Annotated in this window: 36 protein-coding genes and 1 tRNA gene; 14 read left to right on the forward strand and 23 right to left on the reverse strand. The window is 56.7% G+C overall.

Annotated features, from left to right (window positions below; genetic code table 11):
• Nucleotides 1-421: 421 nt before the first annotated feature.
• Nucleotides 422-1,918, reverse strand: coding sequence for a class I SAM-dependent DNA methyltransferase (locus tag QPL95_RS17520; protein ID WP_303292215.1), 1,497 nt, complete (start codon nucleotides 1,916-1,918; stop codon nucleotides 422-424).
• A 50-nt stretch (nucleotides 1,919-1,968) separates the two neighbouring features.
• On the reverse strand, nucleotides 1,969-4,392 hold the full coding sequence (gene hsdR / locus QPL95_RS17525) for an EcoAI/FtnUII family type I restriction enzme subunit R (RefSeq protein WP_303292216.1): 2,424 nt from the start codon (nucleotides 4,390-4,392) through the stop codon (nucleotides 1,969-1,971).
• Nucleotides 4,393-4,919: 527 nt separating this feature from the next.
• Between hsdR and QPL95_RS17530 the strand changes: the two genes are divergently transcribed.
• Nucleotides 4,920-6,848, forward strand: coding sequence for a hypothetical protein (locus tag QPL95_RS17530; protein WP_303292217.1), 1,929 nt, complete (start codon nucleotides 4,920-4,922; stop codon nucleotides 6,846-6,848).
• Nucleotides 6,849-6,850: 2 nt separating this feature from the next.
• Nucleotides 6,851-7,396, forward strand: coding sequence for a hypothetical protein (locus QPL95_RS17535; RefSeq protein ID WP_303292218.1), 546 nt, complete (start codon nucleotides 6,851-6,853; stop codon nucleotides 7,394-7,396).
• Nucleotides 7,397-7,646: 250 nt separating this feature from the next.
• Here QPL95_RS17535 and QPL95_RS17540 read toward each other — a convergent pair.
• From QPL95_RS17540 to QPL95_RS17550, 3 genes are all read right to left on the reverse strand, one after another.
• Nucleotides 7,647-7,723 (reverse strand) — tRNA-Arg (locus tag QPL95_RS17540).
• 42 nt (nucleotides 7,724-7,765) lie between these two features.
• Nucleotides 7,766-10,606, reverse strand: coding sequence for an insulinase family protein (locus QPL95_RS17545; protein ID WP_303292219.1), 2,841 nt, complete (start codon nucleotides 10,604-10,606; stop codon nucleotides 7,766-7,768).
• A 40-nt stretch (nucleotides 10,607-10,646) separates the two neighbouring features.
• Nucleotides 10,647-10,946 (reverse strand): hypothetical protein, encoded by a 300-nt coding sequence (locus tag QPL95_RS17550; protein ID WP_303292220.1) that lies wholly within the window; start codon nucleotides 10,944-10,946, stop codon nucleotides 10,647-10,649.
• 386 nt (nucleotides 10,947-11,332) lie between these two features.
• Here QPL95_RS17550 and QPL95_RS17555 point away from each other — a divergent pair, with 386 nt between their 5' ends.
• Nucleotides 11,333-13,318 (forward strand): SDR family oxidoreductase, encoded by a 1,986-nt coding sequence (locus tag QPL95_RS17555; RefSeq protein ID WP_303292221.1) that lies wholly within the window; start codon nucleotides 11,333-11,335, stop codon nucleotides 13,316-13,318.
• 71 nt (nucleotides 13,319-13,389) lie between these two features.
• Here QPL95_RS17555 and rnt read toward each other — a convergent pair whose 3' ends face one another.
• Entirely contained in the window at nucleotides 13,390-14,046 is a 657-nt protein-coding gene (gene rnt / locus QPL95_RS17560) for a ribonuclease T (protein WP_303292222.1), read from the reverse strand.
• A gap of 31 nt (nucleotides 14,047-14,077) precedes the next feature.
• Nucleotides 14,078-15,109 carry a dihydroorotase gene (pyrC, locus tag QPL95_RS17565; RefSeq protein WP_303292223.1) on the reverse strand — a complete coding sequence of 344 codons (1,032 nt, stop codon included), beginning with the start codon at nucleotides 15,107-15,109 and terminating at the stop codon, nucleotides 14,078-14,080.
• A 190-nt stretch (nucleotides 15,110-15,299) separates the two neighbouring features.
• On the opposite strand from pyrC, the gene QPL95_RS17570 reads away from it, so the two are divergent.
• Nucleotides 15,300-16,190, forward strand: coding sequence for an OmpA family protein (locus tag QPL95_RS17570; protein ID WP_303292224.1), 891 nt, complete (start codon nucleotides 15,300-15,302; stop codon nucleotides 16,188-16,190).
• A 21-nt stretch (nucleotides 16,191-16,211) separates the two neighbouring features.
• Here QPL95_RS17570 and QPL95_RS17575 read toward each other — a convergent pair whose 3' ends face one another.
• A complete protein-coding gene (locus QPL95_RS17575; protein WP_303292225.1) occupies nucleotides 16,212-17,138 on the reverse strand; it encodes a histone deacetylase family protein in 927 nt (308 codons plus the stop codon).
• 206 nt (nucleotides 17,139-17,344) lie between these two features.
• On the opposite strand from QPL95_RS17575, the gene QPL95_RS17580 reads away from it, so the two are divergent.
• On the forward strand, nucleotides 17,345-20,089 hold the full coding sequence (locus tag QPL95_RS17580; RefSeq protein WP_303292226.1) for a GNAT family N-acetyltransferase: 2,745 nt from the start codon (nucleotides 17,345-17,347) through the stop codon (nucleotides 20,087-20,089).
• A gap of 33 nt (nucleotides 20,090-20,122) precedes the next feature.
• Here the strand turns inward: QPL95_RS17580 and rdgC are convergent, their stop codons facing one another.
• The 8 genes from rdgC to QPL95_RS17620 form a co-directional block, all read right to left on the reverse strand.
• Nucleotides 20,123-21,049: a recombination-associated protein RdgC gene (rdgC, locus tag QPL95_RS17585; RefSeq protein WP_303292227.1), complete on the reverse strand. Its 927-nt coding sequence runs from the start codon at nucleotides 21,047-21,049 to the stop codon at nucleotides 20,123-20,125.
• Between the two features lie 95 nt (nucleotides 21,050-21,144).
• Nucleotides 21,145-21,345, reverse strand: a complete 201-nt coding sequence (locus QPL95_RS17590; RefSeq protein WP_303292228.1) for a DUF2788 domain-containing protein — start codon at nucleotides 21,343-21,345, stop codon at nucleotides 21,145-21,147.
• 48 nt (nucleotides 21,346-21,393) lie between these two features.
• Nucleotides 21,394-22,167 (reverse strand): peroxide stress protein YaaA, encoded by a 774-nt coding sequence (yaaA, locus tag QPL95_RS17595; RefSeq protein WP_303292229.1) that lies wholly within the window; start codon nucleotides 22,165-22,167, stop codon nucleotides 21,394-21,396.
• A 12-nt stretch (nucleotides 22,168-22,179) separates the two neighbouring features.
• A complete protein-coding gene (locus tag QPL95_RS17600; RefSeq protein ID WP_303292231.1) occupies nucleotides 22,180-22,413 on the reverse strand; it encodes a glutaredoxin family protein in 234 nt (77 codons plus the stop codon).
• Nucleotides 22,413-23,165: a YciK family oxidoreductase gene (locus QPL95_RS17605; protein ID WP_303292232.1), complete on the reverse strand. Its 753-nt coding sequence runs from the start codon at nucleotides 23,163-23,165 to the stop codon at nucleotides 22,413-22,415. The genes QPL95_RS17600 and QPL95_RS17605 overlap by 1 nt, the downstream gene beginning before the upstream one ends.
• A gap of 65 nt (nucleotides 23,166-23,230) precedes the next feature.
• Nucleotides 23,231-23,896, reverse strand: a complete 666-nt coding sequence (gene gph, locus QPL95_RS17610; RefSeq protein ID WP_303292233.1) for a phosphoglycolate phosphatase — start codon at nucleotides 23,894-23,896, stop codon at nucleotides 23,231-23,233.
• Complete coding sequence (gene ubiG / locus QPL95_RS17615) at nucleotides 23,886-24,602, reverse strand: bifunctional 2-polyprenyl-6-hydroxyphenol methylase/3-demethylubiquinol 3-O-methyltransferase UbiG (protein WP_303292234.1); 717 nt, start codon at nucleotides 24,600-24,602, stop codon at nucleotides 23,886-23,888. The genes gph and ubiG overlap by 11 nt, the downstream gene beginning before the upstream one ends.
• 21 nt (nucleotides 24,603-24,623) lie before the next feature.
• Entirely contained in the window at nucleotides 24,624-25,952 is a 1,329-nt protein-coding gene (locus QPL95_RS17620) for a TRZ/ATZ family hydrolase (protein ID WP_303292235.1), read from the reverse strand.
• A 169-nt stretch (nucleotides 25,953-26,121) separates the two neighbouring features.
• Between QPL95_RS17620 and mtnA the strand changes: the two genes are divergently transcribed.
• Nucleotides 26,122-27,177: an S-methyl-5-thioribose-1-phosphate isomerase gene (gene mtnA / locus QPL95_RS17625; RefSeq protein ID WP_303292236.1), complete on the forward strand. Its 1,056-nt coding sequence runs from the start codon at nucleotides 26,122-26,124 to the stop codon at nucleotides 27,175-27,177.
• Here mtnA and QPL95_RS17630 read toward each other — a convergent pair.
• The 4 genes from QPL95_RS17630 to QPL95_RS17645 form a co-directional block, all read right to left on the reverse strand.
• On the reverse strand, nucleotides 27,166-27,927 hold the full coding sequence (locus QPL95_RS17630; protein WP_303292237.1) for a helix-turn-helix transcriptional regulator: 762 nt from the start codon (nucleotides 27,925-27,927) through the stop codon (nucleotides 27,166-27,168). The two genes, mtnA and QPL95_RS17630, sit on opposite strands and share 12 nt — an antisense overlap.
• Nucleotides 27,924-30,107 (reverse strand): carboxy terminal-processing peptidase, encoded by a 2,184-nt coding sequence (locus QPL95_RS17635; protein ID WP_303292238.1) that lies wholly within the window; start codon nucleotides 30,105-30,107, stop codon nucleotides 27,924-27,926. The genes QPL95_RS17630 and QPL95_RS17635 overlap by 4 nt, the downstream gene beginning before the upstream one ends.
• 238 nt (nucleotides 30,108-30,345) lie before the next feature.
• Nucleotides 30,346-32,496, reverse strand: coding sequence for a 3-hydroxyacyl-CoA dehydrogenase NAD-binding domain-containing protein (locus tag QPL95_RS17640; RefSeq protein WP_303292239.1), 2,151 nt, complete (start codon nucleotides 32,494-32,496; stop codon nucleotides 30,346-30,348).
• Between the two features lie 29 nt (nucleotides 32,497-32,525).
• On the reverse strand, nucleotides 32,526-33,734 hold the full coding sequence (locus tag QPL95_RS17645) for an acetyl-CoA C-acetyltransferase (protein ID WP_303292240.1): 1,209 nt from the start codon (nucleotides 33,732-33,734) through the stop codon (nucleotides 32,526-32,528).
• Between the two features lie 188 nt (nucleotides 33,735-33,922).
• On the opposite strand from QPL95_RS17645, the gene QPL95_RS17650 reads away from it, so the two are divergent.
• A complete protein-coding gene (locus QPL95_RS17650; RefSeq protein ID WP_303292241.1) occupies nucleotides 33,923-34,192 on the forward strand; it encodes a late competence development ComFB family protein in 270 nt (89 codons plus the stop codon).
• On the opposite strand, the gene QPL95_RS17655 is transcribed toward QPL95_RS17650, so the two are convergent.
• On the reverse strand, nucleotides 34,189-36,654 hold the full coding sequence (locus tag QPL95_RS17655) for a DUF349 domain-containing protein (RefSeq protein ID WP_303292242.1): 2,466 nt from the start codon (nucleotides 36,652-36,654) through the stop codon (nucleotides 34,189-34,191). The genes QPL95_RS17650 and QPL95_RS17655 overlap by 4 nt on opposite strands.
• A 145-nt stretch (nucleotides 36,655-36,799) precedes the next feature.
• Here QPL95_RS17655 and QPL95_RS17660 point away from each other — a divergent pair, with 145 nt between their 5' ends.
• A complete protein-coding gene (locus QPL95_RS17660) occupies nucleotides 36,800-37,294 on the forward strand; it encodes a regulatory protein RecX (RefSeq protein ID WP_303292243.1) in 495 nt (164 codons plus the stop codon).
• A gap of 3 nt (nucleotides 37,295-37,297) precedes the next feature.
• Here the strand turns inward: QPL95_RS17660 and mltF are convergent, their stop codons facing one another.
• Entirely contained in the window at nucleotides 37,298-38,779 is a 1,482-nt protein-coding gene (mltF, locus tag QPL95_RS17665) for a membrane-bound lytic murein transglycosylase MltF (RefSeq protein WP_303292251.1), read from the reverse strand.
• A 313-nt stretch (nucleotides 38,780-39,092) separates the two neighbouring features.
• Here mltF and purL point away from each other — a divergent pair, with 313 nt between their 5' ends.
• Nucleotides 39,093-42,998, forward strand: coding sequence for a phosphoribosylformylglycinamidine synthase (gene purL / locus QPL95_RS17670; protein WP_303292244.1), 3,906 nt, complete (start codon nucleotides 39,093-39,095; stop codon nucleotides 42,996-42,998).
• A gap of 435 nt (nucleotides 42,999-43,433) precedes the next feature.
• Nucleotides 43,434-43,745: a YqfO family protein gene (locus QPL95_RS17675; protein ID WP_303292245.1), complete on the forward strand. Its 312-nt coding sequence runs from the start codon at nucleotides 43,434-43,436 to the stop codon at nucleotides 43,743-43,745.
• On the opposite strand, the gene QPL95_RS17680 is transcribed toward QPL95_RS17675, so the two are convergent.
• Nucleotides 43,746-44,294, reverse strand: a complete 549-nt coding sequence (locus tag QPL95_RS17680; protein WP_303292246.1) for an NUDIX hydrolase — start codon at nucleotides 44,292-44,294, stop codon at nucleotides 43,746-43,748.
• Nucleotides 44,295-44,389: 95 nt separating this feature from the next.
• Here QPL95_RS17680 and QPL95_RS17685 point away from each other — a divergent pair, with 95 nt between their 5' ends.
• From QPL95_RS17685 to purT, 4 genes are read left to right on the forward strand one after another with little or no spacing between them, the layout of a single operon-like run.
• Nucleotides 44,390-44,971, forward strand: coding sequence for a CoA pyrophosphatase (locus QPL95_RS17685; RefSeq protein ID WP_303292247.1), 582 nt, complete (start codon nucleotides 44,390-44,392; stop codon nucleotides 44,969-44,971).
• 17 nt (nucleotides 44,972-44,988) lie between these two features.
• The gene (locus tag QPL95_RS17690) at nucleotides 44,989-45,516 is read left to right on the forward strand and encodes a gamma carbonic anhydrase family protein (RefSeq protein WP_303292248.1); all 528 of its coding nucleotides are present in this window, start codon (nucleotides 44,989-44,991) and stop codon (nucleotides 45,514-45,516) included.
• 2 nt (nucleotides 45,517-45,518) lie between these two features.
• A complete protein-coding gene (locus tag QPL95_RS17695; RefSeq protein ID WP_303292249.1) occupies nucleotides 45,519-45,701 on the forward strand; it encodes a DUF1289 domain-containing protein in 183 nt (60 codons plus the stop codon).
• Between the two features lie 22 nt (nucleotides 45,702-45,723).
• Complete coding sequence (purT, locus tag QPL95_RS17700; protein ID WP_303292250.1) at nucleotides 45,724-46,923, forward strand: formate-dependent phosphoribosylglycinamide formyltransferase; 1,200 nt, start codon at nucleotides 45,724-45,726, stop codon at nucleotides 46,921-46,923.
• The last annotated feature ends 280 nt before the right edge of the window (nucleotides 46,924-47,203 follow it).

A 47,203-nucleotide genomic window follows, 5' to 3' on the forward strand; every position in this document is an offset into this window, starting at 1 on the left:
GGAAATAGGCAAAAATCGAACAAAACAGAGGGTGATAACGCCAAAATCGCGCTTGAATGGCTTTTTTTCGAGTTGAAAAGCGATTCAGCGATAAATCAGGCGTTAATCAGACCCTCCCTAGGTAATTTGGCGGGCAGCCTATCAAGCTCCGTTGCTGGAAGGCATTTCTGACCTCTAATTTGGCCTTCGTTTGTCAGTCGCTTTCTCTCCTCCATTACTTCGTCCAGCAGCATACTAGCGGGTGCTTCGTTGGGGGCCTGCTCGACTAACATACCGCGAACAGCCAACTCCAGAATCAACTCTCGCAGCTTCTTAACCCCAGTCAGCTCAACTTTGCCATTACTCCCCCGGCCACTGCCGGACTTCTTCGTGACCGCCCCAGTCCACAAATCCAGATGCTCGGTAATCAGCTCCCGCGCACTCACACCGCACCCCCGTCCGCGTTCTCACTGCTGTTATGAGAAAGCGCGTCGGCAAGGATGTCCCTCAGCTGGTGGCGGATTTCCTGGATTTCGGCCTGTTGCTGTTCGTACTTGGCCAGCAGTTCGTCCGGGTCGTGGTTGACCTGTTCGCCCACATGGGGATTCTTGATGTCCAGGTTGAAGTTGCGGGCCTTGATGTCGTCGATGGACACTTTCCAGGCCTGCTCGGTTTCCACCCGGCCTGCGAAGTCGTCGGCCTCGGTGCCCCACCAGTCGATTTCGGTCTGGAACTCCGAGAACTTCATGGGCCTGGTTTTGCTGTAGTTCTTGTAGCCTTCCGGGTAGGGGTGTTCGTAGTACCACACGGTTTCCGTGGGCTTGCCCTTGGTGAAGAACAGCAGGTTGGTCTTGATGCCGGTGTAGGGGTTAAACACGCCGTTGGGCAGGCGCACGATGGTGTGCAGGTTGCACTCTTCCAGCAGCTTTTCCTTGAGGCGGGTTTTCATGCCTTCGCCGAACAGGAAACCGTCTGGCAGCACCACGGCGGCGCGGCCACCGTCCCGCAGCAGGTGGATGAACAGAGTCATGAACAGGTCGGCGGTTTCCCGGGTGCGGAAGGCGCTGGGGAAGTTGGTTTCAATGCCGTCTTCTTCCATGCCGCCGAAGGGCGGGTTGGCCACGATAACGTCTACCCGTTCTTTCGGGCCCCAGCTGATGAGCGGGCGGGCCAGGGTGTTGTCGTGCTTTATCTGGTCCGGCACTTCGATGCCGTGCAGAATCAGGTTTGTGGTGGCCAGCAGGTGCGGCAGGGGCTTTTTCTCAACGCCATGGATGCTCTTCTGCAGGGTTTGTTCGTCCTGCGGGGTGCTGACGTAGTGCTTGCGCTTGTGCTCGATGGTGCAGGTAAGGAAGCCGCCGGTGCCGCAGGCCGGGTCCATCACTTTCTCGTCCAGCTTCGGGTCTACCCGGTTGACCATGAACTCGGTCACTGCCCGCGGGGTGTAGAACTCACCGGCGTTGCCGGCGCTCTGCAGGTCTTTGAGGATTTGCTCGTACATATCGCCCAGCTCGTGGCGCTCGGCGGATTTGTTGAAGTTGATGCCGTCCTGCAGCTTGTTGATGACCTGGCGCATGAGCTGGCCGGACTTCATGTAGTTGTAGGCGTCCTCGAACACGTTGCGGATAACCACGCCCCGGTAGTCGTCACCGGCCGGCTCCAGGTTCTGCAGGCCAGGGAACAGGGTGTTGTCGATGAAGTCTTTGAGCTCGTCGCCGGTCACGCCTTCCGGGTCCGCGGCCCAGTTGCGCCAGCGCAGGTTTTCCGGAATCGGAGATTTGTAGTCGTCGTAGATCAGCTCCCATTCCTGTTCCCGGTCATCGAAGATTTTCAGGAACAGCATCCAGACCAACTGGCCGATGCGCTGGGCGTCGCCGTCCACGCCCACGTCTTTGCGCATGATGTCTTGGATGGATTTTATGGTGGTGCTGATAGACATAGGTGTTCAGTTCCTGCGTGTTCGGAATGGTGTAAAGCGATAAGTTCGGGTCAGGACGTTTGCCGGTAAAGCTCGTCTTCCAGGTCTTTCACGGCCTCGGTATAGCCGGGCTTGCCCCCGAAGGAGTCCACCAGTTCCATGAGTGAGCCTATCTGACTGAAGGGCGCGAGGGTGAGGATTTTAACATCTTCGATAGGCTCGATGCCGTCGTCGGTGTACTTGTCCAGCAGGGCGTCCAGAACCTCTTTGCTGGCGCCTTCGTATTTGCTGAAGTAATTCTGCTTACGCACCTGCTCGGCCCGCTCCTTGCGGCTCAGAGGAGGCTGGTCGTAGACGATGTGACAGATGACATCGAAGGGGTCGGGTTCAGCCCCCAGTTTCTTGCTGACGTCCTTGATGAGGTCGTCCCACATCACGCCTTGCTCGGCCAGTTCTTCGATGATGGCCTGTTTGCGCTCGGCTTCGTTCCAGCCTTTGAGGAAGTCGGTGAGGGTGGCGTACTGCTCTTTCACTTTCTTGCGGGTGAAGTCTTTCAGGCTTTCGGTGATGAGCTTGCCGTCTGGGCCGAGGTACTGGACGCGCTCGGCAATCACCTTGACCTCCACATCGCCCACCACGTACTTCACCCGCTTGGTTTTTTCTTCGTCGCCAGTGGGCCAGGCGGGTGTGCTGTCGTCGCTGTGCCAGGTTTCGCCGGGCTCAACTTCATAGCCCTCGGCTTCTTCGCATAGCGGCAACTCGGTGTTGTCTGGGGCCAGAGCTTCGTGCTCATCGTCTGGGACGATGGAATCGTCGCCTTTCGGTTCGTAGACCTTCACCGGGTCGCCATCGAACGCCGGGTCTGCGAACAGTTCCGTGGCTTTCTTGAAGTCCAGAATGGTGAACCAGTGCTTGTTGTAGTCGTCGTTGATGCGGGTGCCACGGCCGATAATTTGCTTGAACTCGGTCATGGATTGAATGCGCTGGTCCAGGACGATGAGTTTGCAGGTCTGGGCGTCTACGCCGGTGGTCATCAGTTTGCTTGTGGTGGCAATGACGGGGTAACGCTCTTCCGGGTTGATGAAGTTGTCCAGCTCGGCCTTACCTTCCTGCTCGTCGCCGGTGATGCGCATGACGTACTTGCGGTTCTCTTTCACTCGCTCCGGGTTCAGGTTTACCAGGGTCTGGCGCATGCGTTCTGCGTGGTCGATGTCTTCGCAGAACACGATGGCTTTCTGGTAGGGGTCGGTTTGTTCGAGGAATTCGGTCACTTTCCTGGCGACCACTTCGGTGCGCTTCTCCAGAACCAGCTGGCGGTCGAAGTCTTTCTGGTTGTAGATGCGGTCTTCGATGAGCTCGCCGTGCTTGTCGGTCTGGCCCTTGCTGGGGCGCCAGCCTTGCAGGTCGCGGTCCAGGTCGATGCGCACGACTTTATAGGGTGCCAGGAAGCCGTCTTCGATGCCTTGCTTCAGGGAGTAGGTGTATACCGGCTCGCCGAAGTAGTCGATGTTGGAGACTTCCTTGGCTTCCTTCGGTGTAGCCGTCAGGCCTATATGGGTGGCGGCTGAGAAGTATTCCAGAATCTGGCGCCAGGCGGAGTCCACGGAGGCGCTGCCCCGGTGGCACTCGTCGATAACCACGAGGTCGAAGAAATCCGGGGAGAACTGTTTGTAGATGTTCTGCTCGTCCTCGCTGCCGGTAACGGCCTGGTAGAGCGACAGGTAAATTTCGTAGGACGGGTCTACCGTTCGGTTGGTGACCTTGGTCATGGCTTGGCCAAAGGGCTTGAAGTCGTTGTTCTTGGTCTGGTCTACCAGAATGTTGCGGTCGGCCAGGAACAGGATGCGTTTCTTCTGCTTGGATTTCCACAGCCGCCAGATTATCTGAAAGGCGGTGAAGGTCTTGCCGGTGCCGGTGGCCATTACTAGCAGAATACGGTTCTGCCCACGGGCCACGGCCTCTACGGTGCGGTTGATGGCGACTGTCTGGTAATAGCGGGGTGTTCGGCCGCTGCCGTCATCGTAGTACGGCTGCTCGACCGTTTGCCGGGCGGTCTGGTGGATGCCTTTGTGCTGGCAGTAGAGCTGCCAGAGGGTTTCGGGGGAGGGAAATTCGTCCAGGCTCAGGGTAGTCTCGGTTTGGCCGAAGTGCCCGGTGCGGTCGTGGAACAGGAAACCGTCGCCGTTGCTGCTGAACACGAAGGGCGCGTCCAGGGCATCGCTGTAGGCCAGAGCCTGCTGCATTCCATCGCCCAGGCTGTGGTTGTTGTCCTTGGCTTCGATGATGGCAATGGGCATGTTCTTCTTATAACTGAGAACGTAATCGGCCCGGCGACGTTTGCCACGGGTGTGCAGTCTGCCACGCACGATGATGCGGCCAGCGGTGAACGAGACTTCCTCTCGCACCTGGCTGTGCATGTCCCAGCCCGCATTCTGCAGGGCTGGGTTGATGTACTTGGTGCAGATGTCCCGCTCTGTGAGCTTTTTCTTGTCCATGTGCTCGCCGCCGTTACTTCCGATTTGCAACCATCTGGTTTTGCGTGGTTTTGTGGCTTTAGGTTAGCCCATATCGGTAGGTTACAGAAGGTTTGTGTGCTTGATCACGCAGAGCTGTTGCTTTCTTGATACCGCAAGAGGTATGTTCCAAATCGCTCAGGAGAGCAAAGGGATAGATCAACGGACAAGGAAACGGAATTGTGTCCTACCAGTTATACGTTACCGGTGGCTACGGCTTTACCGAAAGGATTCTGCCGTCGTTACTGCACCCCTCCGAAGCGGTTTCCATCGCACAGGATTATTTTTCTCGTGGTTACCAGGGCGCTCATATAGAGCCCGCACCGGATGCTGGTTTTCGGGTTTTGGAAAAAGCATCCAGCAGTGAGCGCCAGGGAATACTCGATGCCTTACAAAGCGGGCAGCTGGTGCTTGCCCGCCAGGACAGTGCGCCTTTCGGGCTTTTCACGGAGCGTAACGCCAGCCCTGATCACCTTCGCTCCGATCTGCCGCAGCCCCTAGTGAGTCGTTTGCGTGAGCGATGGCCAACGGGCACTGGCGGCGGGTTGACCATACGATCAGATTCGCTGCACGCTCCCGCCACACAGGATTATCAACTGGCCCCGGAGCCGGTTGCAGCGCCCCTTCCAGGGAAAAGCCCGTACAAACTGACGATTGAGTATCGCTGGCCCGATGGTACCGGCGTTGCAGATTTGCCGTTTCAGGTGGGTACAGATCTTGATGGCGTAACAGGAACGTTGAATCATCAGGGCAGCGCCACAGTAGAGGGCTTGAATGGCCGATATGCGACAGTTCGGCTGGGTTCCAGTGCCGTGGACGATGCGGTTCGTCAGGAACGCAATACTATAACTGCCGGTTTGCAGCGGTTACTGGAGCAGGAGCGGAGGGAAACCGCCGCTAGGGAAATGGTCTACCAGGAACTGCTCGGGTATGAAAAGGGATTAGTGAGCACTGGAGCGCTTTTTCAGGGTGCCTATGATGCTGGAATGGGGTTGTTTGATTTTGTGGTGGGTGTCAGTGATCTGAGCAACACCACCAAAACCCTTCTGGATGGGCTTAATGCGGCTTGGGCCGCCCATAAAGAGAATGGAGCTAATAGTTGGTACGAAACATTCCGTACGCTGTATGACGAAAGCCGGAGAGAACGTTGGGTTCGTGCCATCGGGTTCTCTCCTTCAGACATTAGCAGTGAAGATTTAGCGAAGGCCTACGAGCTGGCGTCTATGGTGATGACTGATGAGAAGCTACGTACAGCGTTGAAAGACTTCACCACCGATTACGCGACTATCCAGCACCATACCGAGTATACGTACGTTGGTGGTGCAGTAGCATTCGAGTTAGTGTTGGCGGGCTTGCTGGCGGCAACAACGTTGGGGGCCGGGAATGCTGCCCAGGCTTCCAGCCGTATTCGCCATGCCCGGATACTGGCAGGGCTCGGCCCCGCCTTTGGCCGGTTTGTTGAAGCCCTTAAGCTTCAGGGCTTGCGCAGAGTTTGGCGGGATGTCGATCTGAGCAAGAATAATCACTTTAAAGACGAAGCCTCCCCGCGCCCGGAGGGGGTTGAGGCTGAGCCTGCCGTACAACGCACAACTGGCAGGCCGAAGAAGGCACTACCTCAGTCGCTAGGTGAAGCCAAAAAAATTCTGCAGGATGCTCGAGCCGCCATCATTGCCAACGGCAAGGCACCCCCACCTAAATACACCCAGGCTCAGCTACACCAAATTGCCGCAGAGGGTTTTGGCGATGAGAAGTACATCGTTCGTTTGGTGGAGGAACCTCATATCAACCTCAATGGCCCGAACAACGGAAGGTTGGGAAAGGAAGGCCCTGCCGGTGTGCAGATTTGGTCAACGAGTTTTGATCAGATTGCGCACCTGGATACGGACCCCAAGCTGATCTCTGAAGCGATGGGTGTGAACTTCAAGCCGGGCGCCAAGTACAAGCTGGCGATCGTTGATCAGGCAGATGCGGTGAAGTATGCGGATGCTGAAACGATTGTTCCCACATACGGAAATTTAACAAAGTTTGTTGAGGATAAGCTGCCCGGTAAGGTCGAAAATCCCGGATTGGTTAAGGATGTTATGACGCCAGAATATTCGGGGGAGTATGAGCCGTTAATCAGTAACATGCCTCCAGCTGCATGGAAAAACCCGCAAATACGTAACGCATATTTGAGAAAGGCGGGGCTTGGCCAGGACGAGATCAAGAAATTTAATACTCGAATTAGTATTCAGGACAATACAGGTGCAAATGAGCATTTTACTGGTAATGGCCTGACCAAAACGACCAACTCGACCACAGAACATCCGGTGTATGGCACTGTGGAAGCATTCAGCCTGCATAAGAACCCCAAAACCTTCCGGCAAATGATGGGTATAGAAGGTGGAACCCAGTGGGTGGAGTTGGTGGACCTAAAACCGATTAATTTTGGAGCTTGAGAATGGCGTACCCGAAACTGCCCGAATGGCCGATTATTGATCCTGAAGATCCTCCTGAGGGCTATCATCGGGTCACCAAGGTAATGAATCCGGAGGACGACACTGCGCCTTGGCATTGTTTCGCTGTGGAGCGTCACCTGATCTTTGCCCAGAAAGTGTGGGTTAAGCTTGGTGATGATGATCCAGGCGAATTTGTTACTGCGCAATATGAGTTTCCAATTGGCGCTGCCAGATGGTTTGTAGAGACGCTCAAGCGCTTTTTTCTCGACCCGGATCACCCTAACGCTGTTCCCCGAGGTGCTATCACTATCGAGGAAGAAGTTGACGGTGAAACGCTGGGGGTAACCCGGGGAGCCCAGTACGGCAGCATGCTAAAGGGGATCCCGGGATACTCACTGGATAATGTGAATCGCTTTGAACATACAACTTTGGGTCCCGATGACAATTGGTGCCAGATGTTCAAAATGGGCGATCCGTGGTTGTTTGAGCAGGGCTTGCTGGATGCCTTTAAAGACATCGCTGAGCGTCATGAGAGAGGAGAGTTTTAGAAAGGAAGTGGGGCCAAAACGAGGGAGGGATATGACTCAAGTATTTCCACAATTTAGCCAAAAAAACGACTCGCTTCGAAGTATATGATGCGGATAAAAGTGCAGCAATTGAGTGTCGGTCCTGGTGGTCAGATATTCCCGGTTTTGAGCCAGTGGAGCCTGAAATGGATGAGGATGAGGACTTTCGAGCATTTCACGGGAAATGGACTCACGAAACAGGCGTGAATTGTCTTTATGAATGAACTGGGAATGGTGCCCCCGGCAGGACTCGAACCTGCTACCTTCCCCTTAGGAGGGGGACGCTCTATCCAGATGAGCTACGGAGGCATTTCAGAAGAGGCGGTATAATAGCCGCCATAGACCTGTGGCTCAAGGGGCCACAGGCTTGCGTTGGCGCAGCTCTTCCAGAATTTCGTGCTGATTGGTGACTTTTTCACCGGTCAGCACTTGTAATGCCCGAGCTCGTTCCATCAGGGCTTCGTGGTAAGTTTGCGTGAGCTCGTCCAGTGTCACTTCCCGAATGGCCGCTGCCAGCTGCTCCCGGCTGTCGAACTGGTAGTTCTCCCGATCGATTTCCCGCCAGTACCGCCCAGACACTTCACCGAGCTGCCGGTCCCGTTCCATGAGTTTGCTGATAACGGCCTGCTTTTCCCGGTTGAGCTGGCTGGGAGGCAGTTTTGCCAGGGCGGTTTGAAAGCTGTCAGCGAACTCGACCACGGCTTGGTCGATTTCCTTGCCACTGGCTTCCGGAGACTGGACCACCAGGCCCAGGGCCGGGGTTTCCAGTATCTCAAAAGCGGAGGCGTAAACGATGTAGCCGAGCTGTCGTGAGGTTCGGATGTTTTCGTAAAAGGGGCTGCTGATAATTTGCGCCAGTAGCTGGTAGCGGGCCCGCTCTGCATAGGAGGTGTCTTTACCCTGCAGGTACAGGGTGTATCCGGTGTCCGGGTGCTCAACGTCAAGCGTTGCCCGGGTTTGCCCGTCTGGTAGTTGGCGAACCTGAGCGCGTTCAACTACTGCGCGCTCACGATTGCTAAGTACCATAGCCTGGACTTGCTTCGCCATGTTCAGGGCAGACGCCGCAGTCAGGTTGCCGTGGGCCAGCATCACCGGGTCGGTTACCCGCACCAGTTCGTTGCCGAAACTGATCAGTTCGTCCAGGGTTACCTCCTTGGCGGCCGCCAGCTTATCAGCGACTGGAAAGGTGCCGGCGAGCAGGGCAGTCTGAATAAATTCTGAGGTTTGCTGAACCGGCCGGTCTTTGGCTTTGTTTTCCAGGCCGTCAATCAGGCGCTGGCGGGCAATGTGGAATCGCTGTTCGGTGAAGTTGGGTTCCGAGAATTCCAACAGGATGCGGTTGACCAGTTTGTGCAGCTTGTCGTTATAGCCGCCCACGCGAATGGTGACACCTCGCAAGTGCGGGTAAACGGCGTAATCCAGCCCTGCCAGCCGGGCGGAATAGGCCCAGGCATTGAGGTTGGTGGTAATGGCGTCTACCAGCAGCTGGGTGAGGACAGCGCTGCGGGCCGAGGCGCGAGCCGCGGGTGTGCGCAGGCTGATGAAGACGTTGGCTTTGGGTGTGTTGAAACGCGTGTCTCGGGCGTACCAGATGTCCAGGCCGTTGGGTTCGCCCAGCAGAATGGGTTGGGGCATGGTGTGCCCCTCCACCAAGTCAAGATTATCCGGTACAAACGGGTTTGCTTCGGGCAAGGCCAGTTGTCTGGCCAGTTGCAGATCTGTATCTGTCTGAACGTCCAGTGGTTCACGCTGCCAGGGCGTTTTGTACCATTCGGTAAACAGCGGTGTCTCAAAGTTTTGTTGCGGCGCAGACACCCAGGCCACCAGGTTGTCTGGGGTTAACCGGTCCAGAATGGCTCGGTATTGCTCCGGTGCGTAGCTTTCCATTAGCCAGGGGGCGCTCAGGATGTCTTCTGGCGGGTAGTCCCGAAGCAGGCCGGAGAGTCTCATGGCTGCCTGAACCGGTTCGCTCCGTTCCCGAAAGCGGAAATCGATCATCGCAAGTTGCTTCATTTCGTCGAAGCGTTCGCGGCCAATGCCTTCGGCTCTGATCTGGTCGATGTAGTGGAAGACGAGCGCGATGATCTCGTCTTGCCGCTTCAGGCCTTCCCGGGTAAGCGACATGCTGATGTCCAGCGTCGCGTGTTCGCCGGTGTCCATGCCGAGGCCCGCAGAGAGAGACTCTACCCATCCTTCCCGTTTTAGCACGTCGAACAGGCTGCCAGGGCCTTCGTGCCCGAGCAGATTCGCTATGTAGGAGGCCGGTTTGGTGGCGTAATTGCTCTGTTGTGAGGGGATGGGAAACGACAATGCCAGGCTTCGGCTGTCTTTCAGGGTCTCCGCGCTGATCCGTTCGGGCAGGCGCTCCGAGCTGTGCAGGGGCTCGGTGTGTTCCACAGGCTCCAGGTTGCGGTTGGCAATGGCGCTGAATCGATCTCGAACCAGGCGTTCCAGTTCATCCAGCGGCTGGGGCCCATAAACCGCCAACGTCATGATGTTGGATGAGTAGTTCTGTTGCCAGAACTCGATCAGGTCGGGCCGTAGAGGGTTGTCTTCGGTGTTCTCCAGGGTGCTGAGGTTACCGACGGCGAACTGACTGAAGGCATGGCTCGGATTGCCGGCGGCTTTGCGTACAGACAGAAGGCGTCGGCCATCTTCTTTCAGCTTGGCACTGTATTCCGAGTGAACCGCGTTCCGTTCACGGTCGACCAGCTCCGAGGTGAAAAGCGGATGGGAGAACTGCTGGGCAAAGCGATCGAGCGCCGGTTCCAGGAACTCGCTTTCGACGTCGAAAAAATAGTTGGTATCTTCAAACGCGGTGAACGCGTTGTGGCTGCCGCCGTGACTGCTGATGAATTGTTGGTATTCGCCGGCATCGGGGTATTTCTCGGTACCCAGAAACAGCATGTGCTCCAGAAAATGTGCCAGGCCTTCACGATCTGCCGGATCGTTGCCGCTGCCGACCGCCACGTTCATGGAGGCGGCGGCTTTATCGGCCTCGGGGTCCGAGGCCAGGATGACACGCAGGCCGTTGTCCAGTTCCAGATACCGGTAGCTGTTTGGATCGTTCGGGCTTTTGCTGGGTGAGGTACTGGCCAGAGCGGTGGCATTCAGCAGCAAGCTTCCAATCACCAACAGCAGTAGAAGCTGGAAACGGTACAAACGTTGGAACAGGGAGCGGTCAGCGGTCATAGGGCCTCATCTATCCGGGGGTCACGCGTGAAAAGTCAGGTCAGTGCATCTGGCCGGTTTTTGTACTGGCCGGTTGTTGCTCCAGCGTCTGGCGGGCCAGGCTGGCGGCTTTGTCGGCGTCCAGTTGCCCGGAGGCGATGCGCTCCAGCACGCTGGCCATAATGGCGACCGACTGCCGGTACTCGGCGAATTCTGACTGAAAGGCTTTGTCGATGGCCTGGTACACCGCCTGGATTTTTTCTTCCCGGGAGCCGCTGTTGGCTGCGGTGTCATTGATTGCCTTCAGACAGGCGCGGGCTATGGCAATGTAGCGTTCGGTGTTCGGGTTGTCGTTCTGCATGGCTGGTTTGGCAAACCTTGGTGTTGTTGACGGGATTAGAGACGCGCGAAGGCGCCGGAAGTTCCCGATTATGGCATTGCCGGGCGATGGTTGCATTGCCCGTTGGTAATTCTGCGCTCCGGGCAGGCAGGCTCTGGCTCATGTGCTAATCTCAAATGCATTGTGTCGATTACGTGGGCATAACGCAGCTTGGTTGTGCGTGATTTTAGAGTAAAGGCTCTAACAAAAACAAAGAGTTACAGAGTAAATGCTCTAATAAAGTTCGATACATGAAAGATGCAATTAAGTAGAATGCCGGCATTGTGGGTTCGCCTAAGACTTTAGTCTTAGTGGTGTGTGGCCCGATGAAACGACAACTAATAAGTAACAGGCAGGACGGATTACCTATGAATTATTTCCTGACAGGCGGCACCGGTTTTATCGGTCGTTTTCTGGTTGAAAAGTTGCTGGCCCGTGGTGGCACAGTGCATGTTCTGGTTCGCGAGCAGTCACAGGATAAGCTGGCGAAGCTGCGTGAGCGCTGGGGTGTAGACGAAAGCCGCGTGAAGGCGGTGATCGGTGATCTCACCAGCAAAAACCTGGGTATCGATGCCAAGGCCATGAAAGCCCTGAAGGGAAATGTTGATCACTTCTTCCACCTGGCTGCCGTGTACGACATGGGCGCCGATGAGGAATCCCAGGCCGCGACCAATATTGAGGGCACCCGTGCGGCCGTCGAGGCAGCGGAATCAATGGGAGCCAAGCATTTCCATCACGTGTCTTCGATCGCCGCTGCCGGCCTGTTCAAAGGTATCTTCCGGGAAGATATGTTTGAAGAAGCGGAGAAGCTGGATCACCCCTACCTGCGCACCAAGCACGAATCCGAGAAAGTGGTGCGTGAGGAGTGCAAGGTACCGTTCCGTATTTACCGCCCCGGGATGGTGATCGGCCACTCTGAAACTGGTGAAATGGACAAAGTTGACGGGCCGTATTACTTCTTCAAGATGATTCAGAAGATTCGCCACGCCCTGCCGCAGTGGGTGCCCACCATTGGTATTGAAGGCGGTCGCCTGAACATCGTGCCGGTGGATTTCGTGGTGAATGCCATGGACCACATTGCCCATCTCGATGGTGAAGACGGTAACTGCTTCCATCTGGTCGACACCGACCCATACAAAGTGGGTGAGATTCTCAATATTTTCTCCGAGGCCGGTCATGCGCCACGTATGGGTATGCGGATCGACTCTCGCATGTTCGGTTTCATTCCGCCGTTTATTCGTCAGAGCATCAAGAATCTTCCGCCAGTCAAGCGCATTACCGGCGCGCTGCTGGATGACATGGGCATTCCGCCGTCCGTTATGTCGTTCATCAACTACCCGACCCGTTTTGACACCCGGGAAGTGGAGCGTGTGCTGAAAGGTACGGGCATTGAAGTGCCACGTCTGCCGAGTTATGCCGCAGTAATCTGGGACTTCTGGGAGCGCAACCTGGACCCGGATCTGTTCAAGGACCGCACCCTGAAAGGCACCGTTGAAGGCAAGGTCTGTGTGGTGACCGGAGCCACCTCCGGGATTGGCCTGGCCACCGCAGAAAAGCTGGCAGAAGCCGGTGCCATTCTGGTGATTGGTGCGCGCACCAAAGAAACGCTGGATGAAGTCGCAGGTCAGTTGGAGGCCAAGGGAGGCAGTGTTCATGCTTACCAGTGTGACTTCTCGGATATGGAAGACTGTGACCGCTTTGTGAAGACGGTTCTGGATAACCATGGCCATGTGGATGTTCTGGTCAACAACGCTGGTCGCTCTATTCGCCGATCCCTGTCATTGTCGTTCGATCGCTTCCACGATTTCGAGCGCACCATGCAGTTGAACTACTTCGGCTCTGTGCGGCTGATCATGGGCTTTGCGCCAGCCATGCTGGAACGCCGTCGCGGCCACGTGGTGAATATTTCCTCGATTGGTGTTCTGACCAACGCACCCCGGTTCTCTGCGTACGTGGCGTCCAAGTCTGCGCTGGATGCGTTCAGCCGCTGTGCCGCGGCTGAGTGGTCTGACCGTAATCTGACGTTTACCACCATCAACATGCCGCTGGTTAAAACGCCGATGATCGCACCGACCAAGATTTACGATTCTGTGCCTACGCTGTCTCCTGAGGAAGCGGCGCAGATGGTGGCGGATGCGATTGTGTATCGTCCGAAGCGTATCGCTACCCGGTTGGGTGTGTTTGCGTCTGTACTGCATTCGCTGACACCGAAGATGGGCGAGATCATCATGAACACCGGTTACCGTATGTTCCCGGATTCGCCCTCAGCCGCGGGCAGTAAGTCCGGTGAAAAGCCTAAGGTGTCTTCCGAGCAGGTGGCATTTGCCGCCATTATGCGAGGCATTTACTGGTAAGCCGGATTGCAGGCAACAAAAAACCCGCCATGTGCGGGTTTTTTGTTGCCTGCAAAATGCAGTTGGGAGGCCTATGCGTCGCTGGCGCTGATGGCCGGTGGCGGATAGCCACCCAGTTCCTGCCAGCGATTGACGATGCCGCAGAACAGATCGGCGGTTTTTTCAGCATCGTAAGCGGCAGAGTGGGCCTCTTTGTTGTCGAACGGAATGCCGGCCAGTTTGCAGGCCTGGGCCAATACCGTGTGGCCATACGCCAGGCCTGCAAGCGTGGCAGTGTCAAAGGTGGAAAAGGGGTGGAACGGGTTCCGTTTGATGTCTGCCCGCATGGCAGCGGCGAACACAAAGTTGTGGTCGAAGGTGGCATTGTGCCCAACCAGAACCGCCCGCTTACAGTCGAAGGCTTTGACCGCTTTGCGGATAGGGGAAAAGATTTCACTCATGCCTTCTAACTCAGGAACCGCCTCCCGCTCCGGGCTCCAGGGATCAATGCCCGTGAAATCCAGTGCAGACTGCTCCAGGTTTGCGCCTTCGAAAGGGTCGATTTGCTGAAGGTAGGTTTCACCGCGGTGCAGCAGGCCATTCTCATCCATGGTCAGCATGACGGCGGCAATTTCCAGCAGAGCATCCCGTTCCGGGTTGAAGCCGGCGGTTTCAACGTCCACAACCACGGGTAGAAAACCGCGGAAGCGCTGGGACATAGGGTGAGGCTGTTTGTTTTCGTCTGACACTCGAACTCCAATGTTCGTGTTGTTTAAAAAGTTACGCCATGCGCCAGTGAACGGTTTCACCGGCTTTTAACGGCACGATGGTACCTTCGGCCAGTGGTAGCTGCTCCGGCATGGTCCAGGATTCGCGCACCAGGGTGATGGTGTCGGTGTTTCTGGGCAGTCCGTAAAAATCGGCACCGTTGAAACTGGCGAACGCCTCCAGCTTGTCCAGAATACCCAGCTCCTCAAAAATATCGGCGTAAAGACCAATCGCACCGTAGGCCGAATAGCATCCGGCACAACCGCAGGCCGCTTCTTTCTTGTCGCGGGCGTGGGGGGCGGAGTCCGTTCCCAGGAAAAATCTCGGATCACCACTGGCAACGGCTTCGCGCAACGCTAACTGGTGTTTGTTGCGTTTGAGAATCGGCAGACAGTACAGGTGAGGGCGAATGCCCCCCACCAGCATGTGGTTGCGATTGTACATCAGATGCTGAGGCGTAAGCGTTGCGGCCAGGTTGCCACCTGAATGGCTGCGCACAAAGGCGGCCGACTCTGCCGTAGTGATGTGCTCCAAAACTACCTTTAGTGTCGGGAAGGCCGCAAGGGTTGGTGCCAGAACGCGTTCCAGGAATACTTTTTCCCGGTCGAAGATGTCGATGTCTGGATCGGTCACTTCCCCGTGTACCAGCAATAGCATGCCGCACTCGGCCATGGCTTCGAGCACCGGGTAAATATTGCGGATGTCGGTCACGCCGGACGCCGAGTTGGTGGTCGCACCAGCGGGGTAGAGCTTGGCGGCGACGACACCGGCGTTTTTGGCTTCGCGAATGGTGTCCGCCGTAGTGCTTTCGGTCAGGTACAGGGTCATCAGAGGTTTGAAGCCGGTATCTGGCGCGGCCGCCTGGATGCGCTCCCGGTAGGACTCGGCGGCAGCGGCATCGGTGACCGGCGGCACTAGGTTAGGCATGATGATTGCCCGGCCAAAACAGGCCGCAGTGGCAGGCACAACGCTGTTGAGCACAGCGCCATCGCGTACATGCAAGTGCCAGTCGTCAGGGCGGGTGATGGTCAGTTGTCTGGTCATGAAGTATCCGCAAAGCAGCCAAAAAATTTCGCGGATTATAGCAGAAGGCAGGCCTGAATGTTTTCAATCTGAATTTGGTTACGATGGCTCAAGTAATGTCCACCCTTGCCGTTACACGAAGAGCTGAACAGTTAATGTAATTCGGGGCGTTTTTATGGCCATGTTTGATCGCAGGTCTACAGGGTTGACGATGGCAGCTTATGCGGCTGCTTTGCCGCTGTGGCTGTCGGCCTCGCCGGTGGCGGCTTCGAGCTATGGCGCGGGTATTGAAAACAGCCAGTGGTATCTCTCTGAATCGGTGTTTGAATGCTCCCTGACCCACGATGTACCGGGTTATGGGCGTGCGGTATTCAGTCACAGGGCCGGAGAGCAGCTTGCTTTTCACCTCGAATCGGAGCTGCCAATGATGCGGCCGGGAAAAGGCCGCCTGGTCGTTGAGGCTCCGGCCTGGCGCCCCGGCGTGGCTCCGCGTCCCGTTGGTTTGGTGGATGTTTCATCCGGCAGCCGTGCAGTAAGTGTTGGCAATCGCGAGGCGACTCTGATGGCTCAGGGCTTGTTGCAGGGGATGCAGCCAACCTTGACCCGAGCCGCTCGTTACGATGATCGGCCCGTTCGTGTTCATTTGTCGAATGTGAACTTCTCCGGGCCCTACTCCGGTTACCGGCAATGCGTGGCCTGGCTGCTGCCCGTGAATTATGATCAGATCCGGCGTTCCCGGGTGCCTTTCGCAAGCGGTAGCACCAGTCTCTCTGAGGCCGACAGAAGGTTGCTGGATAACATTGTCACTTATGTGATGGCGGATTCGACTGTTGAGCGTATTCTGGTGGATGGTCACTCGGATAGCCTGGGTAGCCGTATCGATAACCGCGCTCTGTCGGAGGAGCGGGCAACGGTTGTCGCAGACTATCTAAAAGCTCGAGGTATCGATGAAAATCTGCTGATTGTGCGAAGTCACGGGGACCAGTTCCCGGTGTCACGCCGTCACGCCGATAACCGCCGCACGACCATACGCTTGCAGCGTGAAGGAGAGCGGCCCGAACTTCAGCAGGCGAGTGGCATGGGTGGCGAGTTTGCGGGCTGAATGTTGCCGCCACCAACCTGGCTAGTAAACGGCGTTCATCACTTCGAGATGAGCGGCGACGCTTTCAGATAACGCTTTCAGATGGTAGCCCCCTTCCAGCGTCGAAATAATTCGGTCGTTGGCGTGGTCATGTGCCACGCTTACCAGCATCTCGGTCAGCCAGCGGTAATCTTCTGCTTCCAGGTTCAGTTCCGCCATCGGGTCTAGCTTGTGGCCATCAAATCCGGCTGAAATCAGAACCAGCTGAGGCCGGAAATCCTGAAGCTTCTTCAACCAAACCGCTTCCACGGCTTTTCGGTACTCCGCTGCAGAGCAATTTGCCTCAATGGGCGCATTCACAATGTTGTCTGCCTGACGGTGCACGTGGGAGTGCGGGTAGAACGGATGCTGGAAGCTGGAACACATCAGAATGCGTTCATCACCACTGACAATATCAACCGTGCCGTTGCCCTGGTGAACATCAAAATCGATGATGGCCACCCGCTCCAGGTGATGGAAGGTAAGGGCGCGCATAGCCGCCAGTGCGATGTTGTTGAAGAAACAGAACCCCATGGATTTTGCCCGTTCGGCATGGTGCCCGGGGGGCCTGGCGCAGACAAAGGCATTGGTGACCTGGCTGCTCATCACCATATCCACTGCCTGAACGTTTCCGCCAGCAGCCAATCTGGCAGCGCGCAGGGTGTCGGGCATCATGGCCGTGTCGGGGTCGGTGAATACCCGGCCGCGGGTAGGTTGCATCAGGTCCAGCTGGTGCAGGTACGATTCCGGATGTACGGTCAGCAGTTGGTCGCGGGTAATTTCTTCCGGGCGTATCCAGTCGAGTTCCTGTTGCAGGTTGGTGTCTGCGAGGTACGCCAGAATGCTTGCGATGCGCTCGGGGCTTTCCGGATGCTCCGGGCCCATGTTGTGTTTCATGCAGTCGTTGTGGGAGAAGAATGCGGTGGTCATACTGAACGTCTGAGCCCGAGTCTGATTGTTATTGTGTCGATGTTATCAGGGATAACCGAAGTATGTCGTCTTTCTTTGGTCTAATAACAGTGATAGCAGATTTACATCATGAAATAGCCATCTAAGATAAGGTATACATTGATAAGTAACCTGTTTTATTGGGATTCTTACCCAATTTACCGCCGAGAAGGTCAGGGAGAGTCAATTTGAGTACCCGCTATCTGGAAAGTCTTTTCAACCCTGAATCAATTGCTGTGATCGGTGCGTCCGAGCGGGCAGACAATCTCGGTGGCATGGTGTTGCGTAACCTGCTGGGCGGTGGGTATCCGGGCCGTATCGTGGTGGTGAACCAGAGCGACTATGACAACGTGCATGGCGTGCCTTGTGTAGGCAAGGTGTCCAAACTGGATTTCAGCCCGGACCTCGCGATTATCTGTACCCCGCCCGATACCGTGCCCAAGATGATTCGTAAGCTTGGAGAGCGGGGCGTCAGAACGGCCATCGTTATGACCGGTGGTATGTCACGCACGCACAGTAAAACCGGTCAGCCGTTGATGTACTCGGTGCGCGATGCAGCCAGAGAAACCGGTATCCGGGTGCTGGGCCCCAACACCATTGGCCTGATGGTTCCCGCGCGTCACTTGAACGCCACTTATGCCCACATGGGTGCGATTCCCGGTCGGGTCGCTTTTGTTGGGCAGTCCGGCACGATTGCCAGTTCGGTATTGGACTGGGCCTTTGCCCGGGGCGTCGGGTTTTCCTACTTTCTGACCCTGGGCGATGGCATGGACATCGACCACGACGACCTGATCGATTACCTGGCCCAGGACACGCAAACCCGGGCCATTCTGCTGCACATTGAAAGCATTCCGAACCCCCGGCGCTTCATGTCGGCGGTCCGGGTGGCGTCACGCACCAAACCGGTGATTGCCGTTAAGTCTGGCCGTGTGCCGGAGTCCGAGTGGATTGCCCATGGCCTGCCGGCGGGCATCAAGCGCAGCGATCCGATCTACGATGCCATGCTGCAAAGGGCCGGTGTGCTGCGAGTGGACGGTTTGGGCCAGATGTTTGATGCCCTGGAAACCCTCACCCGAATGCGCCCCTTGCGGCGTGAATCCCTTGCCATCATGGCAAATGGCGTGGGTCCGGGGGTGTTGGCGGTTGATCGCCTGGCGGACCTGGGCGGGGAACTGGCAGATTTGTCGCAAGGTTCCATTGATGCCCTTGCCGAATTGTTGCCGCCCTACTGGACCCGAAAAAACCCCATTGACCTGAACTACGACGCCTCTCCGGAGCTTTACGCCCAGGCCATCAAGATCCTCGCTAAAGATCCGAACGTCGCCAACGTACTGGTGATGTACGCGCCCACGCTAGTTCAGGACAGTCTGCAGATTGCCGATGCAGTGGTACAGGCCTCCAAAGGTACACGCCTCAATATATTCACCTGCTGGCTGGGACAGAGCACCGTAATGGATTCCCGGGAGGAGTTCTATCGCGCGGGCTTGCCGTCGTTTTTCAATCCGGAGAAGGCGGTTATGGCCTTCATGCAGCACGTGAAGCATCAGCGCGTTCAACGGCTGCTGACGGAAACGCCGGAATCCTTCACTGACCACTTCGCGGATAGGGCCAACACACGTACTCTGGTGGCCAAGGCCATACGGGATGGCCGTAAACACCTCTCCAACCGCGAGGCCCGACGGGTCATTCAGGATTATGGCATCACTGCGATTGACACCGTTTACTGTGACGATGTGGATGAGGTTCTGGAGATGTTTGCCGTCGAACGCCGGCCCATCGACATTACGGTCATCCATGAGCAGGTCTGCTTTCCTTTCCTTGACCTCAGCCCGACTCAGCGGCGTTACAAAGGCACTGTCAAAAAACTGAACAGCGAACAGGCGATTATTGATAGCTGCCGGTTCCTGATCGAGGAGTATCAGACCCATTTCCCGAAAAGCGGTTTTCTCGGGTTTGCGGTGCAGCGCTCCTATCAGCACGTGGGTGGCATCGAATTCAGTGTGGGCATCACCCGTGATGAGGTATTCGGGCCATTGGTGGTCTGCGGTGCGGCTGGCGCCCAGGTCAATATTATGAGTGACCGGCAAATCGCTCTGCCGCCGCTGAACATGGTTCTGGCCCGCGAGCTGCTGCGCCGGACCTACATGTACAAGTTGCTCAAAGAACACAGCCTGAAGCCAGAGGAGGACATTCGAGCGGTGTCGGAAACTCTGGTGAAACTGTCCCAGATTGTGATCGACATTCCCGAAATCCGGGGGCTGGAAATCGCCCCGCTGTTGTTCAATGAGCAAGGCGCGGTGGCGGTCAGTATTGCCATCGACCTGGACGACAAGCCGGGCCGGCCGATTATTCAGGCCTACCCGCGCGAGCTTGAAGAATGGATCGTGTTGCCACGGTCGGGCCGCAGGGTGATCATCCGGCCGGTACTCGCGGAAGATGAGCCCGCCCATCGGGCGTTCCATGAGCATCAGTCCCCTGAGTCCATCCGCTACCGTTTCTTCCAGTACCGGAAGAATTTCTCCCGGGAAGACGTCGCCCAGATGGTGCAGATCGACTACGACCGGGAGATGGTGTTTATTGCCAATGCCCCCAGGGAAGATGGTGAAGGAGAGGAAACTCTGGGTACGGTTCGTACCTGGACGGATGCCGACAACCTGCGCAGTGAGTTTGCGGTCATGGTGGACGACCGCATGAAAGGCGAGGGCCTGGGCGTGGCGCTGATGCAGAAAATGATTGCTTACTGCCGTGCCCGGGGCACCATGGAAATGATTGGTAACGTACTGCCTGAGAACCGGCCCATGCTGCAATTGGCCGAGCATCTGGGCTTCGAGATCAAGTTCAACCCGGAGGAAGAGGTGATGGACTTGCGCCTGGTGCTGAACGAGCCGGAAAAAGACTGGCAGAAAGAACGTTTGAAAAAGCGGGGGCATTAACCCCCGCGGTTACTCTGGTCAGCGTTGATGGTTTCAGTCTTCAACGATGGCCGAGCGATCTTCGCCGCCAAGGGCCTCCAGCAGCCCGGGAATCATTCTGGACAGCTCCAGGGTCATGATGGTGAAGGCTGCGTCGAATTTTGCGATCGCGTCGTCAGCATCCACACCGTCCAGCTGTTCCTGCAATGTTTCGCCAAATTTCAGGCGGCGAATACCCAGTTCTTCGTCCAGCACCAGGTGTACGTTGTTGTCCCAGGTGAGAGACAGCTTGGTCACCTGCATTCCGGCTTCCAGGTGGTTGCGAATCTCATCGGCTTTCAGGTCCAGCCCTTTGCAGCGCACCACGCCACCGTCTTCGGACGGGTCTTTCAGCTCACACTCGTTGCCCAGCTCAATGGAGGCCGGATGGTCGATGGTTTCGTTCAGCCAGCCGGTAAAGGTGAACGCGGGCGCCTGTTCAACCGCTGGCGGCCGCACGGGCAGGGAGCCCAGAGTTTTGCGCAGCGTGGACGCCAGATCTTCGGCCTGCTTGGCGGAGCCTGCGTCGACGACCATCACGCCGTCTTTCGGGGCCAGATAGGCGTAGCACCGGCGATTACGGGAAAAGGCCTGAGGCAGCATTTCCAGCATGACCTGTTCCTTGATTTCATCTTTTTCTTTACGGCGAACCTTTCGGCTTTGCTCCAGCTCAATCGCTTCCGCACGCTCTTCAACGGCTTCTTTCACCACGGGGCCGGGCAGAATTTTCTCTTCTTTTCGAAGGGCGATCAGGTGGTAGCCGTTGGCACTGTGAACCAGCAGGTCGCTGTGTTTTCCCAGTGGAGAAACCCAACCCTGGCGCATGGTTTCCTGCGGGCCACAGGGTTTGAACGCATCGGCCTGCAATTTTTCTTCGAGGGCTTCGGCAGTAATGTCGAACGGTTTGGTAAAACGGAATACTCGGGCGTTACGAAACCACATGGGTTTTTGTCCTTGCTGTTTGGTCAGGGCTTTCAAGAAGGGGAGCGATGATACGGCCACCCGTCGGCAGCCGTAAAGTTACCGGGAGGGCATGTTCAGATCTGCATAATCTCAACCAGCACGGTTTTAACGATAAAACCGACAACGCCGGCACCCAGCACGGTGAACAGCGCCATAGTGCCGAATTTTCCAGCCTGGGACTTCTTTGCCAGGTCCCATACGATAAAGCCCATCCAGATAATAAGACCTGTCAGAAACACCGTCATGGCGATCTGTGAAAATACTGCTTCGTTCATGGATACTCCGATATCAACTGAAACTGAAATGTGCGAATGGTGGGACGACTATTTCTGCTCGTCCCGCAGGAAGACCCAGTTGTTGTTATCGGATTGTTCTTCGCTGAAGTAGTAACCTTCCAGATTGAAGCCCTTGAGGTCATCGGCCTGGGTAATGCGATTCTGAATGGCGTAGCGGCACATCAGGCCCCGGGCCTTCTTGGCGTAGAAACTGATGATTTTGTACTTGCCGTTTTTCCAGTCTTTGAACTGGGGCGTGACCAGGCGGCCATCCAGCTTTTTGGTCTGAACACTTTTGAAGTATTCGTTGGAGGCCAGGTTAACCAGAACCTGATCGTCTTCCGCCAACTGCCGGTTCAGAGCGTCGGTCAGCTTACTGCCCCAGAAGGCATAGAGATCTTTGCCCCGTCTATTCTCGAATTTTGTGCCCATCTCCAGCCGGTAGGGTTGCATCAGATCCAGCGGTTTGAGCAGGCCGTAGAGGCCCGAGAGCATGCGCAGATGTTTCTGGGCAAAGGCGAAGTCGTCCTCGTTGAAGCTTTCGGCATCCAGCCCGGTGTAGACATCGCCCTTGAACGCCAGAATGGCCTGGCGGGCGTTGTCCGGGGTAAACGGCGTGTGCCAGTCCCGGAAACGCTCGGCGTTGAGCTGGCCCAGTTTGTCGCTGATGCTCATCAGGTTACTGACCTGGTGGGGTTCCAGTTCCTTGAGCTGATCAATCAGCTCGCAGGCATCATCCAGATAGTCCGGCTGGGTATAGGTTTCCGTCGCCAGCGGGCTCTCATAATCCAGCGTTTTGGCGGGGGAAATGATCATCAGCATGTCAGCAGATCCTCATTGCAAAAACATCAGTAACTGATCCTGATTGAATGGCCAGCCCAGCTCTGCGCCCGTGTCGCTGCGGCGCAAAACGGGGATGCGGGTGCCGTAGCGTTCTACCAGGGCTTCAGACTGGGCAATATCGACCACATCCACCGGGATGGGTTCCGGCATGGGTGTATTGACCAGAAGGGCTTCGGCCAGCTCGCACAGATGACAATTGGACGTGGTGTAAAACAGCAGTTCCATTATTTTTTAGGCTGCGCGTCGATTTGCTGCCCGGTGATGCCCTGGCTGTCCTTGCCCATCAGATACAGGTAAACGGGCATCAGTTGTTCCGGGTCCGGGTTTGTTTTTGGATCTTCTGCCGGGTAGGCCAGTACACGCATGCCGGTGCGTGTAGCACCGGGGTTGAGGCTGTTCACGCGGATGTTATTGCGTTCGTCGTCCAGTTCATCGGCCAGCAATTGGGATAGCCCTTCTACGGCAAACTTGGACACCGCATACGCGCCCCAGTAAGCCCGGGCCTGACGGCCAACACCTGAGGATGTGAAAATCATCGAGGCGCTGTCAGACTGGCGCAGCAGTGGAATCATCGCCCGGCTGAGCAGAAACGGTGCGGTGGCATTTACCTGCATCACTTTGTTCCAGGTGTCCGGATCGTACAGTTCCACCGGGCTGCGTGAGCCCAGGATGCCGGCGTTATGCAGCAGGCCATCCAGCCGGCCGAAGTTTTCTTCGATGGTCATGGCCAGTTCTTCGTATTCCTTGACCGCAGCCCCTTCGAAGTTCATGGGTACAATGGCTGGCTGCGGATAGCCAGCCGCTTCGATTTCATCGTAAACCTCTTCCAGCCGGGCGACGGTGCGGCCAACCAGGATGACCGTTGCTCCGTGTGCGGCATAGGCTTTGGCGGCGGCGCGGCCAATGCCGCTGCCGGCTCCGGTTACCATGACAATGCGGTCTTTCAGAAGATCGGCGGGTGCCTGGTAATCATGCATAACCTGTCTCCGTGTTCAGGCAAGTTCCGGCGGTGTTGACTGCCGGTGATGAAATAAGTCGGGCGCTATTGTAACAGCTTTGACAGATCGCTGACTGTGTCTGCGATGGTATCGGCTTGCCACAGATCAACGGTTTCCGGTTGTTCAATGTAGCCGTAGCGCACGGCAATGGTGTGCATGCCGGCGTTACGGCCGGCTTCGATATCCCGCTCGTGATCCCCCACGTAGATTGCCTGCTCCGGTGCGGCGCCGATTTCGCGGCAAGCCAGAAACAGCGGCTCGGGATGGGGTTTGCGTTCGGTCACATGGTCCGGGCAGATCAACGTGGCGCAGCGGTGTGCCAGTCCCAGAGCTTCAATCAGCGGCGTGGCAAACCGTGCGGGTTTGTTGGTCACAACGCCCCAGGGAATGCCTCTGCTTTCCAGGCTTTTCAGCAGGGCATCCATGCCCTCGAACAGGGTGGTTTCGACGGCCACGCCGGCTTCGTATAGATCCAGAAAAGCGGTGTGCTTTTCGACATAGCCTTCGTGGTCGGGTTCAAGTTTGAAACCCACCCGGATCATGGCTCTGGCACCGTTGGATACCGAACGGCGGATGTGTTCCGGCGGCAGAGGTTCCAGACCATGCTGCTGACGGAGCTGGTTCAGGCAGCGGATAAAGTCCGGCGCGGTATCGATCAGGGTGCCGTCCAGATCAAACAGCACCGCAGAGGGTCTGGTTTCAGTCTTCACGGATATCCCGGGCATGCATCAGGTAGTTGACGTCGACATCACGGCCCAGCTTGTAGACTTTGGTGATGGGGTTGTAAGTCATGCCGGTCAGCTCCCGGATTTCCAGGCCGGCATGGCGCAGGTGATCCGACATCTCCGAGGGGCGAATGAACTTTTTCCACTCATGGGTGCCTTTGGGTAGCATGTTCAGAACATACTCCGCACCGACAATGGCAAACAGGAAGGATTTTGGGTTGCGATTGATGGTGGAAACGAACATGTGCCCGCCCGGGCGCAACATGGCGGCGCACGCCTTGATCACGGAAGCGGGGTCGGGTACGTGCTCCAGCATTTCCAGGCAAGTCACCGCGTCATACTGGCCGGCGTGTTCCGGGTCCCTGGCAAGCTCTTCGATGGTGGTTTGGCGGTAGTCCACCTTTACTCCGGATTCGAGACCGTGCAGCCTCGCTACGTTCAGCGGTGCTTCGCCCATGTCAATGCCGGTCACGTGGGCGCCACGCAGAGCCATGCCTTCAGACAGCAAGCCGCCGCCGCAGCCTACGTCGAGCACGCGTTTGCCAGCCAGCGATACCCGCTCGTCGATGAAGTTCAGGCGCAGGGGGTTAATGTCGTGCAGCGGCTTGAATTCGCTGGTCGGATCCCACCAGCGGCTGGCCAGTGCTTCAAACTTGGCAATCTCGTTCTGGTCTACGTTCTGGTTGCTCATGGTTTGCACCTGATTAAAAAATTAACTGAGAATCTGTTTTTGCCAGTCGCGGACCCGCAGCATCAGGTCTGGCACGTCAATTCGGGTAAGGCGGCCATCCTGTAATTGAGGTACGCCGTGAATCCAGCTATGGCTTACTGCCCGGCCGTGATTGCTGTACACCAGGTGTGAGGCTGGGTCGTACACCGGTTGCAGATACGGGTCGCTCAGATCGACAGCGATCAGGTCGGCCAGCTTGCCCGCCACCAGTGAGCCCAGTTCCTGTTCCCGGCCCAGGGCCCGGGCACCATTCAGGGTGGCCATTTCCAGTGCTTTGTGGGCCGACAGGGCGGAGGCATCGCCGGCGACTACTTTGGCGAGCATGGCGGCGGTTTTCAGCTCGCCAAACAGGTCCAGATCGTTGTTGCTGGCAGCGCCGTCGGTTCCGATGGATACGTTGATGTCGCTGTCGATCAGCTTCTGAACCGGGCACAGGCCACTGGCCAGCTTAAGATTAGACTCGGGGCAGTGGACAACGTGGCCTCCGGCATGGGTCAGGTGCGCCAGATCGGAATCACTGATCTGGGTCATGTGCACGTACTGGCTGTTGCTGCCCAGAATTCCGAGGTCCGCCATGCGGGCAATCGGGCGCTGGCCAGATGCCTTCAAGGCTTCCTCCACCTCGAATGCCGTTTCATGCAGGTGAATCTGTATGGCCGCGCCGGTTTGGTGCGACAGTTCCACGGCGGCTCTCAGTGGCTGGTCTGATACGGTATAAGGCGCATGGGGCCCGATCGCCGGCATGATGAAGGTGTCCTGCTGCCAGTGGGCAATCAGGTCTGCACCTTTGCGCAGGTATTCGTCCGGCCCGGAACCCCATACCGTGGGCATGTCCATCAGTGGAAAGCAAACCTGCGCCCGCATGCCTGCATCGTGGGCCGCTTGAGCGGTAACTTCCGGGAAGAAGTACATGTCCGAGAAAGTGGTGGTGCCGGTGCGCAGCATTTCCGCCATCGCCAGACGGGTGCCGTCCAGCACAAACTGCTCGCTGACAAATTTGCCTTCGGCGGGCCAGATGTGGTCATTCAGCCAGGTCATCAGCGGGAGGTCATCCGCCATGCCTCTGAATAATGACATAGCGGTATGGCCGTGCAGGTTGATCAGCCCGGGCAGCACCACATGCTGATCAAGGTTGAGGGTTTCGCGGGTGCGAAACACCTGATCGGCGTCGGCCTGGGGCACAACGGCAACGATGCGGCTGCCCTGGAGAATAACTGCCTGGTGCTCCAGCACCACGCCAAAAGGTTCAACGGGAATCAGCCAGCGGGCGTTGATCCGGGTATCGGCTGCGGTGATGGTGTCTGCCGTCATTAACCTGCCTTGAAGGTGCGGGGCACAGGCTCACTGTGCCAATAAATTCAACGGGCAAGTATAACCAGCCGGCACCGGCAGAACTACCCCGGGCGCAGGGGCAGAAGAGGTATAAACGCAGTTGGAAAAAGCTATACTGCGCTTTTTACGACCGCATACGGAGCTGTTAATGGCAAATTCCACGGACCAACGATCGATGGGAACCGTCGCCATGCGCTGGCATGGCGACAAATTGGAGCTTCTGGACCAACGGCTGCTACCCACAGATGAGCACTGGATTACGGCGGAAGGAGCCTCTGCGGTTGCTCAGTGCATTACGGATATGGTGGTGCGCGGTGCCCCGGCGATCGGGATCAGTGCCGCCTATGGCGTGGCGCTGGCAGCCCGTCACGCCGGCGGCGCTGACTGGCAAGGGGACGTCGCGCAGGCCATTGATACACTTGCGAAATCGCGGCCTACGGCGGTCAATCTTTTCTGGGCCTTGCAGCGCATGGAACGGGTACTTCTGGCCTGCCAGTCACGGGATGAGGCGGCGGAGCAGTTGGCCTCGGAGGCGGTGCGAATCCATGAGGAAGACCTGGCCGCCAACCTGGCCATGGCAGACCATGCTCTGGACGTTATGCACCCGGAACAGGCGATCAGCGTATTGACACACTGCAATACCGGTGCGCTGGCGACCGGCGGTTATGGCACAGCGCTAGGCGTGATTCGCCGGTTGCATGAGCGCCAGCTGCTTGAAAACGTCTTTGCCGATGAAACTCGCCCCTGGCTACAGGGCAGTCGCCTGACGGCCTGGGAGTTGGCGCGGGATGAGATCCCCGTTACCCTGAATGCCGATGGCGCGGCGGCGGCAATTCTGGCCAGTGGCAAGGTTAAGTGGGTGATTGTCGGGGCTGACCGGATTACCGCTAATGGCGACGTTGCCAATAAAATCGGAACCTACAGCCTGGCGGTCCTGGCTCGATATCATAACGTCGGGTTTATGGTGGTGGCGCCCTCCAGCACGGTGGACATGGCGCTGGCTTCCGGCAAAGACATTCCGATCGAAGAGCGCGAAGGCACAGAGATTCGGGAAATTCGCGGTATTCCGCTGGCACCTGCAGGGGTTGAGGTGTTTAACCCGGTGTTTGATGTGACGCCAGCCAGCCTGATTGATGCCATCGTCACAGAAAAGGGTGCGGTGCGAAACCCGGACAAAGCCGGGATGAAGTCGTTATTTGCCTGAGGGCGTTTTACTGTGCGTTGAGTCGCGGGGCTGGAGGCTGGCTTTCAGCTCTGCAACGTCCTTTTCTTGCTGCTCAATAAAGTGCATGGACATTTCAAAGCTGTGGCGGGTGAACTCAAGCACCTTCCGGAAACCTTCGTCGGACAGGTTCCGGGCGTCATCGTGGCGTCGGAAAATGTTAATAAATTCCCGCTCCCGCTCGAACTGTAGTGGAACGCGGCCAATGCCCCAGTCGTTCAGGATCTGCCAGACCTCCGGGTTGTAATTCCGGGTCGTGCGCATGATGAATGGAATGGGGTCGTTTCTGGCAATCAGAGCCGCGAGCCTTAGAATCAGCTCGAAAGACAGCGTAGATGTGCCGTTCTCAATGGCTTCAAGCAGGGACTTGTCTTTCAGGTTCAGCGCTTCGCTCATTTCGGAAAGCGTCAGGCCCGCGACTTCGCGGATATCTTTGAGCGATTGGCCGGCGGCCAGCATGGTCCGCAGTTGATCCTGGGAATTCACGAGTGCTCGGCCCACTCGCAGGGACGTGTCGGTCGCCCTTGCTCCGAATCTCAGCGCCGAACCGGTAAACCCGACGATACGCTCCAGAAAGCCATCTGGCGATTTGTTGCGGCCTTCGGAGCCTGCCACACCTTCTGCGGCTTCCATGGAACGCATGGCATGCAGTGCGTCCAGCAGCATGTCCCGGAACGCCTGAGCCTTTCTCTGGCTGTCTTGCTGGCCCCCAGAGGCTGTGCCCTGTGTCATTGTGCTATGGGAGCTTCGGCTTTGGCCGCGAACTGGGTGGGCGTAAGGATTGACGCCATGCGCTGGTCCAGTTCCAGTAGGTCGGCCATGATGTGGCCGCCTTCGCGAATCACGAAATCCAGCTCGTCGTCGGTGGTGTCCAGGTCGGCGGCTTGCTCATCCTGCCATTGCTCGAGATCTTCCAGTGTTTCAAATGGCTTTTCACCCCGGAGGTCACGGCGAGCGTTGGCGATGGTTAGCCGGGTATTCTCAATCTGGCTGTGATGAACGGTACGCTCTTCCAGATTCAGGCTTACGTAGTCCATCTCCCGTTGCTGGTTCAGAAACTCGATTTCCCTTTGCAGCAGGCTGAACTCAGGGCTGGCGGCAAAGCGCTCGTCGTGGCGCGCACGAAGCTCGTCAATCACACCGCTGAAATCGTAATAACGGGTGTGTGGCACCGCTTCAATCTGATCCCATGGCAGCGCATGGTCCAGTGCGTCTTCACCGATGCGGGTCTTGTCGATCCGGGACGGAATTTCGATATCCGGAATCACGCCTTTGTGCTGAGTTGAGCCGCCGGAGACCCGGTAGAACTTGGATTGGGTAATTTTCAACTGACCGTGGTTCAGCGGGCGAACCGCCTGAACGGTGCCCTTGCCGAAGGTTTGAGAGCCCACCACCAGGCCGCGGCCATAATCCTGAATGGCCCCTGCAAAGATTTCCGAGGCTGAGGCACTCATACGGTTGACCAGAACCACCAGCGGGCCGTCATAGACCACGGCGGGATCTTCATCGTCCAGCACTTGAACGTCGTTGTTGGCGTTGCGGATCTGTACGGTGGGGCCTTTGTCGATGAAGAGGCCGACGAGGTCGTTCGCTTCGTGCAGGGCACCGCCACCGTTGTTACGGAGGTCCATGACCACGCCATCAATGCCATCCTGCTTGAGCTCGTTAATGAGCTTGCGGACGTCACGGGTTGTGCTTTTGTAGTCCGGATCGCCGGCCTGCATGGCCTGGAAGTCTGCATAGAAGGTGGGGATGGTGATCACACCAATTCTATAGGTTTCCCCTTGTCTGTCGAATTCGATGACATCCTTGCTGGCGCTTTGCTCTTCCAGCTTCACTTCGTCACGCTTTATAGCGATGCTCCGGGTGACGGTTTCATCGGAGGCGTTTGCCGGGATGACTTCCAGACTAACCGTGGAGTTACGCGGGCCGCGAATAAGGTCCACCACTTCGTCAAGGCGCCAGCCGATCACGTTAACGGGTTTATCGCCTTCCTGGCCTACTGAGACAATCCTGTCCGCTGGCTGGAGCTGCCCTTGCTTGGACGCAGGGCCACCGGGAACGAGGCGAACCACTTTGGTGTATTCGTTGTCAGACTGCAGCACCGCACCAATGCCTTCAAGCGACAGGCTCATGTTGATATTGAAGTTCTCGGAGGTGCGTGGGGAAAAGTACGATGTGTGTGGGTCCCACATGCCGGTAAAGGCGTTCATGTAAGCCTGGAAGGCATCTTCGCTGCGGGCCTGATAGGCGCGCTTGAGCTGGCCTTCGTATCGGCGGAGCAGGCTTTCTGTAATGGCTTCGTCGTCAGTACCGTTCAGGCGTTGGGCCAGCACGGCATTTTTGATTCGCTTGATCCAGAGCTCGTCCAGGGCAGCCGTATCAGCTTCCCAGGGGCCCTCTGAGCGATCAACACGAATCTTGTCGATGGCGCTGAAATCCAGGTTTTCGATGCCATCATTGATAATTCCCTGGGCAAACTTCAGCCGCTCGATAACCCGTTGTTGAACCAGGTTGTAGATGTCAAAGCCCGGCTGGAGCTGGCCGGTTTTCAGGGCAGACCCGAGCCGGGTTCTGACCCCGGACAACGCATCAATATCCTGCTGGGTAAGATAGATTCGCTGGCCGTCCAGATAGTTGAGGTAGGCATCGAACACATCGCCCGACAGCTCATCGCTGATGCCCAGGTCGCGGAAGTGTGTAAATTGCAGCTGGCGGGCAATCAGGATGTTGGCCCGGGCCTGATCAATGGTAGGTGCTACCGGTTGATACTCAGCCGAATCCTCCACTTTTGCCTGAAGGCCGGACAAGCCGGGAATGAGCAGGGCAAGACTTAACGCAACGCAAACTCCGGCTTTTTTGATAAGGGCCGGACGGTGGTTACGGGTCATGGCTTTTTCCGCGATGGTCATATAGGCATACCTGGTGATACTGGGAAACCGGAACATGTCAGCTTTGCTGGCAGAATGATTACCCGTGACTAGTCAATTTATTGTAGGCAACCGCTACACCTGTTGCCATAGGCCAGGCGTATAGCTTCGTGACAATATGTCCATATACGTTGCGGCCCGGGGTTTTAGATGGGGGCAGGTAACAGAAAGTAAAGAGGAGGGGGTAAGCGACCGGAGGAGGCCTCCGGTCGCTTACCGTTCAGGCGAAGTTTTCGTTGTTCTCTGCTTTACTCAGGAGAAGCGCTGGCGGTGTGAACCGCTCACCATACTGGTCCGCCAGTTGCTGGGCCCGTTCGGCAAAGGCGCGAACGCCGTAATGATTGACGAACTGGATGGCACCGCCGGTCCAGGGCGCGTAGCCAATGCCGAAGATGCTGCCGATATTGGCATCTTCCACGGTTCTCAGCACGCCTTCTTCCAGGCAGCGGATGGTCTCGATGGCCTGGATGAACAGGATGCGGTCTTTCAGCTCCTGAAGCTGCACGCTGCGAGCCTTGGCCTGGTCTACGAACAGGTTCTCCAGTTCCGGCCACAGGTACTTTTTACCTTTCTCCGGGTACTCGTAGAAACCGGCACCGGCGGCTTTACCCTTGCGACCGTGGGTGTCGACCATGGCATCGATGACCGCTTCGGCCGGGTGTGGCTGCCAGGTGCCGCCTGCGGCTTCGGTGTCTTTCCGGCTCTGGGCGCGGATGTGCTGCATCAGGGTCATGCTGACTTCATCAGAAATTGCCAGTGGCCCTACCGGCATACCGGCTAACAAACCGGCGTTCTCGATGCTGGAGGGGTGAATGCCCTCGGCCAGCATGCTGATGCCTTCGTTCACGAAGGTGCCGAACACCCGGGAGGTGAAGAAGCCGCGGCTGTCGTTGACCACGATGGGGATCTTGCCGATCTGCTGCACGTAGTCGAATGCGCGGGCCAAGGTGTCATCGGAGGTTTTCTCGCCCACGATGATTTCTACCAGCTGCATCTTGTCCACCGGGGAGAAGAAGTGCAGGCCGATGAAGTTGTCCGGCTTGGCGGAGGCCTTGGCCAGTTGGGTAATGGGGATGGTGGATGTGTTGGAGGCAAAGATACCGTTGGTCACCAATTTCGGTTCCGATTCCTGGGTAACCTTGGCTTTCAGGTCGCTGTCTTCAAACACCGCCTCAATAATCAGGTCGCAACCCTCGAGATCCTCGGCGGAGGCTGTGGCCGTGATACGGGCCAGTACTTCGTCTTTCTGGTCCTCGGTCATGCGACCGCGGCTGACTTTCTTGGCCAGCAGGTTCTCGGAGTAGCGTTTGCCTTTCGCCGCGTTCTCAACAGAAACATCCTTCAACACCACTTCAATGCCGCGGCTGGCGGTGGAGTAAGCTATGCCGGCGCCCATCATGCCGGCACCCAGTACGCCCACTTTCCTGAAGGTTTCTTTATCCACACCATCCGGGCGGCTACCACCGGCCTTGATGGCGTTGAGTTGGAACCAGAAGGTGCCGGTCATGTTCTTGGCAACCTGGCCAGTGGCCAGCTCGGCAAAGTATCGGGTTTCAATCAGGCTGCCGTTGTCGAAGTCCACCTGGGCGCCTTCCACGGCTGCTGCTAGAATCCGCTCAGGGGCAGGGTAACAGCCCTTGGTTTTTTGCCGCAGCATGGCCGGTGCGATGGCCAGTTTCTGCGCCATGGCTGGATGATGCGGGGCGCCGCCGGGGAATTTGAAGCCTTTCTGGTCCCAGGGTTGCTGGCACTTGGGATTAGCTTCAATAAAGGCCCGGGCCTTGGCGATCATGTCTTCCGATGAGCTGGCCAGTTCATTCACGATGCCCGCTTTCAGGGCCGCTTTCGGATTAACCTTTTTGCCTTCCATCAGGAACGGGAAAGCAGCTTCCAGTCCAATCATCCGGGGCAGGCGCTGGGTGCCGCCACCGCCGGGCAGCAGGCCCAGAGTCACTTCCGGCAGGCCCAGCTGGGTGCGGTCGCCATCAATGGCAACGCGGTAATGACACGCCAGCGCCAGTTCCAGTCCGCCGCCGAGGGCCGTGCCGTTAATAGCTGCCACAACCGGTTTGCCACAGGTTTCCAGCGCCCGCATATCGGCTTTCAGGCTGTTGATCATGGCCTCGAAGTCTTTGGCCTGCTCGCGGGTGACTTTGTGAAGCTCGTTCAGGTCGCCGCCGGCGAAAAAGGTTTTTTTGGCGGAGGCGATAATGATGCCTTTGATCTTGTCCAGATCACCTTTGACCTTGCTGACGGTGTCGGTCAGGGCGGTGCGAAACTCGCCGTTCATGGTGTTGGCGGACTGGCCCGGCATGTCGATGGTCAGGGTCAGAATCTGGTCTGAACCCAGGTCGTATTGGATGGCACTCATGGTCGGTTCCTTTTATTTGAAAGTGGCGTTCAGACGCGCTCGATGATGGTGGCAATGCCCATGCCGCCGCCCACACACAGGGTGGCCAGGCCGTAGCGCAGTTCACGGCGCTCCAGTTCATCCAGCAGGGTGCCGAGGATGATGGCACCGGTAGCACCCAGCGGGTGGCCCATGGCGATGGCGCCGCCGTTCACATTCACTTTCTCGTCCGGAACGGACAGTTCTTTCTGGAAGCGCATCACCACTGAGGCAAAGGCTTCGTTCACTTCAAACAGGTCGATCTGGTCCACGGTCATGCCCGCTTTCTCCAGCGCCTTGCGGGCGGCGGGGGCAGGGCCGGTGAGCATGATGGTGGGGTCTGTGCTGGTGACCGCAGTGGCCACAATGCGGGCACGGGGCTTCAGACCCAGTTCCTTGCCTTTGGCTTCGCTGCCAATCAGCACGGCGGTGGCACCGTCGACAATGCCGGAGGAGTTGCCCGCGTGGTGCACGTGATTGATATTTTCCACGTAGTGATATTTTTCACGAGCCACGCCATCGAAGCCCATCTCACCCATCATCTGGAACGAGGGTTTCAGGCTGGCCAGGGATTCCACGGTGGTGTTGCCGCGCACATGCTCGTCGCGGTCCAGAATCACCACGCCGTTCTGGTCGGTGACCGGTACGATGGATTTGGCGAAGTAACCCTTGTCCCAGGCGTTGGCGGCTTTTTGCTGGGATTTCACGGCAAAGCCATCGACATCTTCACGGCTGAAGCCTTCCAGAGTGGCGATCAGGTCAGCCCCGATGCCCTGGGGCATGAAGCCTGTGTGCAGGTTGGTTTCCGGGTCGGTGGCCCAGGCGCCGCCATCGGAGCCCATGGGTACGCGGGACATGGCTTCAACGCCGCCCGCTACCACCATGTCTTCCCAGCCGGAGCGTACTTTCATGGCAGCCAGGTTGACGGCTTCCAGGCCGGAGGCGCAGAAACGGTTCAGGGTAACGCCGGCCACTTTCTCGTCCCAGTCGGCGGCGAGTGCGGCGGTTTTGGCAATGTCTGCGCCCTGGTCGCCTACGGCAGTAACGCAGCCCATGACAATGTCGTCCACCTGGGCGGTATCCAGCTGGTTACGTTCCTGCAGGGCCTTGAGGACGGTGGTGAGCAGGCTGATGGGTTTGACGCTGTGCAGCGAACCGTCTTTCTTGCCGCGGCCGCGGGGGGTGCGAACGGCATCAAAAATGTACGCCTCGGTGGTCATGGTTGTTCCTCTGTTGATGTTTGTCCGGGCAGTTTAAGTGCAGTAACCATAGCTGCTTAGGGTTGCCAGTGGTAATGACGGCGGCTGCCAATCCCATTGGCTAAATTGCTCAGGGATAATGACAGGTCGCCGTTGGCCTTCTATGTTGAACAGATAACCCATGCCCGTTTTCAGGAGTAGTTGTTGTCATGTCACTCAGAGATGCAATCGATAATTTCTACGAACGGCTGGTATTGGATGCCATAGACGCGACCCGGCAGGATTCCGACACCGCCGATTACCTTACGGATGTCATGTGCGTAGCCCTCAACCGCCTGCCGGCTCGATACTATCGGCATACGATCGATATGATGTTTTATCTTGCGGATGAAGAATTAAAAGATATGAAAGAAAAATCCCTGGTCGCGGTCAGGCAGGCCAGGGATTTTGTGAAGCAGCATCAGCGGGACGGTGCTTAATCGTCTGGTCGCATTGCTGTTAGCGCCTGGTTAAGGCGAGCGGCATTCTCGGGTGTGATGTCTTCGGCCTCTGGATGCAGGCACCAGTGTGCGATCAGCTTTTCCAGTTCCTGAATGGGGGAAGCTGTCTCGCTGTTGCCCATGCCATCCGTCAAGCGTTGCACCTGAATTTCCATCCTGCGGCTTTGATCCTGGTCGGGGGTTGGCGTTCCAGTCAGGATTTCCGCTCTTATGGCCAGATCCCGCCCGTTGACGTTTTTGATGCCATCAAGCAGGGCGCTCCAATGTTGTGGTGCCGGCTCAGCTGGCTGTTGCTGCTGAGCTCTGGCCGTCACCAGTGTTTTCCAGTCCGACACTTTTTGTTGGAATGCCTGGTCTTTTGCAATCTGGTTCAGGCGCTGTTTCAGTTTTTGCAGCTGATCTTTCACGGCGTTAGACAACGGTTCGTTCGCGAGTTTGTTCAGGGCTTCCCGCGCTTCTGCCAACACACGGTCTTCTGCGTCTGCGTCAATGGCCTGGTAGTGGTTCAGCACTTCCTCGGCGGCCTGGTCGGCCTGTTCACTGGCTTGTTGGCGCTCTGAGCGCTGGGCGTCACGGCGCGCGAAAATGTCGTCGCAGGCTTTACGGAAGGCCTGCCACATCTTTCGGTCTTCCCGATGCCGGGTGGTGCCGACAGCCGTCCATTCCGCTTGCAGTGCTTTGGCCTGATCCATCGCCTCTTGTAGCGGTTCGTGTTCAATCAGAGCTCTGGCTTTTTCGACGATGGCCTGCTTCCTGGCTTCGTTCTGTTTGCGCACTTCATCAAGCGGGCGCTCAAGCTGCTTTAGCAGATCATCAAACTGTTTCTGCACCTGGCGGTTGTCCCTGAAGTCAACTGGCCATGCGTTTTTCCACTCCTGGCGAGCGGTTTGGTGAATGCGCTCAACGGCCTTCCAGTCAACAGCTGTCCAGTCAGCGCCGTTCACAAATTGAGCGAGTTCGTTGCAGATCGCTTCGCGTTTCTGAAGGTTTGCCTGTTTAAGGTCCGATTTCGCTTCAAAATAGACTTTGCAGGGTTCATAGGCATTGTCCGATGCAGCTTTAAATCTGGCCCAAAGCGTTCTGTCTGACGAGCCGCCCAGTTCGCGCCATTCGTTCTGGAGGTCTTTGATTCGCTCGGCTTTGGCTTCCGGCTCTATGGGCTGTTCCGCCAGATACTCCATCTGCTCGCACAGGGCAATCTGCTTTGGCTCAGTGGCGAAGCCCTGCCAGTCGCTGAGTTCGCGAAATTGTCCCTGCAGTAACTGCATCCGGGCCTGCAGGTTCTTGCGGTTACGGTCGTCCAGCTGCTGAAACAGGTTTTGCGCGGCTTTCATCAGCTGTCTGGACTCCTTGAACTGCCGGGCCTCAAGGGCCGCTTCCAGTTCGGGGAGGGTGTCTTTCAGTTTGGTGGCCGATGCCAGTTGCTGTTCTTGGCGCCCGTCTGCTGGCTTCGGTGTTTTGGGCTTTCCTGCCAGCTGGCGGATCGGCGCGAGGCTGACAGGCTGCGGGAATCCGGATGGCCATTCCAGTTGCTTCAGCAGTTCGCTTGCCTGGTTACGGTGGTCATCCGTGGCCTCGTTGGTTTCGGCTACTCGGGCCAGATCGCTGATGGTGTCTTTTTCATGGGCCAACCAACGCACACCGTTCAGGTAGCTCCGCAGAGCCAGCATGTGCTGTTCGTAGGCTTTTTGTTCCTGTTTGCTTACATCGGTGTCTCTGGTTGCTTCCAGCCAACGGTTTTCCTGGGTCTTTTGGAGTGCGTCCAGTGCAGAAGGCGACGGGAGTTCGCTGGACGTATCACTTTTCAGGTCCGCCAGTGTCCGTTCCAGAAGCTCGAGGGTTTCAAACCGTTGGTGAGCCTGCTCCTGCTGTCGCTCCTCGTCCTGCCGGGCCTGCTCCATCTGTTGCAAACGTTCGCGGCATTGATGCACGGCTTCAAGAAACTGTTGCACCTGTTCAGTGGAGGCGCTCTCTTCAACCGCACGCCAGTTTTCCTGCAGGGTCTCCAGCCTCGCTTTGAAGAGTTTGGTGTTTTCGCTGCTGGCCTGTTCCCGCGCCTGACTGACCAGATCATTGACCCTCTGTCGTGTGGCGGCTTCACTTGCCTGCTGGTCACGCAGTATTTGCAGTGCCTGACGGACGGTCTGATAAACGCCTTTGTCGCGGCCTTTTGACTGTTTCTGTACCTGCTGTAGCAGGGCCTCTTCACGAAGGCCTTTTGCGGCGTCAAGTCTGATGGACGCGGTTACACCCTCCAGGGCAAGGTCGGCCAGCTCTGGCTGCCCGGGCCCGTTCAACAACTGCTGCTCCTGGGCTTCCCGAAGGACCTTTCGGTGGTCTACCTCTGTTGGCTGGGCTGCTTCAGATTTGGAGGGTGTTCTTGGGCTGGTTGCCGGGTTTGCTTTGCGGGACTTGAACAGTTTCTGAATGAATGCAGCCATAAAAGGTATCCTTCGGGATTGAAACCAGTTTGCGGTGGCGGCAAAGTAGGTCGCCACCGGCCATCAGCACTCCGGTGAGTGCCGGACAGTAATGAGATTCGGGCGCTAGTCTAGCGTTTCGCTGGCGCATGCGGGAAGGGGCTATATGGGAAAAGATTCAAAACAGGATGATCCGGAGTATAAGGCCCGTTCGGTGGCGCTGCGCTTATTGGCGAGGCGCGAGCACAGCCGCCATGAGCTGTCGCTGAAATTACGCCAGAGGCGGATTGATCAAAATGTGATTGATTTGGTGCTGGACGACTATGAGAACGAAGGCTGGCTGAACGATGCGCGGTTTGCCGATGTTTATGCCCGCCAGCGTATTGACGTTGGCTATGGCCCGGTGCGAATTATGGCGGAGTTGCAGCAGCGGGGGGTTAACCAGCGGCCTGAGTGCCTGGACGGCATGACTGACTCCGATTGGTGCCGCCTTGCTGCCAAATTGCGGGACAAGCGATTCGGCCTTCAGTCGGTAGCAAAGGATTTACCGGAAAAGTTTCGGCAAGCCCGGTTTCTGGCTCGTCGCGGGTTCTCTTCTGCTCAGATTGAAATGGCCCTGAATATCACTGATCTGGATGAGATCTGGGGGTCGGAGGCCTGAGGTTCAGAGAGTCGGCGGTATCGCGCCTAATTCTGGTGGCAGCGATGCCCTCAGGTCGGGCTCTTGGTTATCACGTGGGGCCTCTTCGGCCTCGCCCTCCGAGTATTTAGGGGCTTCAATCCAGGCCAGCTGCTGCTCCGGCTCGTCGGGTTCCTGTTGCTCGTTCGAGGATATGCGGGCCAGTACATCGTAATAGCGCCGGATATTCTGAACGTAAACGACCGGCTCATGCCCTCGGGCGTAGCCGAAACGGGTTTTTGAATACCACTCCTTCTGGGCCAGCAGCGGTAAAAACTCTTTAACATCCATCCAGCGATCCGGGTCTTTGCCGGCAGACTCGGTCAGCCTGCGCGCATCTTCCAGGTGGCCATAGCCAACGTTGTAGGATGCCAGGGCGAACCAGGTTCTGTCTGGCTCTTGAATGCGATCAGGGATTTTCTGGTGCACCATCCGGAAATAACGGGCGCCACCTTCAATGCTCTCTTCTGCGTCCAGCCTGTTATTGATGCCAATATAGTTTGCTGTCGTTCGGGTGAGCATCATCAGGCCGCGAACCCCGGTAGGAGAGACCGCGTTCGGGCGCCAGTGGGATTCCTGGTAACCGATGGCTGCCAGCAATCGCCAATCCATGCCGGATTCCCGTGCATAGCTTTCAAACAGGCTTTGGTACCGGGGTAGTCTGTTCTCCACGTGATGCATAAAAGTGCGGGCACCGACGTAATTCAAGCGATCGAGATGGCCGTAGAACCGTTCTGCAAGTTGTGCCATGGAGCCGTCTTCGCGAACCTGTGTCATGAACGTCTCGGCGGCCTTGGTCAGGGAGTCGTCTTGCGCTGCGGGGAATAACCACACCAGCTCTTGAGGCTCATTCAGTGCGAACCCCTCTTTAACCATGGGGAAAAAGACGTGGTTCAGATCGAGTTCGTTCGAGGATATGACGGCATATGGGAACTCGCCGTTTTGTACTTTGGTCAGCAGCGCTGCGGCGTCCAGGCCTGGATGCACGCGGATTTTCGGACCTCCGGTGTCGGCCCCCGGAGCGATCAGGTGCTCGTGGTTGCTGTCGGCAAGCAGATGCAAGGTGTGCTCTGTGAGGTCGGAGAGGGAGGAGGGGGAAGGGTAGTCCCGGTGATAGACAACAATCGATTGGGCACTGACTCCGATCGGTACGGCTCTGTATTGCTTTTTAAAGTCCGGGCGATCGGAAAGGCCGGCCAAACCAATATGAGCGTAGTTCCTTGCCAGTACAGACAGGATTTCTGAGTTGTCTTCGGCCACTCGAACTCTGAGCTCGACACCCAGCTCTTCAGCGAACCTGCTCGCGAGTTCAAAGTCGTAGCCCGTGGATCCTTCCCGGCCTTCGTAGTAAATAGACGGCGCAACCCGGGTAATGACATGAAGCACGCCCTCGTTTTTTACTTCCTGTAGGGCGCTCGGCTGAGAGCAGCCACTGACCATCATAATGGCCGCGAGAGCTACAGCTATGGACCTGCTACTGCTTCCCAAAATACTGATAATACTTGCCAAATCCTTGCTCTCCGCAAAAGCTCAATGCTCAGGAAACTGCTTGGTATGAACCGTTATCCTGTTATTTGATGCCTCAGGCTATCCTTGCAATTATTCGATGATCCCTTCTTGCGGCGCCGTGGTCAATCGACCTGATTAATAAGTGTGCAAAAGAATGTCAATTGTACACCGAGGAAAGGGGGAAGCTTGCCCTGTATCCCGCCGTCGGTTTCAAGTATGATGCCGCCTTTCAGAAAGACGTCCCCCGATTCGCGCGATACAGGTTGATATCATGCTTGAGCTTCGCGGCGCGCCAGCGCTCTCGCCCTTTCGTTCCCGCAAACTGCATTCCCGCATCCAGGAAATGGTTCCGGATGTGACGCATGTCTATGCCGAGTTTATGCACTTTGTAGATCTAGATGATGACCTGTCCGATTCGGAGCAGGCGATTCTGGACCGGCTGCTGACCTATGGTCCAAGTGTTGAAGTGGAAGCACAGGACGGCGTGTTGTTCCTGGTGGTTCCCCGCCCGGGTACGCTCTCCCCCTGGTCCAGCAAGGCCACCGACATCGCCCGCAACTGTGGGTTGCGGCAGATTCGCCGGATTGAGCGAGGTATTGCCTACTTTGTCCGGTCGGGCCGAAAACTGGGGCTGGAGCAGCGCGAAAAAATTGCGGCGCTGCTGCATGACCGCATGACTCAGAAGGTCTTCCACGAAATGGGCGGTGCCGAACTGCTGTTCAGCCATGAGGAGCCAAGACCTTTGGGCCGGGTGCCGGTTGTCTCCGGAGGGCGAGCTGCGCTGGTGGAGGCAAACACCCGCCTCGGCCTGGCGCTGGCCGATGACGAAATTGATTACCTTGTGACCTCCTTTATCAAGCTGGAGCGTGACCCGACCGACGTAGAGCTGATGATGTTCGCTCAGGCGAATTCCGAGCATTGCCGGCATAAAATTTTTAATGCGTCGTGGGATATCGATGGCGAAGGACAGGAAAAGTCCCTGTTCGCGATGATCAAGAATACCTACGAAATGAACAGCGAAGGCGTGCTGTCGGCTTACAAGGACAACGCTTCGGTGATTGTTGGCAGCGAGGCCGGGCGTTTCTTCCCTGCGCCGGAATCCGGAGTTTACGGTTATAACCGTGAGCCGATTCATATATTGATGAAAGTAGAAACGCACAACCACCCGACGGCCATCGCGCCCTTTGCCGGTGCCGCTACCGGTTCCGGTGGTGAGATCCGTGATGAGGGCGCCACAGGGCGGGGCTCAAAGCCCAAGGCGGGGCTGTCGGGCTTTACCGTATCTAACCTGAATTTGCCGGGTGATGAACAACCCTGGGAAATTGGTTACGGCAAGCCGGATCGAATTGCCTCTCCGCTGGAAATCATGATCGAAGGGCCGATCGGCGGTGCAGCCTTCAATAACGAGTTTGGTCGGCCAAACCTGGCCGGGTACTTCCGTACCTTTGAAGAAAAAGTGCCCGGGGCGGCGGGCGAAGAGGTTCGTGGTTATCACAAACCGATCATGATTGCCGGAGGCATGGGCAATATCCGCGAACAGGATGTTGAAAAGGGCGAGATTCCCGTTGGTGCCAAGCTGATTGTGCTGGGCGGGCCCTCAATGCTGATAGGCCTTGGTGGTGGTGCGGCATCCTCTATGGATTCCGGTTCCAGCAATGAGAACCTGGACTTCGCATCAGTTCAGCGTGATAACCCTGAAATGGAACGTCGTTGCCAGGAAGTGATCGATCGCTGCTGGCAGCTTGGCGACCACAACCCGATCTGCTTTATCCATGACGTAGGCGCTGGCGGCTTGTCCAACGCCATGCCGGAACTGGTCAAGGATGGGGGGCGTGGCGGCAAGTTCGAGTTGCGTGATATCCCTAGCGATGAGCCGGGTATGTCGCCGCTGGAAATCTGGAGCAACGAATCCCAGGAGCGCTACGTTATTGCGGTGGCTCCGGAAAACCTGGAGCGTTTCGATGCCCTGTGCCGGCGCGAGCGCTGTCCTTATGCGGTGATCGGCGAAGCGACCGAAGCGCATCATCTGGAGTTGGGTGACTCGTATTTCAATGACAAGCCGGTAGACCTGCCGATGGAGGTGCTGTTCGGGAAGCCTCCAAGAATGCACCGGAGCGTTACCCGGGCATCGTTTACCAAGCGCATTTTTGACTCCACGAAAATTGATATTCACGACGCTATCCGGCGCGTTCTGCGTTTACCGTCGGTTGGCTCCAAGAGCTTTTTGATTACCATTGGTGACCGCACAATTACCGGTCTGGTTGCTCGTGACCAGATGGTCGGCCCCTGGCAGGTTCCGGTCGCCGATGTGGCGGTGACTGCAGCATCTTTTGATGTGCAAACGGGTGAGGCCATGGCAATGGGTGAGCGCACACCGCTGGCGGTCATCGATGCACCGGCATCAGGCCGAATGGCCGTGGGCGAAGCCATAACCAATCTGGCTGCTGCGCCGATCGCAAAGCTTTCGGATATTCGCCTGTCCGCAAACTGGATGGCCGCTGCCGGGCATCCGGGAGAGGATGAAAATCTTTACGAAACCGTGCGTGCGGTGGGTATGGAGCTTTGCCCGGCTTTGGGAATTACCATCCCGGTGGGTAAAGATTCAATGTCCATGAAGACCACCTGGGAAGAAGACAGCGGCGAGCAGAAGAGCGTGACCTCACCGCTCTCGCTGATCGTCAGCGGATTTGCGCCGGTGACGGATGTTGCCCGCACGCTGACGCCGCAGCTTCGGACCGATGCCGGTGAAACCGATCTGATTCTGATTGATCTCGCTGCGGGTCAGAACCGTCTGGGCGGGTCTGCTCTGGCGCAGGTGTATAGCAAAGTAGGCGCGGTTGCCCCGGATCTTGATGATCCCGAAGACATCAAAGCGTTTTTCGCCGTTATCCAGGGCCTGAATGCCGATGGCAAATTGCTGGCGTACCATGATCGGTCCGATGGTGGATTGTTTGTCACGGTTGCGGAAATGAGTTTCGCTGGCCGAACCGGTGTGGATATCAAGCTGGATGGCCTTGCTGAAGACAGCTCCCAGTTCGCCCGCGAGCTTTTCAATGAAGAGCTCGGCGCGGTTATTCAGGTTCGCCGCGAAGACACCGCATTTGTTCTGCAGCAGTTCTCCGCCGCGGGGCTTGGAGACCATACCGGTGTCGTTGGTACATTGAACGACAAAGACCGGCTACGCCTGACGTTTGCTGGCGAGAGTGTCGTTGACGAGTCGCGGGTTGAATTGCAGCGGTTATGGGCAGAAACCAGTTATCGAATCCAGTCGCTTCGTGATAATGCCGATTGTGCAGGTGAAGAGTTCGAGAACCTGCTGGATGCAGAAGATCCTGGCCTGAACGTAGCGCTGAATTTTGATATCAACGAAGACGTGGCTGCTCCGTTCATTAATACCGGGGTGCGCCCGAGGGTTGCGGTGCTCAGGGAGCAAGGTGTAAATGGCCAGGTTGAAATGGCGGCCGCCTTTGACCGGGCTGGTTTTGAGTCTGTCGACGTACACATGAGTGACCTGCTTTCCGGCAGGGTTGCTCTTGAGAGCTTCCAGAGCCTGGTTGCTTGCGGTGGCTTCTCGTACGGCGATGTTCTGGGCGCTGGTGAAGGCTGGGCGAAATCCATTCTGTTCAATGACCGTGTTCGTGATCAGTTTGCGGCGTTCTTCAACCGTCAGGACACCTTGGCTTTGGGCGTGTGTAATGGTTGTCAGATGCTGTCAAACCTGCACGAGCTTATTCCCGGCAGTGAGGGCTGGCCGCGTTTTGTGCGCAATCAGTCGGAACAGTTCGAAGCTCGCCTGGTTATGGTTGAAGTTGCGCCTTCTCCATCCGCCTTCCTCGAAGGCATGGAAGGCTCCAGGATGCCGATCGCAGTGGCCCACGGCGAAGGTCGTATAGAGTTTGCTTCTGGCAACTCTGCCCGTGCATTGGCTGATAGCGAGTTGGTCGCACTGCGATATGTGGACAACCGGGGCCAGGTGACTGCCCGCTATCCTTATAATCCGAACGGATCAGAGGCCGGGATAACGGGCGTGACCACTCGTGATGGTCGCGTGACCATTATGATGCCTCATCCGGAGCGGGTGTTCCGGGCTGTGCAGCATTCATGGCGGCCGGATGGCTGGCAGGAAGACGGTCCCTGGATTCGTATGTTCAGAAATGCCCGGCGCTGGCTTGGCTGATTGAATTGTCAGATCCGGCGTTGCTGAAAGCCGGTCTGGTAATGTTCCTTTTTGGGGCATTGTCAGGCCGGTTTTTTTATTTGCATAACGTAGATCAATTTGGTTAAAAAATATTCAGTTTTTGCGGTAAAAAGTTTCAAAAACAGGTGGTCAAGGGCTTGACTGGATATTTTTATGCACATTTTAAGGGCGGTGTTGGTGGATCTGTGACCAAAGCCCGAGATTTACGTTCATTTTTTAGTCTGTCAATTTAAGTCATTGAAATATAATAATAAAATTAAACGGGCGATTTTGTCGTCAATTTGAGGGAAGGCCAGTAATCATGGGGGTTCAGAGCAGATTCCCCAAATCTTTCCCCAGAGTTATCCACAGATTTTGTGGGTAAGTTCAGAAAATCCTGATTTGAATAAAACTTGCACAATCTTAGGTGGCCAAATGTTTAAACTTTGCTATTTCGTACCCGAGAGTCATCTGGAGCAAACAAAGCAAGCTCTGTTTGAGGCTGGGGCAGGAAAAATTGGTGATTACGACTGCTGTGCCTGGCAGTGTGAAGGGCAAGGGCAGTTCAGGCCGCTGGCTGGTAGCACCCCGTTTCTGGGCAGTCAGGGCGAGCTGGAAACGGTTCGGGAGTTCAAGGTGGAGTTGGTGTGTGAGCAAGGGCTGATCAGTCATGCGCTTGCCGCATTGAAGCGGGCTCACCCTTACGAAGAACCGGCGTACGAGGTGTTCCGGCTAGAGTCGCTGTAGTTAATCTTTTTTGGCCATCGGATGCCGGACATCAGTGATGTGAACACCGTAGTTGCCTGACTTCATGTCGTCGAGAAACAGCTCGAGGGTTCGCTTCACGGTCGGAAATGAAATTTCGCTCCACGGAATATCCTCCACAGCAAACAGCCGGGACTCGAGTGATTCTTCGCCGGCGCCAAAATTTCCGTTCACGAGCGTGGCGCGATAGAACATATGGACCTGGTTAATGTGGGGAACATCTATAACAGAGTAAAGTCCGTCAATATGAACTTCGGCCAGCGCCTCTTCTCGTGTTTCCCGTGCTGCTGCTTCCATGGTGGTTTCGGCATTTTCCATAAAACCGGCTGGTAGCGTCCAATAACCGTATCTGGGTTCGATGGCTCTTCGGCACAGAAGAATACGTCCATCCCAAACCGGAACGGTGCCGGCGATGATCCTGGGGTTCTGATAGTGAATCGTGTCGCAGCTAACGCAGACATAACGGTATCGGTTGTCGCCTTCGGGAATCCGCTGTTCAACCAGTTGGCCGCAAGTGCTGCAATACTTCATTGTTTTCCCCGTATACTAAGTGTCCGTTGGTAGTCAGTTTAACGATCAGGGCTGCCCGTGTCTCACTCAATATCGCGATGTTACCGGAGTAAAGAGTGCAGGATCTGTTAACGGAAAAATTGTCCAACTACGCGCCCAGGCTATTGGCGCTGGATTACCCAGAGGCGGGCATTCTCGTGCCAGTAACCGATAACCCTGCCAACCCGGAGATGATTTTCACGCTTCGGTCTGCCCACCTGAAAACACACCGTGGCCAGGTCGCCTATCCGGGTGGTAAGCGTGATCCCGGCGATCCTTCACTTGCCGCTACCGCGCTCAGAGAAACCCATGAAGAAATCGGTTTGCCGCCTGAACAGGTCAAGGTAATTGCCCCGTTGAGCCAGGTGATGTCGTTGCATCGAATTCTGGTAACACCTTACGTTGGCGTAGTGCCAGCCGACCACCCCCTGGAACCCAACCCAGACGAAATCGAGAGCGTGTTCCGCGTGCCGATTTCCTTTTTCCTGGAAGATCAGCGAGAGCGCACCGATACCCTGAGCTTTTTGAACAGCACGCTGTATGTTCCCTGTTACCGCTGGGAGAGGTATCAGATATGGGGGTTGTCTGCGGTGGTTCTGGTTGATTTTCTGAATGCTGTGTACGATGCACGTATCGATATTCTAGAGCCGCCACGCTAGGCCTGTTGGAGGAATACATGTTTTACCGTGTGGATAACCGTACCCCCGAATTTTCCGGCGACGGGCAGTTTGTTGCAGAGAACGCGACGGTGATTGGCAGTGTCAAAATGATGCAAAAATCAAGCATCTGGTTCAACGTGGTTATTCGCGGTGACAACGACATGATTACGGTCGGGCCGGAGTCTAATATTCAGGATGGAGCGGTGCTGCACACCGATCCCGGCATTCCGCTGACCATTGGCCGGGGCGTAACCGTTGGCCATAAGGCCATGCTTCATGGCTGTGATATCGGCGACTACACTCTGATCGGCATTAATGCGGTAGTGCTGAACGGCGCGAAAATTGGAAAGCACTGCCTTATTGGAGCGAATACTCTGATTCCTGAAGGGATGGAGATTCCGGATGGCTCCATGGTTGTGGGATCTCCGGGCAAGATTCGACGTGACCTGAACGACAGTCAGAAGAAGATGCTGGAGATGAGTGCTCAACACTATGTTCTCAATGCACAGCGCTATTTGACGAAATTGCAAACAGTTGAGCTTTGACGATGAAGGTTCGGGATAAAGTGCGCTCTCCTTGTGTTTCTGTATGTGCCTTGAATGAGAGCGATGTTTGCATCGGGTGTCAGCGCACGAGTGACGAAATACTTCGCTGGACGTCAATGACAGAAGAAGAGCGTCGTGAAGTGCTTGTGAAAGTCGCTGAACGCGAGAAAAAATTTCTAATCTGAAAAGAACAGGATATAGACCGGAATGACCGTCAGTGAAAATACCGTCCGAATCGGCACGCCTCTGAAAACCAATGCCACTCGCGTTCTGTTTTGCGGTTCTGGAGAGTTGGGCAAAGAAGTGGTTATAGAATTGCAGCGTTTCGGTGTTGAAGTCATCGCCATAGATCGGTATGCCCATGCCCCGGCTATGCAGGTGGCGCACCGGAGTCATGTCGTCGATATGCTCGACGGACAGGCCTTGCGGGCAATTATTGAGCGCGAGAAGCCGGACCTGATTGTTCCTGAAATCGAGGCCATCGCAACCGCGGAGCTTGTAAAGCTGGAGGAAGAGGGGTATCGGGTGGTCCCAACGGCCCGGGCGGTGAACCTGACGATGAACCGGGAGGGCATTCGCCGTCTGGCTGCAGAAGAGCTGGGGTTGGCAACATCGCCATATCGTTTTGCGGAAAGTCGGGAAGAGTACTTGGCGGCTGTAGAAGACATCGGTTTACCGCTCGTTGTTAAGCCGGTAATGAGTTCTTCCGGCAAAGGACAGAGTACGGTTAAAACAGAAGCCGACATTGACTCTGCGTGGGAATACGCGCAGACCGGAGGCCGTGCCGGTCGCGGGCGAATCATCGTTGAAGGCTTCATCGACTTTGATTACGAGATCACGCTGCTGACTGTTAAGCACCGTGATGGCATATCGTTCTGCGATCCGATAGGTCATCGCCAGGAAGACGGGGACTACCGGGAATCGTGGCAGCCACATCCGATGTCGTCACTGGCGTTCGAACGGTCCGCCGCAATTGCTCGCGCGGTGGTTGAAAATTTGGGGGGTTACGGTATCTATGGCGTAGAGCTCTTCATTAAAGGTGATGAGGTCTGGTTCTCTGAAGTGTCGCCCAGGCCGCACGATACCGGTCTCGTTACCTTAATGTCCCAGGACTTATCCGAATTTGCTCTGCATGCCCGAGCGATCCTTGGGCTGCCGGTCCCTGTCATCAGGCAGCAAGGCCCGACGGCGTCTGCGGTTATTCTTCCGGAGGGGGATTCGGCGTCCGTTTCCTACGTTGGCCTCGAGAATGCCCTGTCAGAACCGGATACTCAGGTGCGCTTGTTCGGAAAGCCGGAACTTAAGGGGCGTCGTCGAATGGGTGTCGCGTTGGCGCGTGGCACTACTATAGATGAAGCGCGCAGCCGGGCCCTGGATGTGGCGGGTAAGGTTATTGTCGAGCTGTAGGTGCCTGCGTCGGGCCTGGCTCGCTAGACCAAAACGGTAGATTTGAAAAAAGTTCAGAGCAACCGTTGACACCAGGTCTGAGGTCTGTAGAATGCGCATCTCGCTTGAGGGGCAGCCCGCTGAAACGGGTCAGAACTTAAGCGATAACTGCTTGAAAGACTTGAAGAAAACGTTTCAAAGATTCTTCGAAAAAGCGGTTGACAAGGTGGCGGTTCAGTGTAGAATGCGCACCTCGAATTAGCAGTAAGCCGGTGAGTTTTTCGGCGGTTTTCGGAAGCGG

Origin of the sequence: Marinobacter sp. SS5-14b (assembly GCF_030541005.1) — a bacterium.
Taxonomy (GTDB): Bacteria; Pseudomonadota; Gammaproteobacteria; order Pseudomonadales; family Oleiphilaceae; genus Marinobacter.

Coding starts and splice junctions, on each gene's coding strand:
- QPL95_RS17535 (WP_303292218.1), top strand. CDS start 6,851: ATGGCGTACCCGAAACTGCCCGAATGGCCGATTATTGATCCTGAAGAT.
- QPL95_RS17550 (WP_303292220.1), bottom strand. CDS start 10,946: ATGCAGAACGACAACCCGAACACCGAACGCTACATTGCCATAGCCCGC.
- QPL95_RS17575 (WP_303292225.1), bottom strand. CDS start 17,138: ATGACCACCGCATTCTTCTCCCACAACGACTGCATGAAACACAACATG.
- QPL95_RS17620 (WP_303292235.1), bottom strand. CDS start 25,952: ATGACGGCAGACACCATCACCGCAGCCGATACCCGGATCAACGCCCGC.
- QPL95_RS17590 (WP_303292228.1), bottom strand. CDS start 21,345: ATGAACGAAGCAGTATTTTCACAGATCGCCATGACGGTGTTTCTGACA.
- QPL95_RS17660 (WP_303292243.1), top strand. CDS start 36,800: ATGGGAAAAGATTCAAAACAGGATGATCCGGAGTATAAGGCCCGTTCG.
- QPL95_RS17605 (WP_303292232.1), bottom strand. CDS start 23,165: ATGCATGATTACCAGGCACCCGCCGATCTTCTGAAAGACCGCATTGTC.
- QPL95_RS17675 (WP_303292245.1), top strand. CDS start 43,434: ATGTTTAAACTTTGCTATTTCGTACCCGAGAGTCATCTGGAGCAAACA.
- purL (WP_303292244.1), top strand. CDS start 39,093: ATGCTTGAGCTTCGCGGCGCGCCAGCGCTCTCGCCCTTTCGTTCCCGC.
- QPL95_RS17645 (WP_303292240.1), bottom strand. CDS start 33,734: ATGACCACCGAGGCGTACATTTTTGATGCCGTTCGCACCCCCCGCGGC.
- QPL95_RS17655 (WP_303292242.1), bottom strand. CDS start 36,654: ATGGCTGCATTCATTCAGAAACTGTTCAAGTCCCGCAAAGCAAACCCG.
- QPL95_RS17635 (WP_303292238.1), bottom strand. CDS start 30,107: ATGACCATCGCGGAAAAAGCCATGACCCGTAACCACCGTCCGGCCCTT.
- QPL95_RS17545 (WP_303292219.1), bottom strand. CDS start 10,606: ATGACCGCTGACCGCTCCCTGTTCCAACGTTTGTACCGTTTCCAGCTT.
- QPL95_RS17630 (WP_303292237.1), bottom strand. CDS start 27,927: ATGACACAGGGCACAGCCTCTGGGGGCCAGCAAGACAGCCAGAGAAAG.
- QPL95_RS17695 (WP_303292249.1), top strand. CDS start 45,519: ATGAAGGTTCGGGATAAAGTGCGCTCTCCTTGTGTTTCTGTATGTGCC.
- mtnA (WP_303292236.1), top strand. CDS start 26,122: ATGGCAAATTCCACGGACCAACGATCGATGGGAACCGTCGCCATGCGC.
- purT (WP_303292250.1), top strand. CDS start 45,724: ATGACCGTCAGTGAAAATACCGTCCGAATCGGCACGCCTCTGAAAACC.
- hsdR (WP_303292216.1), bottom strand. CDS start 4,392: ATGGACAAGAAAAAGCTCACAGAGCGGGACATCTGCACCAAGTACATC.
- QPL95_RS17555 (WP_303292221.1), top strand. CDS start 11,333: ATGAATTATTTCCTGACAGGCGGCACCGGTTTTATCGGTCGTTTTCTG.
- QPL95_RS17650 (WP_303292241.1), top strand. CDS start 33,923: ATGTCACTCAGAGATGCAATCGATAATTTCTACGAACGGCTGGTATTG.
- pyrC (WP_303292223.1), bottom strand. CDS start 15,109: ATGACCAGACAACTGACCATCACCCGCCCTGACGACTGGCACTTGCAT.
- QPL95_RS17600 (WP_303292231.1), bottom strand. CDS start 22,413: ATGGAACTGCTGTTTTACACCACGTCCAATTGTCATCTGTGCGAGCTG.
- QPL95_RS17680 (WP_303292246.1), bottom strand. CDS start 44,294: ATGAAGTATTGCAGCACTTGCGGCCAACTGGTTGAACAGCGGATTCCC.
- ubiG (WP_303292234.1), bottom strand. CDS start 24,602: ATGAGCAACCAGAACGTAGACCAGAACGAGATTGCCAAGTTTGAAGCA.
- yaaA (WP_303292229.1), bottom strand. CDS start 22,167: ATGCTGATGATCATTTCCCCCGCCAAAACGCTGGATTATGAGAGCCCG.
- QPL95_RS17520 (WP_303292215.1), bottom strand. CDS start 1,918: ATGTCTATCAGCACCACCATAAAATCCATCCAAGACATCATGCGCAAA.
- QPL95_RS17690 (WP_303292248.1), top strand. CDS start 44,989: ATGTTTTACCGTGTGGATAACCGTACCCCCGAATTTTCCGGCGACGGG.
- QPL95_RS17640 (WP_303292239.1), bottom strand. CDS start 32,496: ATGAGTGCCATCCAATACGACCTGGGTTCAGACCAGATTCTGACCCTG.
- rdgC (WP_303292227.1), bottom strand. CDS start 21,049: ATGTGGTTTCGTAACGCCCGAGTATTCCGTTTTACCAAACCGTTCGAC.
- QPL95_RS17570 (WP_303292224.1), top strand. CDS start 15,300: ATGGCAGCTTATGCGGCTGCTTTGCCGCTGTGGCTGTCGGCCTCGCCG.